46 protein-coding genes, 1 tRNA gene and 1 pseudogene (1 of these 48 running past the window's edge) are annotated in these 45,037 nt (G+C 63.8%); 24 read left to right on the top strand and 24 right to left on the bottom strand.

Annotated elements, in window-relative coordinates; all coding sequences use genetic code 11:
- Window positions 1–674: 674 nt before the first annotated feature.
- Both AC1DGP_RS06385 and AC1DGP_RS06380 read left to right on the top strand, forming a co-directional pair.
- Window positions 675–797, top strand: a pseudogene (locus AC1DGP_RS06385) (transposase); the annotation flags it as partial.
- Window positions 798–1,588: 791 nt separating this feature from the next.
- Window positions 1,589–1,804: a hypothetical protein gene (locus AC1DGP_RS06380; protein WP_476831858.1), complete on the top strand. Its 216-nt coding sequence runs from the start codon at window positions 1,589–1,591 to the stop codon at window positions 1,802–1,804.
- A gap of 1,381 nt (window positions 1,805–3,185) precedes the next feature.
- Here the strand turns inward: AC1DGP_RS06380 and AC1DGP_RS06375 are convergent.
- Window positions 3,186–3,467 (bottom strand): hypothetical protein, encoded by a 282-nt coding sequence (locus AC1DGP_RS06375; RefSeq protein ID WP_476831857.1) that lies wholly within the window; start codon window positions 3,465–3,467, stop codon window positions 3,186–3,188.
- Window positions 3,468–3,505: 38 nt separating this feature from the next.
- On the opposite strand from AC1DGP_RS06375, the gene AC1DGP_RS06370 reads away from it, so the two are divergent.
- Together AC1DGP_RS06370 and AC1DGP_RS06365 are read left to right on the top strand one after the other, a co-directional pair.
- Window positions 3,506–3,667 carry a hypothetical protein gene (locus AC1DGP_RS06370; protein ID WP_476831856.1) on the top strand — a complete coding sequence of 54 codons (162 nt, stop codon included), beginning with the start codon at window positions 3,506–3,508 and terminating at the stop codon, window positions 3,665–3,667.
- A gap of 273 nt (window positions 3,668–3,940) precedes the next feature.
- Window positions 3,941–4,231, top strand: coding sequence for a hypothetical protein (locus AC1DGP_RS06365; RefSeq protein ID WP_476831865.1), 291 nt, complete (start codon window positions 3,941–3,943; stop codon window positions 4,229–4,231).
- Here the strand turns inward: AC1DGP_RS06365 and AC1DGP_RS06360 are convergent.
- Both AC1DGP_RS06360 and AC1DGP_RS06355 read right to left on the bottom strand, forming a co-directional pair.
- A complete protein-coding gene (locus tag AC1DGP_RS06360) occupies window positions 4,116–4,853 on the bottom strand; it encodes a glycine-rich domain-containing protein (protein WP_476831855.1) in 738 nt (245 codons plus the stop codon). The two genes, AC1DGP_RS06365 and AC1DGP_RS06360, sit on opposite strands and share 116 nt — an antisense overlap.
- Before the next feature lie 97 nt (window positions 4,854–4,950).
- Window positions 4,951–5,802 carry a transposase gene (locus AC1DGP_RS06355; protein WP_476831854.1) on the bottom strand — a complete coding sequence of 284 codons (852 nt, stop codon included), beginning with the start codon at window positions 5,800–5,802 and terminating at the stop codon, window positions 4,951–4,953.
- Between the two features lie 150 nt (window positions 5,803–5,952).
- Here AC1DGP_RS06355 and AC1DGP_RS06350 point away from each other — a divergent pair, with 150 nt between their 5' ends.
- The 5 genes from AC1DGP_RS06350 to AC1DGP_RS06330 all read left to right on the top strand — a co-directional run bounded on the left by AC1DGP_RS06350 (window position 5,953) and on the right by AC1DGP_RS06330 (window position 10,151).
- Complete coding sequence (locus AC1DGP_RS06350; RefSeq protein WP_476831853.1) at window positions 5,953–6,198, top strand: DUF982 domain-containing protein; 246 nt, start codon at window positions 5,953–5,955, stop codon at window positions 6,196–6,198.
- Window positions 6,199–6,475: 277 nt separating this feature from the next.
- Window positions 6,476–6,667: an ATP dependent DNA ligase gene (locus tag AC1DGP_RS06345; RefSeq protein ID WP_476831864.1), complete on the top strand. Its 192-nt coding sequence runs from the start codon at window positions 6,476–6,478 to the stop codon at window positions 6,665–6,667.
- 992 nt (window positions 6,668–7,659) lie between these two features.
- A complete protein-coding gene (locus AC1DGP_RS06340) occupies window positions 7,660–7,938 on the top strand; it encodes a hypothetical protein (RefSeq protein WP_476831852.1) in 279 nt (92 codons plus the stop codon).
- A 663-nt stretch (window positions 7,939–8,601) separates the two neighbouring features.
- Window positions 8,602–8,856, top strand: a complete 255-nt coding sequence (locus AC1DGP_RS06335; RefSeq protein WP_476831851.1) for a hypothetical protein — start codon at window positions 8,602–8,604, stop codon at window positions 8,854–8,856.
- Window positions 8,857–9,833: 977 nt separating this feature from the next.
- Window positions 9,834–10,151, top strand: a complete 318-nt coding sequence (locus AC1DGP_RS06330; protein ID WP_476831850.1) for a hypothetical protein — start codon at window positions 9,834–9,836, stop codon at window positions 10,149–10,151.
- Between the two features lie 322 nt (window positions 10,152–10,473).
- On the opposite strand, the gene AC1DGP_RS06325 is transcribed toward AC1DGP_RS06330, so the two are convergent.
- Window positions 10,474–10,550, bottom strand: a tRNA-Met gene (locus AC1DGP_RS06325).
- Between the two features lie 315 nt (window positions 10,551–10,865).
- On the opposite strand from AC1DGP_RS06325, the gene AC1DGP_RS06320 reads away from it, so the two are divergent.
- A complete protein-coding gene (locus AC1DGP_RS06320) occupies window positions 10,866–11,213 on the top strand; it encodes a hypothetical protein (RefSeq protein ID WP_476831849.1) in 348 nt (115 codons plus the stop codon).
- A 37-nt stretch (window positions 11,214–11,250) separates the two neighbouring features.
- Here AC1DGP_RS06320 and AC1DGP_RS06315 read toward each other — a convergent pair whose 3' ends face one another.
- Complete coding sequence (locus AC1DGP_RS06315) at window positions 11,251–11,889, bottom strand: class I SAM-dependent methyltransferase (RefSeq protein WP_441489575.1); 639 nt, start codon at window positions 11,887–11,889, stop codon at window positions 11,251–11,253.
- Between the two features lie 52 nt (window positions 11,890–11,941).
- Window positions 11,942–13,126, bottom strand: a complete 1,185-nt coding sequence (mnmA, locus tag AC1DGP_RS06310) for a tRNA 2-thiouridine(34) synthase MnmA (protein WP_476831848.1) — start codon at window positions 13,124–13,126, stop codon at window positions 11,942–11,944.
- A 239-nt stretch (window positions 13,127–13,365) separates the two neighbouring features.
- Here mnmA and AC1DGP_RS06305 point away from each other — a divergent pair, with 239 nt between their 5' ends.
- From AC1DGP_RS06305 to sciP, 3 genes are all read left to right on the top strand, one after another.
- Window positions 13,366–14,826 carry a flagellar hook-length control protein FliK gene (locus AC1DGP_RS06305; RefSeq protein ID WP_476831847.1) on the top strand — a complete coding sequence of 487 codons (1,461 nt, stop codon included), beginning with the start codon at window positions 13,366–13,368 and terminating at the stop codon, window positions 14,824–14,826.
- Between the two features lie 11 nt (window positions 14,827–14,837).
- Window positions 14,838–15,503 carry a flagellar hook assembly protein FlgD gene (locus tag AC1DGP_RS06300; protein WP_476831846.1) on the top strand — a complete coding sequence of 222 codons (666 nt, stop codon included), beginning with the start codon at window positions 14,838–14,840 and terminating at the stop codon, window positions 15,501–15,503.
- A gap of 105 nt (window positions 15,504–15,608) precedes the next feature.
- The gene (gene sciP / locus AC1DGP_RS06295; RefSeq protein WP_038359348.1) at window positions 15,609–15,884 is read left to right on the top strand and encodes a CtrA inhibitor SciP; all 276 of its coding nucleotides are present in this window, start codon (window positions 15,609–15,611) and stop codon (window positions 15,882–15,884) included.
- A gap of 84 nt (window positions 15,885–15,968) precedes the next feature.
- On the opposite strand, the gene AC1DGP_RS06290 is transcribed toward sciP, so the two are convergent.
- From AC1DGP_RS06290 to AC1DGP_RS06280, 3 genes are read right to left on the bottom strand one after another with little or no spacing between them, the layout of a single operon-like run.
- Window positions 15,969–17,804 (bottom strand): carbamoyltransferase family protein, encoded by a 1,836-nt coding sequence (locus AC1DGP_RS06290; RefSeq protein WP_476831845.1) that lies wholly within the window; start codon window positions 17,802–17,804, stop codon window positions 15,969–15,971.
- Between the two features lie 10 nt (window positions 17,805–17,814).
- On the bottom strand, window positions 17,815–17,964 hold the full coding sequence (locus AC1DGP_RS06285) for a DUF5989 family protein (protein ID WP_162835449.1): 150 nt from the start codon (window positions 17,962–17,964) through the stop codon (window positions 17,815–17,817).
- Window positions 17,965–17,977: 13 nt separating this feature from the next.
- On the bottom strand, window positions 17,978–18,412 hold the full coding sequence (locus AC1DGP_RS06280) for an SxtJ family membrane protein (protein ID WP_441489570.1): 435 nt from the start codon (window positions 18,410–18,412) through the stop codon (window positions 17,978–17,980).
- A 252-nt stretch (window positions 18,413–18,664) separates the two neighbouring features.
- Here AC1DGP_RS06280 and fliF point away from each other — a divergent pair, with 252 nt between their 5' ends.
- The 5 genes from fliF (at window position 18,665) to flbD (ending at window position 23,814) form a co-directional block, all read left to right on the top strand.
- Window positions 18,665–20,341, top strand: a complete 1,677-nt coding sequence (gene fliF / locus AC1DGP_RS06275) for a flagellar basal-body MS-ring/collar protein FliF (protein WP_476775247.1) — start codon at window positions 18,665–18,667, stop codon at window positions 20,339–20,341.
- Window positions 20,342–20,439: 98 nt separating this feature from the next.
- Entirely contained in the window at window positions 20,440–21,444 is a 1,005-nt protein-coding gene (gene fliG, locus AC1DGP_RS06270) for a flagellar motor switch protein FliG (RefSeq protein WP_441477659.1), read from the top strand.
- 2 nt (window positions 21,445–21,446) lie between these two features.
- Window positions 21,447–22,058, top strand: a complete 612-nt coding sequence (locus tag AC1DGP_RS06265) for a FliH/SctL family protein (protein ID WP_441489568.1) — start codon at window positions 21,447–21,449, stop codon at window positions 22,056–22,058.
- Complete coding sequence (gene fliN / locus AC1DGP_RS06260) at window positions 22,055–22,405, top strand: flagellar motor switch protein FliN (RefSeq protein ID WP_113510893.1); 351 nt, start codon at window positions 22,055–22,057, stop codon at window positions 22,403–22,405. The genes AC1DGP_RS06265 and fliN overlap by 4 nt, the downstream gene beginning before the upstream one ends.
- A gap of 44 nt (window positions 22,406–22,449) precedes the next feature.
- Window positions 22,450–23,814: a sigma-54-dependent transcriptional regulator FlbD gene (gene flbD, locus AC1DGP_RS06255; protein WP_441489567.1), complete on the top strand. Its 1,365-nt coding sequence runs from the start codon at window positions 22,450–22,452 to the stop codon at window positions 23,812–23,814.
- A gap of 26 nt (window positions 23,815–23,840) precedes the next feature.
- Here flbD and AC1DGP_RS06250 read toward each other — a convergent pair whose 3' ends face one another.
- The 3 genes from AC1DGP_RS06250 to AC1DGP_RS06240 form a co-directional block, all read right to left on the bottom strand.
- Window positions 23,841–24,167, bottom strand: a complete 327-nt coding sequence (locus AC1DGP_RS06250; RefSeq protein ID WP_476775246.1) for a hypothetical protein — start codon at window positions 24,165–24,167, stop codon at window positions 23,841–23,843.
- A gap of 131 nt (window positions 24,168–24,298) precedes the next feature.
- A complete protein-coding gene (locus AC1DGP_RS06245) occupies window positions 24,299–25,741 on the bottom strand; it encodes an MFS transporter (RefSeq protein ID WP_476831844.1) in 1,443 nt (480 codons plus the stop codon).
- A 94-nt stretch (window positions 25,742–25,835) separates the two neighbouring features.
- Window positions 25,836–26,165, bottom strand: coding sequence for a hypothetical protein (locus AC1DGP_RS06240; protein WP_476824860.1), 330 nt, complete (start codon window positions 26,163–26,165; stop codon window positions 25,836–25,838).
- Window positions 26,166–26,452: 287 nt separating this feature from the next.
- Here AC1DGP_RS06240 and flhA point away from each other — a divergent pair, with 287 nt between their 5' ends.
- Window positions 26,453–28,537 carry a flagellar biosynthesis protein FlhA gene (gene flhA, locus AC1DGP_RS06235; RefSeq protein ID WP_476831863.1) on the top strand — a complete coding sequence of 695 codons (2,085 nt, stop codon included), beginning with the start codon at window positions 26,453–26,455 and terminating at the stop codon, window positions 28,535–28,537.
- A gap of 7 nt (window positions 28,538–28,544) precedes the next feature.
- Here the strand turns inward: flhA and AC1DGP_RS06230 are convergent, their stop codons facing one another.
- Window positions 28,545–29,099, bottom strand: a complete 555-nt coding sequence (locus tag AC1DGP_RS06230) for a helix-turn-helix domain-containing protein (RefSeq protein ID WP_476775243.1) — start codon at window positions 29,097–29,099, stop codon at window positions 28,545–28,547.
- Window positions 29,100–29,252: 153 nt separating this feature from the next.
- On the opposite strand from AC1DGP_RS06230, the gene AC1DGP_RS06225 reads away from it, so the two are divergent.
- Window positions 29,253–30,140 carry a DMT family transporter gene (locus AC1DGP_RS06225; protein WP_476831843.1) on the top strand — a complete coding sequence of 296 codons (888 nt, stop codon included), beginning with the start codon at window positions 29,253–29,255 and terminating at the stop codon, window positions 30,138–30,140.
- 61 nt (window positions 30,141–30,201) lie between these two features.
- Here the strand turns inward: AC1DGP_RS06225 and AC1DGP_RS06220 are convergent, their stop codons facing one another.
- Both AC1DGP_RS06220 and copM read right to left on the bottom strand, forming a co-directional pair.
- Entirely contained in the window at window positions 30,202–31,239 is a 1,038-nt protein-coding gene (locus AC1DGP_RS06220) for a lysylphosphatidylglycerol synthase transmembrane domain-containing protein (protein WP_441489561.1), read from the bottom strand.
- A gap of 150 nt (window positions 31,240–31,389) precedes the next feature.
- Window positions 31,390–31,773: a CopM family metallochaperone gene (copM, locus tag AC1DGP_RS06215; RefSeq protein ID WP_441489560.1), complete on the bottom strand. Its 384-nt coding sequence runs from the start codon at window positions 31,771–31,773 to the stop codon at window positions 31,390–31,392.
- A gap of 100 nt (window positions 31,774–31,873) precedes the next feature.
- Between copM and AC1DGP_RS06210 the strand changes: the two genes are divergently transcribed.
- Window positions 31,874–32,569, top strand: coding sequence for a GNAT family N-acetyltransferase (locus AC1DGP_RS06210; protein ID WP_476831842.1), 696 nt, complete (start codon window positions 31,874–31,876; stop codon window positions 32,567–32,569).
- A 64-nt stretch (window positions 32,570–32,633) separates the two neighbouring features.
- On the opposite strand, the gene fliJ is transcribed toward AC1DGP_RS06210, so the two are convergent.
- Window positions 32,634–33,038: a flagellar export protein FliJ gene (gene fliJ, locus AC1DGP_RS06205; RefSeq protein WP_043237924.1), complete on the bottom strand. Its 405-nt coding sequence runs from the start codon at window positions 33,036–33,038 to the stop codon at window positions 32,634–32,636.
- Window positions 33,039–33,279: 241 nt separating this feature from the next.
- Between fliJ and AC1DGP_RS06200 the strand changes: the two genes are divergently transcribed.
- Window positions 33,280–34,485, top strand: a complete 1,206-nt coding sequence (locus tag AC1DGP_RS06200; protein ID WP_476768088.1) for an MFS transporter — start codon at window positions 33,280–33,282, stop codon at window positions 34,483–34,485.
- Here the strand turns inward: AC1DGP_RS06200 and fliI are convergent.
- Entirely contained in the window at window positions 34,472–35,812 is a 1,341-nt protein-coding gene (fliI, locus tag AC1DGP_RS06195; RefSeq protein WP_476775241.1) for a flagellar protein export ATPase FliI, read from the bottom strand. The genes AC1DGP_RS06200 and fliI overlap by 14 nt on opposite strands.
- A 344-nt stretch (window positions 35,813–36,156) precedes the next feature.
- On the opposite strand from fliI, the gene ctrA reads away from it, so the two are divergent.
- Window positions 36,157–36,858, top strand: a complete 702-nt coding sequence (ctrA, locus tag AC1DGP_RS06190; protein ID WP_069882553.1) for a response regulator transcription factor CtrA — start codon at window positions 36,157–36,159, stop codon at window positions 36,856–36,858.
- Window positions 36,859–37,077: 219 nt separating this feature from the next.
- Here the strand turns inward: ctrA and AC1DGP_RS06185 are convergent, their stop codons facing one another.
- The 6 genes from AC1DGP_RS06185 to chpT all read right to left on the bottom strand — a co-directional run bounded on the left by AC1DGP_RS06185 (window position 37,078) and on the right by chpT (window position 43,443).
- A complete protein-coding gene (locus tag AC1DGP_RS06185; protein ID WP_476775240.1) occupies window positions 37,078–37,968 on the bottom strand; it encodes a CheR family methyltransferase in 891 nt (296 codons plus the stop codon).
- Window positions 37,965–39,086, bottom strand: coding sequence for a chemotaxis-specific protein-glutamate methyltransferase CheB (gene cheB, locus AC1DGP_RS06180; protein ID WP_476831841.1), 1,122 nt, complete (start codon window positions 39,084–39,086; stop codon window positions 37,965–37,967). The genes AC1DGP_RS06185 and cheB overlap by 4 nt, the downstream gene beginning before the upstream one ends.
- 100 nt (window positions 39,087–39,186) lie before the next feature.
- Window positions 39,187–39,552, bottom strand: a complete 366-nt coding sequence (locus AC1DGP_RS06175; protein WP_043237911.1) for a response regulator — start codon at window positions 39,550–39,552, stop codon at window positions 39,187–39,189.
- A 30-nt stretch (window positions 39,553–39,582) separates the two neighbouring features.
- Window positions 39,583–40,077 carry a chemotaxis protein CheW gene (locus AC1DGP_RS06170; protein ID WP_476768084.1) on the bottom strand — a complete coding sequence of 165 codons (495 nt, stop codon included), beginning with the start codon at window positions 40,075–40,077 and terminating at the stop codon, window positions 39,583–39,585.
- Complete coding sequence (locus AC1DGP_RS06165) at window positions 40,074–42,686, bottom strand: hybrid sensor histidine kinase/response regulator (RefSeq protein WP_476831840.1); 2,613 nt, start codon at window positions 42,684–42,686, stop codon at window positions 40,074–40,076. The genes AC1DGP_RS06170 and AC1DGP_RS06165 overlap by 4 nt, the downstream gene beginning before the upstream one ends.
- Window positions 42,687–42,801: 115 nt before the next feature.
- Window positions 42,802–43,443 (bottom strand): histidine phosphotransferase ChpT, encoded by a 642-nt coding sequence (gene chpT / locus AC1DGP_RS06160; RefSeq protein WP_476775237.1) that lies wholly within the window; start codon window positions 43,441–43,443, stop codon window positions 42,802–42,804.
- Window positions 43,444–43,583: 140 nt separating this feature from the next.
- Here chpT and AC1DGP_RS06155 point away from each other — a divergent pair, with 140 nt between their 5' ends.
- Window positions 43,584–44,447 (top strand): 3'(2'),5'-bisphosphate nucleotidase CysQ family protein, encoded by an 864-nt coding sequence (locus AC1DGP_RS06155; RefSeq protein ID WP_476775236.1) that lies wholly within the window; start codon window positions 43,584–43,586, stop codon window positions 44,445–44,447.
- A gap of 93 nt (window positions 44,448–44,540) precedes the next feature.
- On the opposite strand, the gene AC1DGP_RS06150 is transcribed toward AC1DGP_RS06155, so the two are convergent.
- Window positions 44,541–45,037, bottom strand: the 3' portion of a protein-coding gene (locus AC1DGP_RS06150; RefSeq protein WP_476768080.1) for a YHS domain-containing (seleno)protein. 154 nt of this gene lie beyond the right edge of the window; the window shows 497 of its 651 coding nt (coding positions 155–651); its start codon lies beyond the right edge, outside the window; its stop codon occupies window positions 44,541–44,543.

The following is a 45,037-nucleotide window of genomic DNA, read 5'->3' as shown; positions in this document are numbered from 1 at the left end:
GGCGTGTTCTTGACGATCGGCCCCAGGAGACCAAACCGGCGAACCCGCCTATCCCGGTCTTTCGCCCACGTCCCTGAACCATTCAGAGGCGAAGACGAAAAACAGCGACCGGGAACGTCCCGACGCATCTCCACAATACGAAAGCCGGGTGGCCGATCAACCTCAATCACCGCGCCGGGGCCAATTGTCGACCCCCTGTGGCCATCAAGCCACATCTACGTTACCTGCAGGCCGAAGAATTATAGAGATAACCAGACACGGTACATGCCGCAGTCCGGCGTCATCAGTGAATATAATTGATATATAAAAGATTAATATTCCAATTAATGCTTGGATTTCGCCCAGTTAACTTAGTAATCAGCTAGAATCGAATCTCAAATCCGGCAAGCCTAGGCGGCTCTAGAGCCATTATTTGAGTCAAATACTTATTTACTCGGGCGGCGTATCATTGGCGCCAGAACAATAATGTTTCTTGTCAAAATCCTGTTAAATCTGATGCTTTAACAAGCCTGCGGTTGGCTCACGCAATAGACAATAACGTTATCGCTGGCCGCAAGTCCGAATCATGCAGTAAGCCGATCGGCAAACCTTGGTCAACGAGCTGAAGAAGGCGCTGCGAACGGGGTTCTGTCAGCGGACCTGGACACGGTGAGGCTGCTGCCGGGAAGCCTCCTCGCCGCAACGCTTCGAAGGAGACGGGTCGGGGCGGGAGCTCGAAGGTGGAGTTGCGGATACCGCGTGACCGGGAAGACACCTTTGATTCGAAGCTGATCGCGAAGTATCAGCGCCGCTTCCCCCATCACATTCCCCCGACGGCTCCTTCGGGATCGGAACATAGTTTGGATCGGATTGGAGAGCGTAGGCACCGTGCTATGGCTGTCCGTTGTCGACGCGAAGATTGAGCTATGCTCTGCCCGTCAGCTCTGGGCTGAGCGCGGCGTCGAATCAATGGTCAAGAATGCGAGCTTAATGCGCGACCACATCGGGAGAGCCGTCGAACGCTTCAGAAGCGCCGGCTCGCCATTCTACCTGTCGAATCATTGACACTGGCGCTTTCGAGTTTTCCTCAGGAGGATAATCAACTTCCGGATGGTCGATGGGCTTGCGGTTCGCAGGTTTGAACCGAAATTCCGCGCCCGACACGATTCGAACGTGCGGCTTTAACTCGAGGACAGTGTACCCAAATGCAGAAGGCCTGAAGGTCGGCTAACGGCCCGGGCTAACAACCGATTTTTCATGAACCAAGACGCCCGACTGCGGGACGCTGTCAAAGTCCCGAATGGGCCAGCCCAGTATCATCGCGGTGCCGATTTCTCCGCACAGGCCGCCAGGCCCCCGTCGGCCCAGCGCTTGCAGTAATCGCAGCGAAAGCGAAGCACGATCCACGGATAGTGCCGGTGATCCGTCTCTAGGGTCGGCGGAATGGTGGGCCTGATCGACATCGGAAGATGACATTTGACTCGCGCTCGAATGAGAACAAAATTAGAACAACCAAGCACCCCAAGGAGTCAAGCTATGCTGCCGTCGCTTACCTGCCCTATCTGGCCGCGAGGCCGAGCAGATCATCGCCTGCGGCGGGAATTTCGAGTTGAGCCGGGTCCAATTGAACATCGGCGAGGTGCAGAAGCTGGTTGTTTTCGATCCGCCCTATCGCCTGGCGAATGGCGAGGACTACGCCTTCTTCCTGCCGGGCGACGGCAAGCCGCAGCTCTGGCTGGTCGAGCAATCCGCCGGCGACCCTTGGCACTGGCTCCGCGAGGCACGGTGCGTCGGGTTCAATGACAACGAGGCGACGCGGCACTGACGATGCGGGGCGCGATGGCCATCACCGATACCCTGGAATGGTTGGCGGCTCGGCAGCGCGTGGCCGAGATCGAGGACGCGCGCCCTGGAAGCCCCGAAGCCAACGAATGGGCGGAGCTCGACTATGCGGCCTTCTGCTGGGAGGAGGACCACATGCCGCCGCTCATATTCGAACCTTGTCCCGTTCCAGAGCCGATGAGCCGATCCTTGATGCGCCCCGCAAGCCATTCGGCACCTTTCGTGAAGGGCTCGTTTTCTTGCACGAGGACGACATTGTTCCCTCCGCTAAACGCACCTTCGTGCGCACGGAACGGCTGCCGGCCATTCCAGGCCTCACTGTCCCGTCGCTCATTGCCAGCGTTTCGCTCCCGGGACTGCGCGCTGGCGAGGGCGCGTCCTGGGCTCGCGTCGAGAGTGTCGCTGCCGCAGTTGAACAACTTGCCACGCCGCGGACCCCCGCCGCCACACTCGGCACTCGCTCACCCGTGGTGACGTACGAGCCCCTCCGGCCGACGGCCGGCTAGCGGCCAAACCCAACACAGTGGGCGGTTGACCGCGCCGGCACCTGCTTCGCATCGCGGCATTGCCGCAGAATGGATTATGAAATGGAAGCCCTTACTGAGAGGGCACGCGCTCGTGCCAAAGCGATCCTGAACGCCGACGCCACAACCGGACGAGAGGCGCTGGCAACGCACCTGGCTGATTCCACAGATCTAGGGGTTGAGGCCGCAATCGCGGTCCTTGCTGCCGCTCCCGTGGAGCCGCATCTCGGGGGCATTCTCCGAAACTACCGCGCGGCCACGGGTCAGTGACGCAATCCCTAACATCACAGCGGTACACAGACCCGCTTGGGGCAGGTCGCAAAGTCACCGCAAGCGCGTCGGCAGAGCCCGCGTCTACCCCATAGTTGAGCTTTCCGGATTGAACGGCCTTGGAGACCTGTGCCAGGTCGGCCTCCGACGGTGTCATGCCGGCATTCGTGATAAGCGCGATCAGCACACGCTGATGGTGTTCAATGGCCTTCGGCGGAACTTTGGAACCGACAATGCCGAGCCCGGGGTTGGCACCGACATTTGGCGAATCCGCCGGCATGCCGGTGGGGGGGCTGGTAAAGTATGGGATTCTCCTGAAATGAGGGAAAAGCGTGCGGCCAGGCCGGCGAAAAATTGGTTCGTCGCTTTGGCAGGATCATCCGTTAGGATGATCGATACGCCGAATGATGACGTTGAAACTATTGAGCTTTAGCGCTCAAATGAGTTAGCCGAGGCGCGCCTGGATTCGTCCACCCCCCGGTGAGAGCCTCAGCTCGCCCAAGGGGGGCTGCCGGCGCGACATGGCGGCAGCAAAAGGTGAAGTCTAAACTGCTGCGTGAAACCGCGAGCCTAAGCCATCGATCGTCCAGCATTCTGTTTTGCCGCAGCCTTCGCCCAGCCGGCTTTCGCAGCTTCGGAGGCGCGGACGTTCGCGTTCTCGGCCGGCAACACCGCCATGGCAGCGCGTGCCGCCGCGGGCTCGATTTCGGTCATGAACGCGAAGTGACGAGCCATGGTTGGCGTGCGCTTTCCCTCCGCGGATTCAGTGATGGCCTCGTGCCTCGCTCGGGATGCTGAAACGGCGTCGGCTCTGGCGCGAGCAATCTGCGCCTGCTGTTCGTAGATATTCATTTCGGACTCCAGCCGCCTACGCGGCTCCCTTTCCGATCATGGTCAAGAAGGCCGCGAGCGCGAACGCCACCCCTACGCCGACAATCAACGTCAACGGCCTTGGCGCCAAGACGATCGTTGCCTGGCACGGCGGAGCGCTTGGCATCGGCGATCTGCAGGGCAACTCCTGCTTCGCGCTGCTCTATGACGGTACGAATTAACCAATCGCCAGCAGCGGGGCCTGCCCCTCGCGTGTGTTCATTCAGACGCTCCAGATTTGACGAAGGTTGCGCCATTGGGCTCGCGTCGCGTGTTGCGTCGCGGCAAGTCAATCGCCCATCGTAATGGGCGATTGCTTCCATGGACACGTAAACGATAGTAGGTTCGCGCGTTGATCGCGGTCCGCGAACCGTTACTTCGTTACCGTAATGAATTGTTTAGAAATAAAAGCCAACGATTGCCACCATGAAACGTTTTTGACGGGAGGCTTTGTTATGAGCGAGCTCGGTGCCGAAGACGTATTGGCCGAAAAGCTTTTCACCGTCGCGTTGCCAAGGGCTGCGCGAGCCGCCGCAGTTTTCGCATCGGTCTTTCTCCTCCCCATTTCGTTGCCCCACCTGGCTAGCGCAAAAATCGGCCTGGCGGGTTTCATCGCGATTCTAATGAGCATCAATGCGACCAGATGGATCGGAACCGCAGCTCTGGCCTGTTTGGCAGCGGTGGCCCTCGTTCCGCCAGACGTTTTCGAGCTGATGCATAAAGCGCTAACGCGGCTGGCGATCTGAATACCGGGAGGAAGTGGCGCCGTCGGTGACGGCCGTCACTAAGCCGCCATAGGGAGCGGAGCGCCGCCAGGGGCGGAGGCAGGTTCCTCAGTAGGTGATCTTGACCTGGCCGTTCGCGCCGATGCGCCCCTGGGTCAGCGGCCCGCCGCCACCACCGCCGCCACCGGGGGCGTTGCCATTGGAGCCGGAGCCCGAGCCGCCGCGCGGGCTCTGCCGCCACGACCACCGACTGACGCGGAGAAGTAGTTCCGCCTTGTCCGCCTGTTATGTTTTCGTCGCCGCCGCTGGAGTTAGTCGGAGCGCCTCCGAGTGCACCATTACCGCCTGACTGGCCGCCACCGCCGCCCGGTGCCGTGTAGGCCGAGGCTCCGACGACGACGGATGTCGCCCCGCCCGCAGTGCCATCCGCGCCGACGGCCGGAGCAGCAGCCGACGTGCCAACCGTGATCGGGATGGTCTGGCCAGGCGCCACGGCAACGAAGACGGAGAAGTACGAGCCGCCCGCGCCACCTCCTCCGGACTGCGCAGTGCCGTTACCGGAACCACCTCCGCCACCCGCCCCCCATCCCTCGACCAGCAGGGAATAGACGCCGGCCGGGACCGTAAACGTCGTGCTGGTCAAGAAGCGCTCAACCTACCTGCTTCGCACCGGGCTGCATGAGCTGGAAAAGCCCGTGCCGATTTACGGCCTGATCAGCCTGGAAGAAGCCGCTTTCTACTCATTCTTTTTTCACGCGACAGCGCCTTCGTGCGCATAGGAATCCAACATGTCTGACATGCGCGCCCGCGCCATTATCGAGGCCGTCGACAAGATGGGAAAGACGTTCGACTCGATTGCCGGCAAGATGAAGGCGGTTGACAAGGCCGCTGCTGCGTTGGGCAAAGCGAACGGAATGGCGAAGATGGGCGCGGAAGTCGACGCTGTCGCCGCGTCCTTCGCCAAGCCCCCACGTCTTCAGCGGCGAGCTCTTCTTCGAGATCCGCAGCAGGATCCCGGCGGCCTCGACCAGCGCCCAGCGGATCCCGGCATCGCCGCACTTCGAGATGCCGCGATCCCGATCGATCTCTCCCGACTGATAGCGCGAGGGCGTCAGCCCGAAATGGGCCGGAACCGAGCGCGATCGGCCGAAGCGAGCCGGCTCGTCGACGCCGGCCCGGAAGCTCAGCGCGACCATCGGACCGACCCCGGCGCCGTCATCAGCAGCTTGCAGGTTTCGTCGCTCTCGGCCAGCCGCCCCATCGCTTTGTGCAGATGCTGGAACTGCTCCCGCWGCACCCGCCGCACCTCGAGAAGCGGCTCGATGATCAGGCGCAGATGCGGAGACTGTTCGCCGCGTCTCGACGCAGATCACGGGAAACCCCGCGCTTGCCAGGCCGCTGTAGAGCCACTGCGACAGTGGTCCGGCCTCCAGCCCCACCCGCTTGTACGGCCCGCCGATCGCATGAAGCAGCTCGCCGATCGCCTCCGGCTCGCTCTCGACCTTGCTCTCCCGGATCAGCTTGCCGCCCGCATCCWTGACGCAGACGCTGGTGGTGCGAACAGACACATCAAGACCGACGAACAGCTCCATGGYAGGCCTCCTGACCGGTTGGATCGATGGAGCCTGACCGGAAGACCGCTCTCCGTCATCCCGTATCAACGGGCGGCCGGAGCCCCAACAACCCGATCTTTTTGCATTCGGGCGTCTGGCTTTTCCGATCGATCCGTTCAGAATGCTCCGATGCCGCTGAAATGGTTCAACCCTCCTGTGATCGTCCGGGGCGACCGGGTGGAGGTGACTTATGCTGTCACCAACGCCGAGCGGGCTGGGGAAGCCCTGCTCGACTGGAAAACACTAGGCGCAGGCCCGAAGTGGCAACACGCTGCGCGCGCATGCTTGGCGGCAATCCATGGCGAGGGGACTGCTGACGACGCGCGGGAAGCCTTCGAGGAGGCCGCGAAGGAATGCGGGCGGCTTAAGGAGTAGCAGTACCGAGTGAGTCGCGGGAGAGGCGCTGCCGTTCCGTTCAATCGTCGCAATCCCAAAGGTACATGCGGTCGAAAGGACCGAGAGGATCTTGAGCGAGTGAAATAGTAATCACCACGCGGAACCGCTGGTTCCGCCATGGGTTCGCTAGGCGTGTTGATGCTCTCAACCAGCGTCGATACGGCCTAGGAGAAGCCCCGCGTACAACCCACCCCCCAGCCGGCGGGGCTGCTCTTCGCCAGTGGAGTAGCAGTTGTGCGCGCGCGTCATATCCTGCGTGTTGGCCCCGTGGCCGAGACGGTCCGCGGACCGGTCAGCGAGGCGCGGGATGCGATGGGTAAAGCCGACCCTGGTTGCCGAGATCGAATTCCGAGGCTGGACCACGGACCAGAAGCTGCGGCACGCGTGGTTCAAGGGGCTTCGGGAGGAGGCGGACGCCGACGATGTTCTCCGCCTGGAAAGCCAGTAGCCCCGGCTATTCCTGATACGGCTTGTCGCGTGACGTGAACGAAGCGGATCACAGTCTACCGCCGCATATTATCTGAGCCGCCGACCCTGACGCACCGCAAGGGTCAGGGGGGCTTCGGTAATACGCGGCCCCGGCGCAGAACGCCGCCGCGATAGCGAGCACAGCGATTTCGACGAAGCGGATCATCAGCAGGAGTGTACCATGTCAGAATTGGAATTGCGTCTGCGTCATTGCTCGCCTCCCAGTGCGCCGATCCTGCCGCACGGTAACTGGCGAGTCTACGGCATTCGCTGCCAAGATCGCGGCTAATCCTGCCAAGCCCCTCTCGCTCAGCGACGCGATCGACCTCTACAGCGGCCTCACCACGGTAATGGACGTGGTCGGCGCTCTCATGTGTCAGCCTCGTTTCCTGAGTGACCACAATCCGGGTGATCCGGCAAATCCTCGAGGGCGTTCGACCGCCTCGCTAAGCTCGCGCTGTCGCGTGAGGCGCGGGTGAGCCGACCATAGCCGCCGCGCTATCTCTCACAGAGGCCCGATGAAGCCGCGGGAATTTCCCGCTGATGTCTGCCCCTGATCACTCACCCGCCGGTTCCTCAGGGAGCTGGCGGGCTCTTTTCGTGCTCGTAGGGGTGCGCAACGAGCCAAGCCTAAAGCGCCGAAACGAGCCGGATCAACTCGGCTTCCTCCGGCGTATCCTCAAGGCAGCCCGTCAACTGCTCGACGCGCTCGACGGCGCGGAAGACGTCCAGTCCATTCATCCAGGGGACCGGCGTGTGCGTTAGATTGGAGGCTTCTCGAGCTTGACGTGATCGGGTTTGGGCCGCAACCCGCAGCGCTTGCACTTCAGACGTTCATGCAGAGTGCTAAGTGGCTGCTCCCCCATCAGTCCCGGCAGCTTCCGAAGGTCCACGACGCGGTCGAACCGGCATTCCTCGCAATGGATGGACAGATCCGTAGCGCCTTCAAACATGGCGTCCTGAACTGTTTCCATGGCCGCACCTCGATCAGAACGGAATGTCGGGATCGTCTGGGGAAATCGGGACCCTATCGCGCGGCCCGAGCGCGCGCACCCACTTCCGGAGGGTGCTGGGATTGGCTGGCCGCTGCTGCGGCTTCGTCGCCGGCTGGGCATGCCGACGCGGGCGCTGCAAGAGTGGATCGTCTTGAAGCGCGTCAACAAGGCGGGCGAAGGCGACGATAACGCGAGCACGATCGAGCCGCTAAAGCCAGAGGCGCCGGAGAAGCCACCCAAGGAAACGCTGTTCTAGCCCAGCTTTCCCTGCCACCAAGCCACGAGCAGCATCGCGATCATCGCGAACGCTGAGAGGGCCATTTGGCCGCTCGATGGGCCGAAGCTAAAGCGCACTGCTAAAGCGCACTGATACTACCCGGGCGGTTCGCTCACGACGCTCACCTGATGAGCGGAAGGACTGTCGCTGCAGCGATTACAACGACGATCGCCGCCCGGATCAGCATCCCATGACAACGGGTAATTGTCTCGTCGGACGATTTTGACTGCGCTTCCATGAGCAACTCCTCCACGCGGCAAGACAGGCTTGCGCGAACGCGGGGGAGCAACAAGCGGAAACGCGTTCATCGGGCGCGAACGGTTAGCCTCCGTGGCTCAAACGGCACACATGGCACAGCACGGAATATGACGCCGCTGGCGCTCCACTTGACCCAGCGCGCCAGCGGCACCCAACCTATCCAAGGTCCGGCGGGCTCCGTTTTGTGGTTCGCGAATTGGGCGGAATTCCAGCGCTCAGACGTCGGCATCCACAGCGTGGCGCGGGTCCCTAGCCGTCATGCCCGACCGCGGGCCGGGACGGCCGCTCGATCCGTGAATGACATTGACGGTGCGTCCCGTCATCCCAATATCATCTAGATCGCTTATGCGGAGGCTGACGGACTCTTGGCAGGGGATAATGCCCATGTCGGATCGGCTTATCGCGATAGTTCCGGACGCCGGACGCGCGGCCCACTACGCCGTCAACCTCGCGCTCGATGCCGACACGCTCAACGAGCAATTGTTCGGCGTCGGCATTTGGCTCGCCGAACGGCACATTCCACACCAAGCCAAAGTCAGCATGCAGCCTGCCCGGCATCGCATTCGCGTCAGTTTTTCTTCAGAGCGCCAAGCCCACGCGTTTCATTTAAAATTTGGCGGTGAGATCGCCGACGATTGAATGTGGGCGGACCTACTACCTCGCCGGTGTGACCGTGGATGTATCGGCACGCGGGCGGGTCGCGGTGGATAGCCATATTCCACATATCGTGACCCAGTTTCGCGGCGGTTGTTTGCGCGCAATTCGAAGCTTGACTAGCGTTGGAAAGCTGACGCTGCCGAATGTAGCGATTGGATTCTCATCGCGTGGGTGAGCGCTGCGAATGCGCATGTGCAAGTGAACGCCTAATCCCTTCACCGGATCGAGTGAGAAGGGCAAGACATAGTGCACGGTCAGATCACTATAGCCGCCACGGACAACTAAGAATCTTTCTCTATCGCCGGACCAGACATTGCCGAGTGATTGGAAGTCAATTTGAGTGCCGATTCCAAGCGATAATTTATACCGTTCGAATGAAAATCGTCCGTCTACGCGTTCCGTCGTATGAAATTTAGGGGCGGTATCCCCATCGCCATTTCCTTCGCAAGTGAAGCAATGGTCTGAGAATGTTACAAGAATCTTTCTCTCAATTCCGCTGGCGTCTGCAACGGTGAATATCCTCTCGTCTAAATGAGATAAGGAATACTCAACGCCGTCATGGACAAACGCTCTTCTAGCGGCCGCGTCTCGCGCCTTCCCCAACGCAATTCTCGGTCCCATCGTGCGGCATGCCGGCCCGTGCGGCGTCTAGTCGTCCGCCTTTGGACAGGCCGGCGCGGTCAAGTACGAGGTATCATTAAAGCAACTAATTTGTAAAACAAGCAACTCATTACAAATGATTTTGATAATTGACGTCAAACGTCGTCAGTTTTGACGTAAAACGTCGATATTGTGAATTTACTGAAATTACCTATTGCGAATCCCTAGAGGTTCGTGCGTCATTAGCTCGTCGCGCCATGGCGGCGCTTTAGCGATCTGGGGATATGGCTATGAATAAGCATGTTGAGGTGCTTGAGTTGTAGGATAATACCTATGAATACAATCAGGCGGGCGGCACAGTGCTTCCTGCCGGGCGCTACGACCTCGAGATTGTCGAGAGCGCCTACGAGCCCGACGCGGTGGGCAGCGCCATGCAGCTGCTACTCAAGTGCCAGGTCGGTGGCGGTGAATTCGACTGCTGCCCGCTCGATCTGGAGATGGCGTTGGAAGGCGAGGGCCAGGCCGACGGCCAGCGACACTTCGCGGCGCTTCGGCGGGCCGTGGGAGTCCCCAATCCCGAGCACACCGACGAGTTGAGATTTAAGCGATTTGAGGTGACGCCGGGCGTTGCCAACGGACGCAATGTTATCCGCTCGTATGGCGAGGGGGGAGCCTAGCCCGATGAAGACGGACGCCGAGCCGCGGGGCTGGGGGGCTTTAACATGGCCCGGCGTCCTCCGCCGCATCGCTGTGACGGTCGCGCGATGTGCTGGGGCGACGTGTTCGAATTAGGGCGGTGGGTGGCGGGTTTTCTTTCAGCGGAACGCCGCGCGACACGCGGAACTAGCGTGAATCCGTGTTGCAGCGTGTTGCATGGACTCAATTGCAACACTCGAAAACAGGCGGAATCGGCGGGAATCTGCAACGTGTTGCAAGTCGTTCGAGGCGTCTGGTTTCGCCTCGCTTTTCTCTAAGTCTTTGATCTTTCTTAGAGAAAGTTGGTAGCGGGAGAGGGACTCGAACCCCCGACACGCGGATTATGATTCCGCTGCTCTAACCAGCTGAGCTACCCCGCCCCAAGACCAGCGACAATGGCGCCAGCGGCTTGCGATGGCGCGGATATAGGGGGCACAGCAGTGAGCCGTCAAGCCTGCTGGTGCATGCTTCACATCCTTTACACAGATGCGGGCGGCTTTCCCGGAGGCAGACATGGCAATTGTCCAGGGTCCGCCATGCATTCCTGCAATGACGGGACGCTTGATCCCGGCCAAGCCATGCCTAGCTCACATGAAAGGGGTACAAATGTTGGTCATCGCTGGCTGGGCTGCATGTTGCTGCCGTTGCCGCAGTGCGCTGTCGCTCGCGAGGCCATGATCCAGGAGTCCTCGCATATGAGCTCGCTCGTACAAGAACAGTTCAGCTTCTCGATGGGTTTGAAGCTGCTCGCCCGAAGGAGCCTGCTCGCTGCCGCAGCTGTGCTATCGCTGGTGACCGCGCCCTTTGTGATGATCACTCCCGCCGCGGTGCAGGCTGCCGAACCCTGGCAGCAATCCTGCGCCTACAAGACCCAGTTCGGCGTGCTCGGCTCGGGCATGGGGATTGCCGCCGATTACTGCACGCGTCTGAGCTTCTGCCAGAGGATGGCTGAGCAGAACGATCCGAATATGGTGCAGAAGGGCTGCTTCGGCTTTGCGCCGCAAGCGGCGAACGCGCCGGCCTCCTCCAGCAAGTATCGCTGAGCGCAGGTTTCGCTGAGTAACTGCGCTCGGCCGGGCTTCAGGCCTTTGCCGGGCGCTTTCTCAGTCTGACGACCTTGAAGTAGCCCTTGCCGACATGGACGGTGTCGTAGCGGCCTGTCCGCGCGGCCCAATCCGTCAGCCGACGGACCTTGAAATCCGTGCTCCAGCCGATCGCCTTGGCGATCGGCGCGAGCGCGGCCCAGAGCGGCGCTGTCAGCGCACTGTCGTCGACCAATCGGCTTGAGATGATGATCTCGCCACCGGGCTTCAGGACGCGGTCCATTTCATCGAGTGCCTGTTCGGGGTTTGGCACCAGTGTGATGACGAACTGCGCCGTCACAGCATCGAAGCGCTCGTCGCCGAAGCCGAGGCGGCAGGCGTCCATCACCATCAGCCCCTTCACATGCTTCAGTCCCTGACTGGCGACCTTGCGGTTGGCCACTTTCAGCATGTCGAGCGAGAGATCGGCGCCAAGCACACGGCGGTCCGGCGTGAAATAGGCAAGCGTCAGGCCGGTGCCGACGCCGATCTCGAGAATATCGGGGCCACAGGCACACGCGGCCGCAACGGCTTCGCGCTGGGCGCGGGCGAGCAGCCGCAAATAGACCTTGTCGTAGAACTTTGCCCAGGTGGCATAGACCCGCTTCTGGCCTTCGAGGTCATAGGTCACAGGCATAGGGCAGCTCGACTGGATCGGAGTGGCGTGGGTGGGGGAGGTGGAGCCGCAGTCACGAGGCTGCGAGGGCAAGCTCGAGCCGGGCAGCCGCAGCCTGGGCTGCAGGCGAGATGATGGTGCCGCCACCCAGGACACGCGCACCGGATCCGGCATGGTCGTAGATCACGCAGGCCTGGCCGGGAGAGACGCCTTCCTCCTCGCCCGCGAGCACGATGATGAGGCCAAAATCGTCACGCAGCAGCCGGGCTTCGCGCGGGGCGCGGGTCGAGCGGACACGCACCGCCACATCGAGGCCTTCAGGCGGCAGGGCGTCCAGTGCGACATCGCCGATCCAGTTGAGATCGCGCAGCCGGACTTCACGCACGCCGAGAGCCTCGCGCGGTCCGACGACCACGCGCGCCTGTTCGGCATCGAGCCTCAGCACATAGAGCGGTTCCGTCGTGCTGATCCCCAGCCCCTTGCGCTGTCCGACAGTGTAGCGAAGGACACCTTCATGGCGGCCCAACACGCGTCCATCGAGATGGACGATGTCGCCGGGGCGCGCAGCACCGGGCTTTAGCCGTTCGATGACGTCGGCATAGCGGCCATTCGGCACGAAGCAGATGTCCTGGCTGTCTGGCTTGTCGGCGATGGCCAGGCCGAGCTCGGCGGCAAGGGCGCGGGTCTGAGCCTTGTCGATTTCGCCCAGCGGGAAACGCAGCAGGTCGAGCTGATCCTGCGTCGTCGCATAAAGGAAATAGCTCTGGTCGCGGGCTTCGTCCGCGGCGCGAAAGAGGCCGCGATGGCCGTTGCCAAGGGCCCGGCTGACGACATAGTGTCCCGTCGCCAGCGCATCGGCGCCGAGTTCGCGGGCGAGCCCGAGCAGGTCGCGGAACTTGACGGTGCGATTGCACTCGACGCAGGGAATGGGCGTCTCGCCGGCGAGATAGCTCTCGGCAAAGCGCTCGATCACGGCGTCGCGGAAGCGGCTCTCATAATCGAGAACATAATGCGGGATGCCGATCGTCTCGGCGACGCGGCGGGCGTCATGAATGTCCTGTCCCGCGCAGCAGGCCCCGGCCCGATGGACAGCGGCTCCGTGATCGTAGAGCTGCAGGGTCACGCCGACGACATCATAGCCTTCGCGCTTGAGCAGGGCGGCCACCACGGACGAGTCCACGCCTCCGGACATCGCCGCGACGACGCGCGTCGCCGCGGGCGGCTTGGCGATGTCGAGGGAGTTGAGGGGGGAGGTCATGGCGAGCGGGATCATCCTGGCGAAGGCGACTATGTGGCGGTTCTATACCGGCTTTGACAGTGGCGGGCCAGTGAGCGATCGGCAAATCCTGCCGCCTCACCGGAGAGGGCAAGGCGAATCTTGCCGCGAACGGCCTGGGCATGGCTGCTACCGCCTTGAAAACAAAGGAACGGCGTCCTGGCGCGAGACTTGCTGCTCGCGGCCTGGGCATGTTCCTGCCCGCGGTCCGGATTTACCTGATGTCTGCCGTCTCCTCCTCAGTCGCCTCGCCCAATGCCGAGCAGGCTGCGTCGCGCCGCCGTGCGCCAGAGCGCGGCTCCGATGGTGCGGCCGCGCCATTCAGCCTGCCTGAGGGCGGCGGCGACCAGGAGGTGCCGGCCGCGGCGAAGGACGACGCCGCGGCGATGAAGCCGGAGGCAAGCGGCAAGGCCAGTGCGACACAGGAGCAGAAGGCAGCCGCCTCCGCGCTGGGGGCGATGCAGCCCGCGGTGCTGCTCAAGGGGACCACCGCGGTGGTGCCGGCGGCGGAGGCCAATGAGGCAGCTCCGACCGCGACCCAGCCCAAGCCGGATATCGGCGCGCTCGTCGCCATTGTCGTTGCCGAACAGGCCGCCGCCGGCAAGGCCGCCGTCGCGGGCAAACCTAGTGCCGAAGAAAATTCGACGGAATCCGAGCCAAAGGAAGCCGCCTCCGCTGACAAGCCTGTCGAGGCCGCTGTCGTGATGCCAATTCCCACGGCGGCGGCCATCCCGGTTGTCGTTGCTCTGCCGTTGGTCGGCGGCGACATCTCTGCGGCAGGCATCGGCAATGAAGCCGTTCCAGGTGGGACGAAGGCGGCTCAGGGGATTCCCGCCGGGATGGCGCAGGCAGCTATGCCGACCCAGATCATTGTGACAGCCGCCCCGGCTGCCGAGGCGCCTGTCATGGCTGCTGTTTCCGCAATCGATGCTGCCGCGTCGACCTCCGAAGGCGACGAGACCGGCAAGCCGGCGGAGAAACCGCATGCGGGACCGACGGTCGCCGCATCAAAGGAAACTGCGACCGGCCCGGCCAATACCACAGTCGCCGCGGGACAGACGCTCGCCGACCTGTTCAAGCCGGTTGAGGCCGTGCAGCAGGCTCCGATGCCGATCGAGCTGTCCGCGGTTGTGGCGCCGCCTTCCGGCAAACCGGAGGGCATTGCCGGTCTGCCTGATATCGACCCGGCCAAGGCGGCGCAGCAGCCTTCGGCCAGCATGCATCGCGGCATGGCTGACGGCCAGCCGACACCGCTCCATGTCGTCCCGATCGAGATCGGTCTGCGTGCCCTTGCCGGCAGCAAGCGCTTCGATATTCGGCTTGACCCGCCTGAACTTGGCCGCGTCGACGTCAATCTCGAGATCTCCGAGAAGGGCGAGGTCAGCGCAAAACTGGTCGTCGACCGTGTGGAGACCCTGCACCTGCTTCAGCGGGATGCGCGGACGCTTGAGCGGGCCTTCGAGCAGGCCGGTCTCAAACCCTCGGATAGCGGCGTCGATATCACATTGCGCGATCCGAACGATCAGCCCGGTTTCCGCCAGCAGCGGCAGGATGACGAGGCGCCGCGCCGTGCCCGCATCCAGCCTGATGCCGCCGAGCTCGGCGATGCCTCAGCCATTCCGGCGCAGCCTGCGCCCATCCGCCGCCTCGTCAGGCTCGGCGGCGTCGACCTCAGCATCTGAAGGGGCGGATCATGACCGTTTCCAACACCTCATCGAGCACCGGCACCGGCTCCGCTACCAATGTCAGCGGCGGCGGAAGCTCGATCGCCAATAATTTCGATCAGTTCCTGACGCTGCTGACGACCCAGCTCAAGAACCAGAGTCCGCTCGACCCGCTCGACACCAACCAGTTCACGGCGCAGCTCGTGCAGTTCGCCGGCGTCGAGCAGCAACTCAAGACCAACGAGACGTTGGGCTCGCTGCTCGGCCTCAGCGCCGCCAGTACGGCGACCAATGCGGTGGGCTTCATCGGCGCGACCATTACGGCCGAGGGCACGACGGCGCGGCTGAAGGACGGCGCCGCCTCATGGAAGCTCAACGCCCCGAGGGGCGGTTCCGCGACCATCACCATCAAGAATTCCACCGGTAGCGTCGTCCAGACCTTGACCAGAAACCTCGATGCGGGCGACCAGACCTACAAGTGGGACGGCAAGACCTCGACCGGCGTGAATGCGCCTGAGGGCGATTACACCATCAGCATCGATGCCAAGGACACCACCGGGCAGGCGATGACCGCCAAGACCCAGATCAGCGGTGTGGTCGACGGCGTCGACTTCACCAGCTCGATCCCGATGCTCAAGATCGGCACCATCAGCGTTCCGATCGACAAGGTGAAGACCGTGGTGCGGGGGCAGTGAGCATTCGTGCCGATACCGAAATCCGGCGCTATCGCTTTAGGCAATTCTTAAAGCCGCGGTCTTAAGGTCAACACAACTAGGTCTGTTGAGTTGTGTGAGTGTATCATGACCGAGCCGTTGCGACCGCGGGTGAAGTATGTGATCGGCCCGGACGGAAGTCCGCTGACGATTGCCGATCTTCCGCCAATGAATACGCGCCGCTGGGTCATCCGGCGTAAGGCTGAGGTGGTTGCTGCCGTGCGCGGTGGCCTGCTCAGCCTTGAAGAGGCCTGCCAGCGCTATACCCTGACTGTCGACGAGTTCCTGAGCTGGCAGATGTCGATCGACCAGCACGGGCTCGCCGGGCTGCGCACCACGCGCATCCAGCATTATCGTCAGTAAACCGGTGGAGCGGAGCGCTCGCGCTTTGCCAGATCGGTCCTGTCCGGGCACAAAGGGCGCGCTGCGAGGCGCGCCTTTTGCGTTTCAGTCGAGCTCGAAGGCTTCCTTGTAATCGAGCTTGAGGCCGGGATCCTGCACCTCCTTGCGGAGGATGCAGTTGCCGGCGACGAGGACCTCGATCTCCGACCCCATGAAGCAGCGGAAGGCGTCGGTGGCGTTGCAGATGATGGGCTCGCCGCGCACGTTGAAGCTCGTGTTGACCAGAACCGGGCAGCCGGTCAGATCCTTGAAGCGGCTGAGCAGCGCATGATAGCGCGGGTTGGTATCCTCATGCACCGTCTGGATGCGTGCGGAATAATCGACATGGGTCACGGCCGGAATGTCGGAGCGCGGCACGTTGAGCTTGTCGATGCCGAAGAGGGCCTTCTCGGCTTCGGTCATGTCGCGGCGGCGCTCTTTGCGCACATCGGCGACGAGCAGCATATAGGGCGAGTCCGTATCGAGCTCGAACCAGGTCCCGACATCCTCGCGCAGCACCGATGGCGCGAAGGGGCGGAAGCTCTCGCGGTACTTGACCTTGAGATTCAGCGTCTTCTGCATCGCCGGCGAACGTGGATCACCGAGGATCGAGCGGCCGCCGAGGGCGCGCGGACCGAATTCCATGCGGCCTTGCATCCAGCCGACCGCCTTGCCCTCGGCCAGCGCCTGCGCGGTGGCCTCGATCAGGGCGTCGTCACCAAGAACCTCGAAGCGCGCGCCGGCAGTCGTCAATTCGGCCTCGATCTCGGCTTGCGCGAAGCTGGGGCCGAGATAGCTGCCCAGCATTGAATCCCCGCCGCCTGGATTGAGCCTTCGCGGGTGGCCACCGAAAAGGTGATAGCCGGCAAGCGCTGCGCCAAGCGCCCCGCCAGCATCGCCGGCCGCCGGTTGGATCCAGAGGCCGTCGAAGACACCCTCACGCAGGAGCTTGCCATTGGCGACGCAGTTCAGCGCGACGCCACCCGCCAGGCACAGGTTCTTCTGGCCGGTTTCGGCCCGCACCGAACGGGCGAGGCGGAGCACGATCTCCTCGGTCACCGCCTGGATCGAGGCAGCCATGTCCATGTGAAACTGGGTCAACAACTGTTCGGGCGCACGCGCCGGCTGACCAAACAACGCGGCGAAGCGCTCGTTCGTCATGGTCAGGCCGGTGGCGTAGTTGAAATAGCTCTGATCGAGCTGGAAACTGCCGTCCGGCTTCAGATCCACCAGTTTTTCGAGCATCAGGGCAGCGTAGCGCGGCTCGCCATAGGGCGCGAGGCCCATGACCTTGTACTCGCCGGAATTGACCTTGAAGCCGATGTAATAGGTGATGGCCGAATAGAGCAGCCCGAGCGAATGCGGGAAGTGCAGCTCCTTATGGATCTTGAGATCGCTGCCCTTGCCGATGGCGAGCGTCATCGTCGCCCATTCGCCGACGCCATCCATGGTCAGGACGGCCGCGTCCTCGAAAGGTGAGGGGTAGAAGGCCGAGGCCGCGTGCGAGAGATGGTGCTCGGTGAAGAGCAGTTTCTCGGCATCGAAGCCGAGCGCGATCTTGCGCAGTTCCTTGCCGATGATGTGCTTCTGGAACAGCTTTTCACGCAGCCAGAGCGGCATCGCCATGCGGAACGAGCTGAAGCCGCGCGGGGCGAAAGCGAGATAGGTCTCTAGAAGTCGCTCGAACTTGATGAAGGGCTTGTCGTAGAAGACGACCGCGTCGAGTTCGTCCAATCCGCAGCCGGCAACCGAGAGGCAGTACTCGACCGCGCGATGCGGAAAATCGGCATCGTGCTTCTTGCGGGTGAAGCGCTCCTCCTGAGCGGCGGCCGCGATGGTGCCATCGACGACGAGCGCGGCGGCGCTGTCGTGATACAGACCCGAGATCCCCAGAACGCGCATGCGGGCCCGATCAGAACAGGGTGTAGACGAAGGGCGCCACAGCGCTGCCATGCGTCAGCACGAGCAGGCCGCCGAACAACAGGCTGATCAGCAGGATCGGGATCAGCCAGAACTTCTTCCGGGCCTTCATGAAGCGGAAGAACTCTCTCAGAAACGACATCAGTGCTGTCCCATTAGAATTGATCTTTCATCGAGAGCGGCTCTGGTCCCGGCGGATCGCGGTGGACCCAGTAGCTCGCGACTTCAGGCTTGCGCCGAAGTCTCAGGAAATCCTTGCCGAGAAGCCGGGCCAGCAGGCCGATCGGCGTGAAGACGACGAAGAACAGAAGTCCGAGGACGATCGGGTTGACGACGCTGGCGAGCAGCAGTCCGAAGCGGGTCCACAGCTTGTTCAAAGGTGCGAGCAGCGAAGCGCGCACCAGCGTGATCCCGAGAAAGACCGCGGCGATTCCGGCGAGCCATGGCCACGCTCGGCCGTGGTGCCAGCCATTATAGAGGGCCAGCAGCGCAAACACGCCGGTGAAGACGAACCCGAACGAGCGATCGCTCGATCCCTCGACAGCCCCGTGTCCGGAGCGGAATTCGTGATGCTCGCCTTGGCCTGCCACTCGGTTCTCCTCCGACGTTGCGTGCTGTCTAGACGATAATCGGGGTCGGAGGAAACGGGATTTGCCCGGTCTGGGCTCCTGAACGCCGGCCCGCGAGGCGGGCGACGGCTGCCGAGACACAGGCCCATCAACAGCATTCTTTACAGCCCGCTCCCGGAAATTAACGGGTTGCTAACCATGCACTGGGAAAAACTTGCCTAGTGAGCGGCGTTGCGCGCGTTGCTCTGACGGGGTTGTGAAACGGATGACGGCGTGAACGGGATCGTCGAGCAGTTTACGAAATTCGGAGCGGCCCGGCTGGCGGCGATGCTGGCCGTCACGCTCGCACTCGTCGGCTTCTTCGGCTTCGTCATGCTGAAGATGTCTCAGCCCGCCATGAGCGTGCTGTTTTCGGATCTGTCGACCCAGGATGTGAACGCCATCCTGAAGGATCTCGATACCCGGGGCATCAAATACGAACTGCGCAGCGACGGTCAGACGGTGCTGGTCGCCAAGACGGATGTGCCGCGCCTGCGACTGGACCTTGCCGGCAAGGGCATCCCCTCCGGCGGCGGCGTCGGCTACGAGATCTTCGACAAGGGCGATGCCTTCTCGTCGACCAGCTTCGTCCAGAACATCAACCATCTGCGGGCGCTCGAAGGCGAGCTGTCGCGGACCATCCGCTCGATCGGCCGGGTGCAGGCGGCGCGCGTCCACCTCGTCATCCCGGAGAAGCGCCTGTTCGAGCGTGATCGCGAACCCCCGCGCGCCTCGATCGCGCTGAAGCTCGCAGGCGAACTCGATCCGGCCCAGGTTCGTGCGGTTCGTCACCTCGTGGCCTCCGCCGTCGACGGCCTGAAGCCGGAGCGCGTCTCGATCGTCGACGAGCGCGGCCGGCTGCTGGCCGATGGCGCCCAGGGTGAGCAGGGGCTGGCCGGGCTCGGGCTCGACGAGCGGCAGACCGCGATCGAGAAGCGGATCAAGACACAGATCGAGGACATCGTCGCGAGCATCGTCGGCCAGGGGCGGGCGCGCGTGCAGGTTTCGGCCACGCTTGACAGCAATCGCATCGAGAGCCGGTCCGAGACCTTCGATCCCGAGAGCAAGGTCATCCGGTCCAGCCAGAATCGTACCGAGAATTCCGCCACCAACGAGGCGCAGAACGGCGCCGTCACCGTCGGCAACGAGTTGCCCGGCGCGCAGCAGCAGGGGCAGAACGCCCAGAACCAGCGCGATGTCTCCGCCAAAAACGAAGAGGTGGTGAACTACGAGATCTCGCGCACGACTCGGACCGAGGTCCTCGAGGGTGGGAGGGTCAAGAAGCTCTCCGTCGCGGTGCTGGTCGATGGCAGCTATACCCGTGGCCAGGGCAGCGAACTCGGCTATCAGCAGCGCAGCCCGGAAGAGCTTGAGCGCATCAACCAGCTGGTTCGCACCGCTGTTGGCTTCGACCAGGCCCGCGGCGACAAGGTCGAGGTCGTCAATCTGCGCTTTGCCGAGGCTCCTCCGGCCGTTGCCGACCTCACCGAGCAGACGATGATGCAACAGCTGATGTCCTTCACCCGGGAGGACGTCATTCGGCTCTTCGAGATGGGCGTCATCTCGCTGCTGACCCTGATCGTGCTGATGGTGGTGGTGCGTCCGCTGCTGAAGCAGGTGCTGGCAAGCGACAAGTCGGTGCGCCCGATCCCGACTTTCATGCGCAACGGCGTGGCAATGATCCAGGAGGATGGGACAGGCGACCCTGCGAGCCCGCGGGTCATTGGCCCCAATGGAGAAGTGACGGCCGTCGAGGTCGAGGCGCCGTCCGAGCGGATGCTGGCGATCGCGCAGATCAAGGGCCAGCTCAAGGCGCAGTCGGTCGAGAAGATCGGGGCAATGGTCACGCAGAATCCCGCCGATACGGTCGCGGTGCTGCGCGGCTGGATTCACGAAAAAGCGCCGGCGTGACGGGGCTCTGAGACATGGCAGCAACCCGATCCATCGCGACACGCAATTCCGGAAGCGACGGAGGCGATGCCTCCGACTACGATCCCGCGCCGGTGCCGATGAATTATGCGGGTATGAGCGGGCCGCAGCGGGCTGCCGTCATTCTGCTGGTGCTCGGCGAGGATCACGGCCGACCCATCTGGCAGGAGTTCGACGACGAAGAGATCCGCATCATCACCCGCGCGATGGCCGAGCTCGGAACGGTCGATTCCGACATGGTCGAGCGGCTGATGCTGGATTTCGTCAGCAAGCTCTCAAGCGCGGGCGCGATCACCGGCTCCTTCGACCGCACCATTTCGCTGCTCGAGAAGATCCTGCCCTCCGATCAGGTTGCGCTGATCATGGAGGAGATCCGCGGTCCGGCCGGGCGAAACATGTGGCAGAAGCTCGGCAATATCGACGCTGTCGTGCTCGCCAATTTCCTGAAGAACGAGTACCCGCAAACCATCGCCGTGATCCTGTCGCGTATCCGGCCCGAGCATTCCGCCAATGTCCTGCGCAACCTTCCGAACGAACTTTCGATCGAAGTGGTCGCCCGCATGCTGCGGATGGAGTCGGTCCAGAAGGAAGCGCTCGACCACATCGAGAACACACTGCGCTCGGAATTCGTCGCGACCCTGACGCAGACGCGCAGGCGTGATCCGCACGAGATGATGGCCGAGATCTTCAACGGCTTCGACCGCCAGACCGAGATCCGTTTCATGTCGGCGCTTGACGAGTCCAACCAGGAATCGGCAACGCGTATCCGCGCCCTGATGTTCACCTTCGAGGATCTCGCCAAGCTTGACCAGGCCGGGCTGCAGACCCTGATGCGGCAGGTCGACAAGGATGTGCTGGCCCGGGCCCTGAAGGGCGCCAGCGAGGACATGCGCGCCTTCTTCTTTGGCGCCATGTCGCAGCGCGCCGCCAAGAACATGCAAGACGACATGCAAAGCCTCGGGCCGCTCCGGCTGAAGGAGGTCGATGAGGCCCAAACCAAGATGGTGACCCTGACGAAGGACCTTGCCGACAAGGGCGAGATCGTTCTGTCCAAGGGCAATTCCGAAGACGAGTTGGTCTACTGACGATGAGCACCGCCAAGAAATTCATGTTCGGAACCGATTTTCGCGAGGGCAACCGGCGTGCCGTCAGCGAAGCGGATCTGGCGGCGGCGCGCTCGGAAGGGTTTGCCGCCGGGCAGGAGCAGGGCCGGCGCGAGGCCGACGCGCAGCTGAACGGGCTGCTTGCCCATCTCGTGCGATCGGTCGAGCGCCTGCTCGTCGAGGAGGACAAGCGTGCCTTCGCCATCGAGGAACAGGCCGCCCAGGTCGCCATCGTGACGGCGCAGACCCTCGCCGGCGCGGCCTTGGCCGAGCGGCCGCTCGCGAGGATCGAAGCTGTGGTGCGCGAATGCCTGAGCCACGCCCGTCTCGCCCCGCATCTGGTGGTGCGTGTCCACGAGAGCGCGGTCGAGACGATGGAGAGCATGCTCGCGGGGCTCGCCCGCGAAACCGGCTTTGCCGGCCGCCTCGTCGTCCTGGGACAATCCGATATCGGGCCGGGCGATGGCCGCATCGAATGGGCCGATGGCGGCATGGCCATCGACAGCGCCTTGATCGGGCAGAAGGTCGAAGAGGCCGTGCGCAGCATCTTCGGCCATATGCCCCAGTCCAACGCCACCCAGGGAGGATCGCTATGAGCCAGGAGAACGATCTGAACCTGCCGCCGCTGAGCCCGGCCGATCTCTCATTCGACCACAACGCGGCCTCTGTCGCTCGCTCCGGGCCCGTGCCGATCAAGACCGCCGAGGATCTCGAACAGGTCTTCGACGTTCCCGTCACGGTCTCTGCCGTGCTCGGCTCCTCGCGCATCGCGGTCGGCGATCTGCTTCAGATCGGCCCGGGGGCGGTGCTTGAGCTCGACCGGCGCGTCGGCGAGGCGATCGACATCTTCGTCAATGAGCGCCTGGTTGCGCGCGGCGAGGTCGTCGTCGTCGAGGATCGCCTGGGCGTCACGATGACCGAAATCATTAAGGCCGACCGGTGATGTTCGCCCGGCCTGTTACGCACTCATCCGGAAAGGCCTGAGCCATGCGCCTCATCATTGTCGGCGGTCTCAAGGGACAGATCATCGCTGCGGCCAAGATCGCCATCTCGCATGGCGCCGCCGTGACCCATACTGACGGCCTCGATCAGACCCTGGCGGTGTTGCGCGCCAAGGGCGCCGACCTGCTGATGATCGATGTCGCCCAGCCGATCGCGCAGTTTGTCGCGGCTTTGGAGAGCGAGCGCATCCGCACGCCGATCGTTGCCTGCGGTACCTCGACCGATGCCCGTGCGGCAGTTGCCGCGATCCAGGCCGGCGCGCGCGAATATGTGCCGCTGCCGCCTGATCCGGAGCTGATCGCGGCGGTGCTGGAAGCCGTCGCTGCCGACCAGTCCAGCCTGATCTGGCGTGATCCGGCCATGGAGCGCGTGGTGCAGCTCGCCGGCCAGATTGCGCGCTCGGAGGCGCCTGTTCTGGTGACCGGAGAGAGCGGCACCGGCAAGGAGGTCATTGCACGCCACCTGCATCAGAAGTCGCTGCGCAAGGACAAGCCCTTCGTTGCCGTGAATTGCGCGGCAATTCCCGACAATCTGCTGGAATCGGAACTGTTCGGCCATGAGAAGGGCGCCTTTACCGGTGCGATCGCACGGCGCATCGGAAAGTTCGAGGAGGCTCATGGCGGCACACTCCTGCTCGACGAGATTTCCGAGATGGATGTCCGCCTGCAGGCGAAACTGCTGCGCGCGCTTCAGGAACGGATGATCGACCGCGTCGGCGGCTCGCAGCCTGTGAAGGTCGATCTCCGGATCATCGCGACCTCGAACCGGAATCTCGGCGAAGCGGTTCGCGAAGGCTCCTTTCGCGAAGACCTGTTCTATCGCCTGAACGTCGTGCATCTGCGGCTTCCCGCCTTGCGCGAGCGGCCGGGCGATATCCTTGTGCTGGCGGATCATTTCGCCAAGAAATATGCCGAGATCAACGGTATGCCCCTGCGTCCGATCGCGGCCGATGCCCGCAAGGCACTGTTGGCTAATGGCTGGCGAGGCAATGTGCGGGAGCTCGAGAACACGGTTCACCGCGCGGTCCTGCTGGCCCAGGGCACGGAGATCGGACCCGATGCGATGGTGACCCCGGAAGGCGAGTCGCTTGGTCCGTCGTCAGGTCACGACGTCGCAAGCCGTGTCGTTCAGACCGCTGAGGCCGTGACACGCGGCCTGGTGGGCCGGACTGTTGCCGATGTCGAGCGCGACCTCATCCTGGATACGCTGGACCACTGTCTCGGAAACCGCACGCATGCGGCCAAGATCCTCGGAATCTCGATCCGCACGCTCCGCAACAAGCTCGGCGAATATACCTCGGCCGGTATTGCGGTTGCCGAGCCGGGACAGGCGCGCGTCAGCGTCGCCTGACCCAGGGCGAAATCCCGAAGAGAGGGTCAGTAATAGTACCGACGGCGGTAATAGGGTCGATAATACCGCGGGCGGTAATAATATCGAGGGCGATAATACCGCGGTCGGTAATAGTACCTCGGGCGGTAATAGGGGCGGCGATACCCATAATAGCGCCGCCTGTAATAATAACTGTACTCGGCGTCCGCCTTGTCCAGCGTTTCGCTGGCTTCGGCGGCAAGCTTGCCTTCACCCTCGGCCGGTTCAGGGGTGGGAATGAGCTTGGGCTCGGCCGCTGCGGCGCCAGCCATCCCGCCAAGGCTGGCCATAGCCATGCCGCCGAACAGGGTCATCATGAACGAACGTCTATCCACGGCGTCCTCCAGACAGGGTTTCGGCCACCCTTTCGGCATCCCCGAAATGGTGCCAGATGCTAACGCTTATCGCAGCGCATTGTTCCAACCGATCGCGCTCCCTCCCGCATCGGCCAGGTCGTCCGGCGGGCTCAATCCGCGGCATTCAAGGGCCGGGCGACGCTTTCCAGCGGCCGGCGTTCAGCCCTGACTGCGTAGAGCGCTGCAATGACGGCAGCAGCCAGCATGAGGGCCGCGCCAAACAGGTAGCCGCCGAAGACGCTTGCCCGCGATCCGGTGTCGATCAGGGCACCGAACAGCCAGGGGCCGGCAATGCCACCCGCGCCGGTGCCGATGGCGTAGAAGACCGCGATGGCAAGCGCGCGCATCTCGACGGGGAACGTCTCGCTGACCGTCAGATAGGCCGAACTTGCGGYGGCGGATGCGAAGAAGAACACGACGCTCCAGCACAGCGTGAGCTGGGAGGCCGTCACCAGATTACGCGCGAACAGATAGCCGGTGCCGGCCAGCAGAAGCGCCGACAGAGCATAGGTCGCCGCGATCATGGTGCGCCGGCCCAGCGTATCGAAGAGACGCCCGATCAGGAGCGGACCCAGGAAATTGCCGGCGGCGAAGGGCAGGATGAACCAACCGATCAGATGCGAAGGCACCTGGTAGAAATCGGTCAGGATCAACGCGTAGGTGAAGAAGATCGCATTGTAGAAGAAGGCCTGCGCGACCATCAGCGCCAGCCCGACGAGCGCTCGCTGGCGATGTGTCACGAAGAGGGAATGAAAGACCTCGCCAAGTGGCGTCGCCGGTCGTGGTCGCAGGCGGATCTGCGCCAGGCCTTCACTGGCGCTGTAGCTGACGCCGGCTTGCGTCTCGATGCGGATCACGATCGCAGCCGCTTCCTCTGCGCGGCCATGGCTGATCAGCCAGCGCGGGCTTTCAGGGATCCAGCGCCGCAGGATGAGAATGATCAGGCCAAGCGCCGCGCCGATGAAGAACGCGAGCCGCCAGCCGAGTTCGGGATTGATGGTGGCCGGGTCGAGCAGGACGATCGCTCCGATTGCGCCCAAGGCTGCTCCGACCCAGAACGAGCCGTTGATGACGAGATCGACCCACCCGCGCACGCGCGCCGGCACCAGTTCCTGAATGGTCGAGTTGATCGCCGTGTATTCACCGCCGATCCCCATACCGGTGAAGAAGCGGAAGATCAGGAAGCTCGTGACGCTCCAAGAGAACGCCGTCGCGGCCGTGGCTGCGAGGTAGACAAGAACGGTGATGCTGAAGAGGCGCTTGCGGCCGAGCCTGTCGGTCAGCCAGCCGAAGAACAGGGCGCCGAAGACGGCGCCGGCGATATAGGCGGCGCCGGCAAGGCCGATTTCCGTATTGGTGAAGCGGAGCGCCGGACTTTCCTTCAGTGCCCCCGAGACCGATCCGGCAAGGGTCACTTCCAGCCCATCCAGGATCCAGGTGATCCCGAGAGCCACCACGACCAGCGTGTGAAAGCGCGACCATGGCAGGCGATCGAGCCGGGCCGGGATATCCGTCGCGATGACCGCGGGCAGAGCCGCTTCGTGCGGCGACATGGCGATCCTCCCTCATCGTCTGGCGTGCCTCACGGCTTCGCCTCATACGAAGAAGGCGGCGCCCTTCGGCACCGCCTTCCGCAAATCCTACGTCTCAGCGCACGATCACATTCCGGCGCACCACCACGGGGCGGCGATAGCGCGGGGCGGGGCGGCGCACGACCACACGCTCGCGTACCACGACCGGACGCCGGTAGGCTGGACGAGGCCGCCGAACGACGGTGCGTTCGCGGACCACCACCTGACTGAAATCGGCATCGGCACGGTCAAGCGCGGCCTTGGTTGCGGCATTCAATTCGTTGGCAGGCAATATCTCCGGCGTCGGGGTGGTCTTGCCCGTCGCTGCCTGGGCAATGGCGGTCCCGCCAAGGCCGGCCGCTGCGAGGCCACCGAAAAGGCTCAAAACAAAGGAACGTCTATCCACGAATATCTCCAATCAAGTCGGCCGGAAAGCCAGTATGTCGACCCCGCTCGCGAGTTGTTCGGTCGAATGGGGCCAGAACGCGGCAGTTCAATAACGATCCATTCAGGAAGGGGTTCCACGGCCCGATTTTCTGGTCGGCTTAACCATTCATTCACCATGAACCCGGCAAGAATTGCCGGGTATCGTCGCGGAAGCTGGAGGGGCATGGTTGCCTGACGGCCGCGTCGCGACGGGGAGTGGACTGGTCGATGACGGATGTAGCGGCGGGCGCCGGTGGCGGTTTCAAGATGCCCAGCGGCGGCGCCATGGGGAATTTCCTCAACCGGCCCGACCTGTTCCTCGCCATCGGCGTCATGGGCATCCTCGTGGTGCTCATCTTCCCGCTGCCGGCACTGCTGCTCGACCTGCTCCTGGCCTTGTCGATCATCCTGTCCGTACTGGTGCTGATGACGGCGCTCTTCATCGAGGAGCCGCTGGAATTCTCGGCTTTTCCGACAGTGCTGCTGATCGTCACGATGCTGCGGCTGGCGCTCAATCTCGCCTCGACGCGCCTGATCCTCGCTCACGGCCACGAAGGCAGTGCCGCCGCTGGCCACGTCATCGAAGCCTTCGGCAATTTCGTGATGAGCGGCAATTTCGTGATCGGGGTGATCGTCTTCACCATCCTGATCATCGTCAATTTCGTGGTCATCACCAAAGGTTCGGGCCGCATCGCCGAAGTTGCGGCGCGCTTCGCCCTGGATGCCATGCCCGGCAAGCAGATGGCGATCGACGCCGATCTCTCGGCCGGTCTCATCGATCAGGACGTCGCCAAGGAGCGCCGCAAGGCGCTGGAGGACGAGGCCAACTTCTTCGGTTCGATGGACGGTGCCTCGAAATTCGTGCGCGGCGACGCCATCGCCGGCTTGCTCATCACCTTCATCAACGTCCTCGGCGGCATCATCATCGGCGTCGCGCAGCAGGGCATGGGCTTCGGGGATGCAGCGCGCGCCTATACGCAGCTGACCGTCGGCGATGGCCTCGTCAGCCAGATTCCGGCCCTGATCGTCTCGACGGCGGCCGGCCTTCTGGTCTCCAAGTCAGGCGTGCGCGGCGCCGCCGACAAGGCGCTCGGCAGGCAGCTCTCAGGGTACCCGAAGGCGCTCGGCATGTCGGCGGCGGTAATGCTGCTGATCGCAATCCTGCCCGGTATCCCGATGCTGCCCTTCCTGCTGCTCGCCGGTGGTTCGGCCTGGCTCGCGCGCCATTTCGGTCAGATCGCCAAGGCACGGGAAGTTCAGGTGGCGGAGGCTGCGCAGGCTGCATCGCCGCTTGCCGCCGATGGCACGCCGAAGGAGGAGACGCTCAACGATCTGCTCAAGCTCGACGAGCTCAAGATCGAGATCGGCTACGGGCTGCTGCCGCTGGTCAACGCGGCGGGCGGGCAGGATCGGCTGACCGATCAGGTCCGGGCACTGCGCCGCCAGCTCGCTGCCGAGCTCGGTTTCGTGATGCCGGCGGTGCGCATCGTTGACAACGTCCAGCTCGAAGCGAACCACTACTACATCAAGATCAAGGAGATCGATGCGGGGCACGGCATCGTCTATGCCGGCCAGTTCATGGCCATGGACCCGATGGGCGGCAGCGTGAATCTGCCCGGCCACAACGTGCTGGAGCCGACCTTCGGCCTGCCTGCCACCTGGATCGACGCGTCACTGCAGGATGAGGCGCAGCTGCGCGGCTTCACCGTGGTCGATGCCGCCACGGTGATCTCGACGCATCTGACCGAAGTGCTGAAGTCGCATATGCCGGAGCTGCTCTCGCATGGCGAAGTGCAGAAACTGCTGCGCGAATTGCCCAAGGACCATGCCGACCTCGTCAAGGAGATCGTGCCGAGCCAGATCTCGACCACGGGAATCCAGCGCGTGCTGCAGCTGCTGCTCGCGGAGCGCATCTCGATCCGCGATCTCGCCACCGTCGTCGAAGGCATCGCCGAAGTCGCCGGCGGCATCAAGAACCCGCGCGACATCGCCGAACATGTCCGGGTGCGGCTGGCCCGGCAGATCTGTGCCCAGTTCTCGAACCAGCAGGGGCATTTGCCGATCATCACGCTCTCGCCGGCCTGGGAGAGCATCTTTGCCGAGTCGATCGTCGGCCAGGGCGAGGACCGGCATCTGGCCATGCAGCCCTCGCGCCTGCAGGAATTCGTGCATCAGGTCCGCGACAAGTTCGAGGACGCGGCGCGTATCGGCGAGATGCCGGCGCTGGTCACCTCCGGCATGGCACGACCGTTCGTGCGCCAGATCATCGAGCGCTTCCGCCGCGAGACACCCGTACTGTCGCAGGGGGAAATCCATCCCCGCGTCCGGCTGAGGACGGTTGGAAGCGTCTGAGCCGGCTTCAGCGGCGCACGACGACAACGAGATAGCGCACCGGTTCCGGTCCGGGATTGCAGAAGCTGCAATCGCTGGGCGCCCCCAGCTCAAGGCAGTCGCCAGCCTGGAGACGCTTCATCGTCTCGCCTTCGCGAAAGTCGAGCGTGCCGGACTGGACCCAGATCTGCTGCCTGATGAACGCGTAGGAGCTTGCGGGATACGAGATGCGTGCACTGGGCGGCAACTCGGCATCGACCAGCTCGATGCCCGCTTCGCCAGCCGGCGAAATGGCGCGCCGAGTGAAGCCGGTTTCGGGATCGCGCCAGAATGGTTGATCCGCGCAGCGTCGGAGAAACTCGCTCGGCGTCTCGGCTCGCGCCAGAAGGTTCGACAAGGTCAACCCGAAGGCGCCGGAAAGCCGGCCGAGGAGGACAGCGGTCGGGCTCGCTTCTCCCCGCTCGATCTTGCTGATCATCGCGCGGGACACCCCGGATTTGTCGGCGAGATCGCTCAGGCTCCAGCCGCGGCTTTCCCGCTCGATGCGCATGCGTTCGGCAAGCCTTGACGTCAAATCGTCCATTATCATAGCGTTGATTCTTCTATAGTAGATCGTTCAGAGTGCAACCCATGACAGACGGCGCGGAAGCGCAGGACGCCCGCTTGCGTCGCGCCCCTGCAGCCGTCGCCAATCCGGCATTGGCCCTGCCGTTTCCGCATCGCTAAGGACCGGGGCATGTCGCGCAACGCCTTTTACTTCGCCCTGATGTGTCTGGTCTGGGGGCTGACCTTCCTGCCGGTCAAGATCGGCTCGGCCCATGTTCCGCCGATCTTCCTTGCTGCGGCACGGTTCTCGATCGCTGGTGTCCTGATGCTGCTCTGGGCCGGGCGCGATCTTCTCGCCGTTCCACCCGCAGCGCGGCGGCGCCTGCTGATCACCGCACTCCTGGTGAATACCGGCAACTACGCCTTCCTGTTCTGGGGGACCGCGCATGCACCGTCGGGGCTCGCCGCCATCGTCAATCTCGCGACGATCCCGATCTATACGCTGATCGCGAGCCGCTTGATCGAGGGGCAGCGGATCACCGGCCAGCGCATCGCGGCCATCGTGCTTGGGCTCATCGGGCTTTGTTTTCTGTTCGCGACGCGCGCCTCCAGCGGCTGGAGCGCGGCGCATGGCGATCCGATGGAGATCTGGGGGCTGGCGGCCGTGGCCTTTGGCACGTTGCTCTACTGCTTCGGCGCCGTGTTGACGCGGCGGATCGCCGGCACCATGCCGACGCTGACATTGGCCGGCTGGCAGACGGTCATTGGTGCGCTCGGCCTTGCGGCCGTCTCGTTCGCTGTCGAGCCCGTCACGCTTGCTGATATGCGCGCGCTCGGAGAGTGGCCGGTCTGGCCCGCCGTTGCCGTCCTGGTGATTGGCGGCTCGCTGATCGGCTTCACCATCTACATGCGGCTGCTGCGCGACTGGGGCGCCTTCCATGCCGGGCTCTATGCCTTCGTCAGCCCGGCCATCGCTGTCACAGCCGGAGTTGTCGTGCTGCACGAGCCATTCGGCCTGTCCGAGGCAATCGGCGCGGTGTTGATGTTCGGCGCAGCTGCGATCGCGCTCAGACGCTGAGGCCATGGTCTAGCGCCTGATGCTACCCGAAAGCCGGTTCCCGCGTTCGGCATCATGCTTGTCAGGGAGGGGGTGCGATGCGGGTGTTCTTCCTGAGCTGGCTGCGCTCGAAGGCCAGCACGATCGGCAGCGAAATCACCAGCGGCAGGATCAGGTAGAACAGCCGCCAGATCAGCAGGGCCGCAAAGACAGCCGGTGCCGGCACGCCCGGCATGACCGCGAGGAAGACCGCTTCCATCACGCCGACCCCGCCCGGCACCTGGCTGAGCAGCCCGGCCGAGAAGGAAAGGAGGAAGGCGCCGAGCACGATGAAGAAGCCGGGGTTTCCCTGATCGGGCAGCGCGAAATAGATGATGCCGGCGGCACCCATCAGTTCCAGAGGCGCAGCGAGATATTGCCGCGCAACGACCGGCAGCCGGGGATAGATCAACTCGAACTTGCCGATCTTGAGCGGCCTGAACTTCAGCCAGGAGCCGACCGTGTAGAGCCCGACGAAGGCGAGCAGCCCGAAGCCGATCAGCCGGGCAGTCGCATCGCCGAGGGTGAACCAATGCGAAAGCCGGCCGAGCGGGCGCAGGATCTGAGGCTCCCCGATCAGGACGAGCCCAAGCAGCAGAATGGTTCCGAAGGCGAAGGTGAAGGAGCAGAGCGCGACCAGAACCGCGACATCGGCTGTTGTCAGGCCCTTCGCGGTATAGGCGCGGAACCGGACCATGCCGCCCGAGAAGACCGAGGCGCCGATATTGTGCGAGAGCGCATAGGTCACGAAGGAACAAAGCGCGATATAGGGCCAGGAGATGCCCTTCTCCTTGCCGAGATGGATCAAGGCAATGCGGTCATACCAGGCCAGCGCAGCGTAAGCGACGAGCGTTGCGAGGGCTGCGTGCAGGAAGGCGTCCGGGGAGATCAAGGCGATCTTCTGGCCGATGCCGGCCGCAATGATCTTGATGTTCTGCCAGAGGGTTCCTTGCTCCAGCAATGCCTGGACGGCGGCATCCGTGCCGGCCTCGGCCTTGAGCTTGTCCCAGAGCAACTCGACCGACCAGACGACCGCGACGAGACCGATGAGCGGCCAGAGATAGTCGAGATAGCGTTTCATGAAACCGGCAGGCTGCGAGGAGGCGTCGAAGGCGGTGTCGCGGCGCGCAGGGGAAGGCCTGGATAGCCGGCCGGAGCGAACCTTCGCCTGTGTGCCAGCGAGGGAGGGCGAGGGCAAGCGGCGTTGCCCGCGCCAGGCCGCACGGACGGCCTATTTTCCGTTTTTCTTCAGCCAGTCCCGCATGAAGGCGATCTCCTTCTCCTGGGCGGAGATGACCTCAGTGGCCAGCTTCTTGATTTCCGGGTCCTTGCCATGAGCAAGCACGACCTTGGCCATGTCGATGGCGCCCTGATGATGCGGAATCATGCCACGCACGAAATCGGCATCGGCGTCGCCGGTGAAGGAGGTCGCCATGTCCTTGTGCATCTTGTCATTGACCGCCTTGTAGGCGGCCGTCGCCGGCGTGTCCGCGACGCCGGTCGCCGAGCCCTGCATGGCGCCGTGACCCTGGTGCTGCTGCGCAACGGCGACACCGCCCAGTGCCGCGATGCCGAAGAGAGCGGCGGCGAGCTTCAGCTTTACACGTCTGGTCATCGAAAAGAATCCTCATTCGTTTGAAGCGGCGCACCACAGCTTCTCCTGGTGGGAATGGGCCATGCACCGTACGAACTGATCTTTCGCCCGGGATCATGTCATGATCGCGGCGATATCCGGCAGCCTCGACGGCGCAGGCTTCGAGCGTCTGCCTCACGGCCAACGTACCGCAGACAGGACCATGAGCGACAGCATTCCCATCAGCCTGACCGGCATCACCGACCTTCCGCCCGGCAAGATCGCGGCGATCGTCACATCTCTCGAGATGTTTGCGCCGCCGGCCAAGCGGGTCGATCCGCCCGGCCTTTCGGGCTTCTCCCTCGAGCCGATCGGGAGAGACGATGTCACGCGCTATCTCGCGATCTACCGTGTGCTCGGTGAGCGCTGGATGTGGTTCAGCCGGCTGGTCAAGCCCGTGGCGGAGATCGAGGCGATCCTGGCGGATCCAGCCGTCGAGTTCTTCGCCGTTCGGGCCGATGGCCGCGACGTTGGATTGCTGGAGCTTGATTTCCGCGTGGCGGGAGAGGGAGAGCTCAGCTTTTTCGGGCTGGACGAAACCGTGCTGGGCCGCGGAGCCGGCCGCTGGTTGATGAATCGGGCGCTGGAACGGGCCTGGGCCCAGCCGATTTCGCGCTTCTGGGTACACACCTGCACGCTCGATCATCAGAGCGCGCCGGAATTCTATCAGCGCTCGGGGTTCACGGTCTTCAAGCGCAGCGTCGAGGTCGACGATGATCCGCGGCTGGCAGGGCATATGCCGCGCGACTCCGTGCGGCATCATCCGGTGATCGAATGAAAAAGGGGCGGGAGGCCAACGGCCTCCCGCCCCTTCTCCGTGCAAGATCCCTGAAGCCCGACGGTCAGGCGCGTGAGCGCAGCCCGATCGAATCCATCATCGACTGGTCGCGCGCTGCTTCGGCGGCCCGCTCGGAAGCACGCTCGCGATCGTCGAGAATCTCGACCTTCTTCATGTCCTCGAAGGCTTCCTGAAGCTCGGCCTTGGCCTCGTCGAGCTGGCCCTTCAGATTATCCGCCGACTGCCGCAGGTTGTCGCGGCGCCCGAGCGCCGCCTTGGCATAGGTCGGGTAAGCGAAATGAGCAGGGTCGGAGATACCGGCCCGTGTCTCCTCGCTCTGGATCTCACGATCCAGATCGGTCGCCATGCGATGGAAATCCGCAATCATCATCTCAATCTGGCTTACCCGGCGACGCTTTTCGTCCACCTGGAAGCGTTTGAGACGCAAGAGGGTCTCTCGCGACTTCATGTCGTGTCCAACTCCTGGTTACGCATGGCGGCTCCCCGACCCCTCGGTTCGCCGCCGGAACTTGATCCGCGAGACGAAAAGGACAATGGCGCAAGGAGGTTGACCGTTTCTTACCGAGGCCGCCCGCTTTCGACGCATATTGAGCCCGCGTCGCTGCTGCTGCCGTACGCTGTGTGTCCCCTATAGAGTCTGCGCAGTTATCAGGGCGTTCGCCCGTCTTTCCCTCCCGGATCGCCTTCCCTTGCTCGCCTCATCACGCCTTCCGGAGCACTGGCCGCTGCTCTGCGGCCTCGCTCTCACCCGCATTATCGGCTGGGGATCGACCTATTACGCGCCGTCGGTCCTTGCCGCCTATCTCGATCGAGATCTCGGGATGAGCGGGGAGATCGTCTTCGGAGGCATCACCATCCTGCTCGTGACCGGTGCGGTGGTCGCGCCGATGGTCGGGCGACATCTCGATCGTCGCGGAACGCGGCGTGCCATGTGTGTCGGGGCCATCATCTGCGCACTGGGCTTGGCCTTGCTCGCGGCGGCACAGGGGCCGATCAGCTATCTCGCGACCTGGTTCGTCATCGGTATCGGTCACTCGCTGACGCTCGCCAATGTCGGCAATGTCACGGTCGCGCAACTGATGGGCGCGCGAACACGACGCGTCATCGGCGTGATGATGCTTGCCACGGGCCTTGCCTCGAGCGTGTTCTGGCCGTTGTCCGCAGCCCTCTGCGCTGCCTATGGCTGGCGTGTGGCCCTCTTGATCTTTGCCGCGATCCAGATCGTGATCGTGCTTCCGATCCATCTCGCCATCCCAGTGACGCCCCCTCATGCGCCCGCTGCCGGCCCGGCAGCGGCGGCTCTGCCTGCCGATGAGGGCAGGGTGACCCCGCAAGAGCGTCGCCCGATCTTCTGGCTGCTGGCCTTTGCCTTTTCGGCAAGCGGGCTGGTCTCCTGGGGGCTGCCCCTCCATCTCATCGGCCTGCTGCAGAGTTCCGGACTGACCAGTGCGACGGCCGTTACGATCGCCTCGCTCGGCGGGCTTGCAACGCTCGTGGCCCGTCTGGTCGACGTCCTGGCCGGGGAACGCTTCGCTGTCGAGCGTGTGGCCTTGGTCGGCCTTGTGCTCGGGCCGCTCTCCTGCCTCTACATGGCGCTGGCGTCAGGGACCGCGCTTTCCGCCATCGGCTTTGTCGCCGCCTTCAATGCTGCCATGGGCGTCATTTCCGTGGCACGCGCCACCTTGCCGCTTTCGCTGTTCGGCCGGCGTGGCTTTGCGACCATGCTCGGGCGGCTGACGGTTCCGCAGAACCTGACTTTCGCAGCCGCGCCGCTGCTCTTTGCGGTGATGATCGAGCGCTTTGGCAGCAGCGCGGCGCTGATGATCTCGGCGGTGATCCAGACCGGCGCGCTGGTGGCGATGCTGATCCTGGTGCGCCGCGTCAGCTCGCCATGATGGCTGCGAGCCTGGCGTAGCCTTCCCCCAGTGACGTCGCCTCGTCCTTGGCCTGTTTCAGGAAGGCTTCGAGCTGCGGGTTGAGGCGGATGGCCTCGTCGACCTCTGCCGATGCGCCCTGGCGATAGGCGCCAAGCCGGATCAGCTCCTCCATGTCGGAATAGGTCGCGAGTGTCGCGCGGGCCTTCTGGACGACGGGATAGTAGGAGGGGTCGCAGGAGCGCGGCATGGTGCGCGACACGGATTTCAGCACGTTGATTGCCGGGTAGCGCCCACGCTCGGCAATGGAGCGTTCCATGACGATATGGCCGTCGAGAATGCCGCGCACCGCGTCGGCGACAGGTTCGTCATGGTCTCCACCATCGACCAGCACGGTGAACAGACCGGTGATGGCACCTTCGCCGATGCCAGGACCGGCGCGTTCGAGCAGGCGCGGCAACTCGGCGAAGACGGTCGGCGTATAGCCCTTGGTGGTTGGCGGCTCGCCGGCGGCAAGGCCGATCTCGCGCATCGCCATGGCAAAGCGCGTGACCGAGTCCATCAGGCACATCACCTGCGCGCCCTGGTCGCGGAAGTACTCGGCCAAGGTGAGGGTGGTGAGAGCGGCCTGCTTGCGCATCAGCGCGGGCTCGTCGGAGGTGGCGACCACGACCACGGAGCGCGCCAGGCCTTCCGGGCCGAGGTCGTCCTGCAGAAACTCCTGGACCTCGCGGCCGCGCTCGCCGACGAGCCCGATGATGTTGACATCGGCGCGTGCGTAGCGGGCCAGCATGGAAAGAAGAACCGATTTGCCGACGCCCGAGCCGGCGAAGATACCCATGCGCTGGCCAAGGCAGCAGGTCAGGAAGGCGTTGAGGGCGCGGACGCCGAGATCGAGCGGGGAGCCGACGCGGCGGCGTGCATGCGCGGGGGGCGGGTCGGCGCGGAAGGCGCAAAGATGTTCTCCCTGAGGCAGGGGCGGGCCGCCATCCACAGGTCTTCCGAGCGCATCGACAACCCGGCCGAGCCAGGCATTGGTCGGCCGGATGCCCGGGGCTGCCTTGTCCACATAGGCGGGGCAGCCGCGGCGGACACCGTCGAGGCCGCCATAGGGCATCACCAGCGCCTTTTCGCCGGAAAAGCCGATCACTTCGCAGGGGACACGCGTTCCCGGCGCGATCTCGATCTCGATGCGTCCGCCAAGGCTCATGGCGCCGATCGGTCCGGAGACCTCGACCATCAGGCCACGCACGCCCGTCACCCGGCCGAATGTCGTTACCGCATCGAGGTTACCGATTGTGGCGGCGAGGTCGGATAACCTGTCTATACCGTGCTTTGCGCCACTCATTCCCCGTCCCGTCAATCTTTCATTTACCTCTGTGATTAACACTGTGCATCGAGGCTGTGTCGTGTTGCAGGGGCTTTTTGTCCCTGTTCCTCGGAACAGTCCTCCGCGAAAGGCGATTTCGCGGGCGAAGGTCTCCCGATCCGTGTCAATTTCGACTCACCTCGACAAGGATCGTTCACTTTCTCCCTGGAAGCGCTTGCGCTCGGGAATCACGGTTTGTTAACCATTTTCCCAGTAGCGTGTCGCGTGGCGTTTCATCGGGCAAGCGCCTGGTCGTCCAGAGCCATGAGGGTTCGGATGAGAATGTGGTCGAGCTTGCCTCGGGGCGAAATTGGGGACGTGACATGCGGGTTCTGCTGATCGAGGACGATAGCGCAACCGCCCAGAGCATTGAGTTGATGCTCAAATCAGAGAGCTTCAACGTCTATACGACCGATCTGGGCGAAGAGGGTGTCGATCTCGGCAAGCTCTACGATTACGACATCATCCTCCTCGACCTGAACCTGCCGGACATGTCGGGCTATGAGGTGCTGCGCTCCCTTCGCGTCGCGAAGGTGAAGACGCCGATCCTGATCCTCTCCGGTCTTGCCGGCATCGAGGACAAGGTGAAGGGCCTCGGCTTCGGCGCCGACGACTATCTCACCAAGCCCTTCCACAAGGACGAGCTTGTCGCGCGCATCCACGCCATCGTGCGCCGCTCGAAGGGCCATGCGCAGTCGGTCATCACCACCGGCGATCTCGTCGTCAATCTCGACACCAAGACCGTCGAGGTCGATGCCGCCCGCGTGCACCTGACGGGCAAGGAATACCAGATGCTGGAGCTGCTTTCGCTCCGCAAGGGCACGACGCTGACCAAGGAGATGTTCCTGAACCATCTCTATGGCGGCATGGACGAGCCGGAACTCAAGATCATCGACGTTTTCATCTGCAAGCTCCGCAAGAAGCTCGCCAATGCGTCGGACGGAAAGAACTACATCGAAACCGTTTGGGGCCGCGGCTACGTGCTGCGCGAGCCGAACGATGTCGAGGAACGCATTCCGGCGTGATCGGTGTCATCCGGTCGTCACGATCGGATGCGACAAGAGATACAGCCTGATCGTCGGATGTACACGACAGGTTGACGGGACCCCGCCGAGAGGCGGGGTTTTTGTTTATGGCGGCAGCGGCCTAAAGCATCGGCCCGAAAGTCGATTGCGGTTTTCGGGCAAGCCGATGCAAGCACAGAAGGTTCGATCATCGACCGGATACGGTATCCAGTCCGATGATCAGAGGCGGGAGCCGGCCGTGGGCAGCGGACGCGGCCGGTCGAAGGGGTAGCCGAGACCGGGCGACTGAGCCTTGCCGGAGCGGCCGTCGCGGTAGAGGCCGCGATGCTGCTTGTCCGGAACGATGCTGGTGGTGATCCCGATCACCGTCTCTGCGGCGCCAAGCAGGAAGGCTCCATCCGGGGCGAGCCGCTGGGCCAGTGCGGCCATCACCCGCGCCTTGGTCGGAACGTCAAAATAGATCAGCACGTTGCGGCAGAGGATCACGTCGAAGAGGCCGAAATGGCCGCTCGAATCGAGCAGGTTATGCTGCCGCAGCTCGACCATCGCGCGAATCTGCTCCGAGATGCGCCACTTGTCGCCTTCCTGCCGGAAGTGCTTCAGCAGGAGTTGGATCGGCAGGCCGCGCTGGATCTCGAACTGGGTGTAGAGCCCGCCACGGGCGCGCTCCAGGACTTCGGCGGAAATGTCGGTTCCGACGATCTCGATCCTCCAGCCCGCCAGCTGCGCCGCCATCTCATCCAGGATCATGGCAAGGGAATAGGCTTCCTGTCCGGTCGAAACTGCGGCGCACCAGATCCGCAGGGAGCGGTGGGCCGCATTCGCAGCGAGTTTCTCGGGGAGGATCACATTGCGGAACAGATCGAATGGGGTCCGGTCGCGGAAGAACAGGGTCTCGTTGGTGGTCATCGCCTCGACGACGGCATTCTCCAGGCCGCGGTCGCCTTCGAGCCTGAGGCGCTGCACAAGCGGACCGAGCCCCGCGATATTTCGCTTTCGGCAGAGGATGCCGAGCCTGCTCTCGACGAGGTAGCGCTTCTCGGTGCTGAGGGAGAGACCCGAGCGCAGGTGCAGCAGCGTGCGCAGGAAGTCGAAATCGGCCTCCGTCATGCCGAGGATCCTCCACGCACCAGCGCACGAATGGCGAGGCCGATGCCGTCGAGCGCGACAACGGTGCTGGCATGGCGGGCGCGCACGACGGAGCCTGGCATGCCCCAGATCGTGCTCGACGTTTCATCCTGTGCGATTACGGCGGCGCCGGCGCGGCGCAACGCGCCCGCGCCATCCGTGCCGTCACTGCCCATCCCGGTCATCACCAGGCCGAGCGCGGCCGGACCGAGGTGATTGGCAGCTTCGCTGAAGAGCACATCGACGGCGGGTCTGCAGAAGCGTACCGGCGGCCCGTCGCCGATGCTCGCGACGATATGGCCGAGCCTGCGATCGATGCCGAGATGGCGTCCTCCCGGCGCGATATAGACCGTGCCCCTGCTCAGTCTTTCGCCATCGAAAGGCTCGCGTGCCCTGACACCGATCTGTCCGGAGAGCTGTTCCGCGAAGGACGCCGTAAAAAGCGGAGGCATATGCTGGACGACGAGCGTCGTCAGGTCCTGGAGGCCATCGCCAATATCGGTGAGGACCTTGGCCACGGCGCGGGGGCCGCCTGTCGAGGCGCCGATGACGAGGTAGCGCGGCATCATCGAGATCAGCGGCCTGAGATCCATGATGCCGCTCGGCAGACCCGGCTCAGGCGGGACTTCGCTGAAAGGCAGCAACGCCTCGTGCGAGGATTGTGCGATGCTGCTGAGCTTGAGCAGGAATTCGCTCCGGAAATCCAGCGACAGCGTCATGCCGGCGCGACTTTCGGGCTTGGGTAGCACGTCCATGGCGCCCATGGTCATGCCCTGCAGGGCGAGCCGGGCATTGCGTTCCGTCAGCGTCGTGGCCAGCAGGACGGCAGTCTTCGGGCTCTCCCTGACGATCTGGGGCAGTGCTGCAAGACCGTCGAGGCCGGGCATGTCGAGGTCGAGGACCATGATATCCGGGTGGTAACGCGTGGCATGCTCCACGGCCGTCTCACCGTCGCCTGCCACCGCGACGACGTGAAACTGGCCGCTCTCGCCGAGCCAGCGTGCGAACAGCCCGCGCACGACGACGGAGTCGTCGGCGATGACGACGGTCTTCGGACGTATGGCTGTTCTGCCATGGCTGGATGAGCGGGGGCTCATCATTCGGCACGACCCCTGTGCGTCGAGTGCAGGGCTGGCTGGGTGGGCCACCAATGGCCCGCCGAGAAATGGGCCGCGACGGCACGGGCCGCGGCGCGACGTGTCACAGCAGGCCGACCTGATGGAACTTGGAGGCGACGATCTCCTTGTCGAACGGCTTCATAATGTATTCGTCGGCGCCGGCGTGCATGGCGCGCGCGATATGGGCAATGTCGTTCTCGGTCGTGCAGAAGACGACCTTGGGCCGTTTGCCGCCTGGCATCTGCCGCAGGGTGCGCAGGAAATCATAGCCGTCCATGATCGGCATGTTCCAATCCAGCAGCACAGCGTCCGGCATCTCGCCCTTGCAGGCATCGATCGCCCGGGCGCCGTCCTCGGCTTCTGCGATTCGGAACTGGAGACCCTCGAGAATGCGGCGTGCGACCTTGCGGATCACCGCTGAGTCATCGACGACGAGGCAATATTTCATGGTCATTCTCCAGAATGGGCGGGCCGCGGCTCAGGCAGCCAAAGGCAGGTCGATCTTCAGCACTGCGTCGATGTCGAGCACGACGAGAAGGCGGTCTTCGAGGCGGTGAACGCCGGCTGCCAGGGAGGCCCAGGCGCGGTCGAGATGGACCGGCACGGGCTCCAGCGTGGAGTGATCGAGACGGATCACCTCGCCGACCGCGTCGACGATCAGCGCGTAGGCCTCTCCACCATGATCGATCCCCACCGCAACCAACTCCGTGGCTGCGCCCAAAAGGGGCTCCCGGCCGAGCCGCTTGCGCAGGCAGAGTGCGGTCACCACGCGCCCGCGCAGGTTGAGCAGGCCGATGATTTCGGGCGGGGCCAGCGGCACCGGCGTGATGCGGCTGGTATTGAAGACGTCCTGCACGCGGCCGATCGGGAGCCCGAGCAACTGCTCGCCAATGGTCACGGTGACGTAGTCGAGGGATTCCGTGAAGCCCGTCGCGTCAGGGGCGGGACGTGCGTTGCTCTGCTTTGAGTTCATGCCGCCTGCCTCAGTCTGGAGCGGTTGTCTGCCAGCTCGGCGAGCAAGGCACGGCGATCGAATTTCGCAACGATGGCGTCCATGCGCGCCTGCGTTGCGAGTGCATAGAGCTCCGGGGTGGCGAAGGTCGTCATGCCGAGGATCCGGAATGCATCGCCGTCTTCGCCGTCACGCAGTTCGGCCGCAAAGCCGAGCGCTGCTTCGGTGTAGCGGTCGAGGTCGATCAACACGCCGTTGAGCCCGCCGGCGACGACATGCTGGCGGGCGCTGGCGATATCGGCGGCCAGTGTGACGCGAAGTCCTGCGGCCTTCAGGACGGGGGCCAGCATTTCGCGCAGGAATTCGGAAGGCTCGACCATCAGGACATGCGCGCTGCTGGACACGCCTTCGCGGCGGCTGGCCCGCAACCAGTTCGGATCGCCCTTGGGCAGGTAGTGCGCCAGATCGAGGATCTCGGTGGCGCGCCCCCTGATGATCGCCGACCCGACGGCACCCTGGTCGAGCATGGCTTGCAACTCGACATCGAGAACCTCGTCAACGATGTCGACGATCGCGTCGACGGCGAGGCCCATGGTCAGCTCGCCTTCCGCGATGATGACGAGTGCCTGCAGGCCCTTGCTCTTCACCTGTGTCTCGCCGACGGGGATGATCGGCATCAGACGGCCGCGATAGTTCAACAGCACGCGCCCGCCGCTGATCTCGAACCGCTCTGCCTCGACCTCTTCCAGGCGTGTGACGAGCGAGAGCGGCACGGCTTTCAAACTGTCGGCACCGGCGCGAAACACCAGCATGGTCGTTCGCTCACCGACAGGGGAGTGGCCGTTGGCCGCGTTCTGCTCGGGGGCATCGGCAGAGGTCGTCGCTCCGACGAGGCTGGCGACGCCATTGGGGTCGACGATCAACACGACCGCGCCATCGCCTAGGATGGTGTTGCCGGAGAAGATCGGGATGTGACGCAGCTTCGTCGACATCGGTTTGACGACGATTTCCTCGGTGTGGAACACGGTGTCGACCAGAATGCCGAACTGACGTTCGCCGATCTGTGTCACCACGATGAACCCGTCATCTGCTGCCGCGGGACCGGCGTTCAGCAATCCGGCAAGTGCGATGATCGGCAGCAATCGGCCACGCAGCCGCAGGACAGGTGTGCCGTTGATCTGCTCGATGCGGTGATCGGCCCCGGCCTTCACGCGGACGAGCTCGCGCACGACGATCTGGGGGATGGCGAAGCGCTGTTCGCCGCAGGCCACGATGAGGGCTGCGACGATAGCGAGGGTGAGCGGGATCTTGATGGTCAATGTGGTGCCGGCACCCACCGTGCTGGCGATGTCGATCAACCCACCAATGGCGTCGATATTAGACTTGACCACGTCCATGCCAACGCCGCGCCCGGAGATCGCGGTGACATTTTCCGCGGTCGAGAAACCGGGATGAAATATCAGGCGGCTGAGCTGCGCTTCGCTCATGCGCTCGATCTCGCCCTCATGGGCAAGACCTTGCTGCAGTGCCTTGCGGCGAATGCGCTCGAAGTCGAGGCCGCGCCCATCGTCCGAGATGGAGATGGTGACCGAGCCGCCCTCGTGATAGGCGGCGAGGCGAATGGTGCCGTGGGCCGGTTTGCCAGCGGCGACACGGTCGGCAGGTGGCTCGATCGCGTGATCGGCGCAGTTGCGCACCATATGGATCAAGGGGTCCTTGATCAGGTCGAGGATCTGCCGGTCGAGCTCGGTATCGGCGCCTTCGGTGACGAGCTCGATGCGCTTTCCGAGTTCGCCGCTGAGGTCGCGCACGATGCGCGGCAGCTTCGACCAGGCATTGCCGATCGGCTGCATGCGGGTCTTCATCACCCCGTCCTGCAGTTCGGCGGTGATCAGGGACAGACGCTGGAGCGGCGCCTTGAGCGCGGCGTCATCCTGGCGACGCGAGATTTCGAGCAACTGGTTGCGGGTCAGCACGAGCTCCGAGACCATCGTCATCAGATGCTCGATCGTGTCGACATTGACGCGCAGGCTCGCCGGGCCCGCCGAGCGGCTCTCGCGGGGGGAGGCGTCTTCGGCGGCAGCGTCGTGGCGGGCCGCGCTTTCGATGCGCCCGTCCGGTCCGCGCTGCGGTCCGGGTGCGCTCTGGAAGACGAGGTCGAGGCCGTCATCGGTCGCGGACAGAGCGTGCCGGGCCAGGTAGGCGGCGACCGGATCCGATGGGTTGACCGAAGGGGACTGTGCCAGCTCCTTCTTGGCCTGGTCGGCCAGCGCCTGCAATTCGCGGATCAGGATCTCGTCGCTGCCGGTTGGCTCCTGGCCCTTGTCGGCCAGCTCCGCCATGATCTCCTTGATGCGGTCGATGGTTTCCAGAATCGCGGTCACCGCGATTGCGTTCACGGTTGCGCCGTCGCGGAACTGGCCCATCACGGATTCTGCCGCATGCGTCAGGGCTTCGAGGCGCGGCAGGCCAATGAACCCGCACGTGCCCTTCACGGTATGAACCAACCGGAAGATGTTGCGCAGGATGTCGCGATTATTGGGCTCCTGCTCGAAGCGCACGAGCTCCCTGTCGACGGTGTCGAGATGCTCGCCAGTCTCGCCAAGGAACTCTTGGAGCAATTCGTCCATGCCGAAGACCATTACCCACGCAACAATGCAGCGCCCATCTATGCAGCGGAAGGGTTTATGATCGGTTGAGACAGGACTGAAAGCGCGATGTTCCTGCGCTCTCGGCCGAAATGGCTCAGTCCGCCTTGTCGGCCGTGATCGTTACGGTGTCGCCGTCGATGGCGAAAGCGACCTTCATATTGGCCGCGCGGGCGACCATGCCGGCGTAAAGCGGCTGCACGGCGTGGGCGTCGATCGTGCCCGTCTCGGAGCGGCCGGCGAGCAGTTCCTCGACATGGGCCGGAATGCGGGCATGAGAACCGGTGGCGGTGATATGGAAGCTGCCCTGCTCGCCCTCCAAGGTGGTGCGGGCGACGAGACGTCCGCCGCGCGGCACCGCCTGCGTCGCGAGGATCAGCAGGTTGAGCACGAGCTTGACCTGATTCTTCGGCAGCAACGCGCGCGGGGCCTCCCAGTCGAGCGAGAGCTTGTCATCGTTCAGGAAGCCATTCGCGACCGTGCCGGCATCGCCGAGGTCGATCATCGCGCCTGCCGATCCCGCCGCGCCGAAGGCAAGCCGGGCGAATTGCAGGCGGGCGGACGCGCTGCGCGCGCTCTTCTTGATCAGCTCGAGTGCGAAATCGCGCATCGAGGGATCGTCTTCCTCCAGAACCTCGAGCGCGTTGACGATGGCGCCGACCGGGCTGATCACGTCATGGCAGACCCGGCTGCAAAGAAGCGCAGCCAGATCGAGCGGCTCGAGCGAGATGTCGGTCATGGCAGATGTCCTGGGAACAGCGTTTCGGGGCGCGCTCATGGCAAATGAAGCGCCGATAGGATAAGGTATGAGGCGATCTTGGTTTGCATGTGGTTAACTGTGTTTTGGCCAGCAGAACAGCGAATGGGCGCCCAATCCGCATGATAGCGCCCGATGATCCGCGCCTTTCCGACCGCAATGCGCTGGCTGAGAAGCTGGCCGAGGCGGCGCGCCTCAGCGGCGCCGTGCTTTTGGCCATGCGCGCTGCAAGGGATGTGCGGAGCAAGGCGGACGGTTCGCCCGTCTGTTCTGCTGACCTCGCCGCCGATCACGCCGCGAAGGCGGCCCTCGCGCGGCTGCTGCCGGATTTCCCCGTGATCAGCGAAGAGAGCGTCGAAACCGCTCAGCCTGCCCCCGTTTTCATCCTGCTCGACCCGCTGGATGGCACGCGCGAATTCCTGGCGGCTGGTGGCAGCTACTGTGTCGCTATCGCCATCATCAGCGGCACGCGGCCGATCGCGGGGGCGATCGCCGCGCCGGAGATCGGGCGGCTCTGGTTTGCGGGGGAAGATGCTTTTGCGCAGGCCATCGCGCCGGATGGCTCAACGCTCGGTGCGGCGCAACGCATCGTCGCCCGCCCCACTCCGGCGACCGGTCCAGTCGTGCTAGTCAGCCGCTTTCACGGAGACGCGCTCAGCAGCAGCGTTCTCAGCGCGATGTGCAAGAGTGAACAGATGCCGATGTCCTCGGCGGTGAAATTCGGCCTGATCGCCAGTGGCGAGGCCGATCTTCATGTCCGCGGAGGAACAACGATGGAATGGGATATTGCCGCCGGCGACGCGATTTTGACCGCAGCCGGCGGTGTCGTCCGGCAGCTCGACGGCAATGTGCTGCGCTATGGCGGCGCCGAGCGGCACTATCGCAACCCGTCCTTCGTGGCGGCCAGCAATGAGGGATTGGCCGGGCGCGCGATCGCACTTGCGAAGGAACTGACGCTTGTCGGCCAGACGGGTACCGTAGGTTAGATCACAGGACCGGATAATCGTATCCGGTCTCCTAACCTTCCATGGTCGCATCGGCTTGTCCGAAAACCGCAATTCGTTTTTCGGGCCGACGCTTCAGCGAGCGATCTGCTGGCTGACGCGCTGCCAGTTGGATTCCGCAAGTTGGCGCAGGGAGGTTTCCTGGGTGAAGCGGCGCCTATTCTCTTCGCTTCGAAAGAGGAAGAGCCGCGAACCAATGATCGCGAAGCGACGCGGGTCGGTCTCAACGACACGTCCATCGGCTACCGCGAGCGGGTCGAAGCCTGCAAAGGCTGGCTCGTAGACGCCGGGCGAATCACGAAAGGCTTCGCGGTTGCTGGCCGTGCTGAAGCGCCAGACTGCGCCATCATAGATCAGCTCATAGTCCGGGCGACCGGAAACCGCGCGACCTTCTGCCTGATAGGCAACGGGGTCGTATCCGCCCAATGCCAGCCCGGAACGGCTGTCGCGCTGCATTTCCTCGCCAATTGCAGGCAATTCCGGAAGGCCATGGGGCAGCGCCGCCGGCTGGGCCAGCACCGGCTGGACCGCGATGGCAAGGGCGAGGACGCCGACTGCGATCGAAATCCAGC

Source organism: Allobosea sp. 05T433 (assembly GCF_056396065.1).
The sequence above is the reverse complement of the archived record's forward strand: the minus strand, read 5'-3'. Positions and strand labels throughout refer to the sequence as shown.

Coding starts and splice junctions, on each gene's coding strand:
- fliN (WP_113510893.1), top strand. CDS start 22,055: ATGAGCCAGGAGAACGATCTGAACCTGCCGCCGCTGAGCCCGGCCGAT.
- mnmA (WP_476831848.1), bottom strand. CDS start 13,126: ATGACCTCCCCCCTCAACTCCCTCGACATCGCCAAGCCGCCCGCGGCG.
- flhA (WP_476831863.1), top strand. CDS start 26,453: ATGCCCAGCGGCGGCGCCATGGGGAATTTCCTCAACCGGCCCGACCTG.
- AC1DGP_RS06265 (WP_441489568.1), top strand. CDS start 21,447: ATGAGCACCGCCAAGAAATTCATGTTCGGAACCGATTTTCGCGAGGGC.
- AC1DGP_RS06175 (WP_043237911.1), bottom strand. CDS start 39,552: ATGAAATATTGCCTCGTCGTCGATGACTCAGCGGTGATCCGCAAGGTC.
- AC1DGP_RS06185 (WP_476775240.1), bottom strand. CDS start 37,968: ATGACGGAGGCCGATTTCGACTTCCTGCGCACGCTGCTGCACCTGCGC.
- AC1DGP_RS06220 (WP_441489561.1), bottom strand. CDS start 31,239: ATGAAACGCTATCTCGACTATCTCTGGCCGCTCATCGGTCTCGTCGCG.
- sciP (WP_038359348.1), top strand. CDS start 15,609: ATGACCGAGCCGTTGCGACCGCGGGTGAAGTATGTGATCGGCCCGGAC.
- chpT (WP_476775237.1), bottom strand. CDS start 43,443: ATGACCGACATCTCGCTCGAGCCGCTCGATCTGGCTGCGCTTCTTTGC.
- copM (WP_441489560.1), bottom strand. CDS start 31,773: ATGACCAGACGTGTAAAGCTGAAGCTCGCCGCCGCTCTCTTCGGCATC.
- AC1DGP_RS06285 (WP_162835449.1), bottom strand. CDS start 17,964: ATGTCGTTTCTGAGAGAGTTCTTCCGCTTCATGAAGGCCCGGAAGAAG.
- AC1DGP_RS06320 (WP_476831849.1), top strand. CDS start 10,866: ATGAGCTCGCTCGTACAAGAACAGTTCAGCTTCTCGATGGGTTTGAAG.
- fliJ (WP_043237924.1), bottom strand. CDS start 33,038: ATGAAGTCGCGAGAGACCCTCTTGCGTCTCAAACGCTTCCAGGTGGAC.
- AC1DGP_RS06230 (WP_476775243.1), bottom strand. CDS start 29,099: ATGGACGATTTGACGTCAAGGCTTGCCGAACGCATGCGCATCGAGCGG.
- AC1DGP_RS06340 (WP_476831852.1), top strand. CDS start 7,660: ATGGCCGCACCTCGATCAGAACGGAATGTCGGGATCGTCTGGGGAAAT.
- fliI (WP_476775241.1), bottom strand. CDS start 35,812: ATGAGTGGCGCAAAGCACGGTATAGACAGGTTATCCGACCTCGCCGCC.
- fliG (WP_441477659.1), top strand. CDS start 20,440: ATGAATTATGCGGGTATGAGCGGGCCGCAGCGGGCTGCCGTCATTCTG.
- AC1DGP_RS06210 (WP_476831842.1), top strand. CDS start 31,874: ATGATCGCGGCGATATCCGGCAGCCTCGACGGCGCAGGCTTCGAGCGT.
- flbD (WP_441489567.1), top strand. CDS start 22,450: ATGCGCCTCATCATTGTCGGCGGTCTCAAGGGACAGATCATCGCTGCG.
- AC1DGP_RS06290 (WP_476831845.1), bottom strand. CDS start 17,804: ATGCGCGTTCTGGGGATCTCGGGTCTGTATCACGACAGCGCCGCCGCG.
- AC1DGP_RS06225 (WP_476831843.1), top strand. CDS start 29,253: ATGTCGCGCAACGCCTTTTACTTCGCCCTGATGTGTCTGGTCTGGGGG.
- AC1DGP_RS06350 (WP_476831853.1), top strand. CDS start 5,953: ATGCCGCTGAAATGGTTCAACCCTCCTGTGATCGTCCGGGGCGACCGG.
- AC1DGP_RS06375 (WP_476831857.1), bottom strand. CDS start 3,467: ATGAATATCTACGAACAGCAGGCGCAGATTGCTCGCGCCAGAGCCGAC.
- AC1DGP_RS06370 (WP_476831856.1), top strand. CDS start 3,506: ATGGTCAAGAAGGCCGCGAGCGCGAACGCCACCCCTACGCCGACAATC.
- AC1DGP_RS06300 (WP_476831846.1), top strand. CDS start 14,838: ATGACCGTTTCCAACACCTCATCGAGCACCGGCACCGGCTCCGCTACC.
- ctrA (WP_069882553.1), top strand. CDS start 36,157: ATGCGGGTTCTGCTGATCGAGGACGATAGCGCAACCGCCCAGAGCATT.
- AC1DGP_RS06165 (WP_476831840.1), bottom strand. CDS start 42,686: ATGGACGAATTGCTCCAAGAGTTCCTTGGCGAGACTGGCGAGCATCTC.
- AC1DGP_RS06155 (WP_476775236.1), top strand. CDS start 43,584: ATGATAGCGCCCGATGATCCGCGCCTTTCCGACCGCAATGCGCTGGCT.
- AC1DGP_RS06170 (WP_476768084.1), bottom strand. CDS start 40,077: ATGAACTCAAAGCAGAGCAACGCACGTCCCGCCCCTGACGCGACGGGC.
- AC1DGP_RS06365 (WP_476831865.1), top strand. CDS start 3,941: ATGAGCGAGCTCGGTGCCGAAGACGTATTGGCCGAAAAGCTTTTCACC.
- AC1DGP_RS06305 (WP_476831847.1), top strand. CDS start 13,366: ATGTCTGCCGTCTCCTCCTCAGTCGCCTCGCCCAATGCCGAGCAGGCT.
- AC1DGP_RS06335 (WP_476831851.1), top strand. CDS start 8,602: ATGTCGGATCGGCTTATCGCGATAGTTCCGGACGCCGGACGCGCGGCC.
- AC1DGP_RS06315 (WP_441489575.1), bottom strand. CDS start 11,889: ATGCCTGTGACCTATGACCTCGAAGGCCAGAAGCGGGTCTATGCCACC.
- cheB (WP_476831841.1), bottom strand. CDS start 39,086: ATGATGAGCCCCCGCTCATCCAGCCATGGCAGAACAGCCATACGTCCG.